General features: G+C 63.6%; 62 protein-coding genes (1 of these 62 cut by a window edge). 24 read left to right on the top strand and 38 right to left on the bottom strand.

Annotation, left to right across the window (positions count from 1 at the left end; genetic code table 11):
- Positions 1–189: the 3' portion of a DUF1344 domain-containing protein gene (locus tag NR193_RS02945; RefSeq protein WP_256749394.1), read on the top strand. 72 nt of this gene lie to the left of the window's left edge; 189 of the gene's 261 nt are visible here — the last part of the coding sequence; its start codon lies beyond the left edge, outside the window; its stop codon occupies positions 187–189.
- A 121-nt stretch (positions 190–310) separates the two neighbouring features.
- Here the strand turns inward: NR193_RS02945 and NR193_RS02940 are convergent, their stop codons facing one another.
- From NR193_RS02940 to NR193_RS02925, 4 genes are all read right to left on the bottom strand, one after another.
- Positions 311–898, bottom strand: coding sequence for a histidine phosphatase family protein (locus NR193_RS02940; RefSeq protein WP_256749393.1), 588 nt, complete (start codon positions 896–898; stop codon positions 311–313).
- 46 nt (positions 899–944) lie between these two features.
- Positions 945–1,763 carry an enoyl-ACP reductase FabI gene (gene fabI / locus NR193_RS02935; protein ID WP_256749392.1) on the bottom strand — a complete coding sequence of 273 codons (819 nt, stop codon included), beginning with the start codon at positions 1,761–1,763 and terminating at the stop codon, positions 945–947.
- Between the two features lie 106 nt (positions 1,764–1,869).
- A complete protein-coding gene (locus tag NR193_RS02930; protein WP_091576402.1) occupies positions 1,870–2,799 on the bottom strand; it encodes a DnaJ C-terminal domain-containing protein in 930 nt (309 codons plus the stop codon).
- A 100-nt stretch (positions 2,800–2,899) separates the two neighbouring features.
- A complete protein-coding gene (locus NR193_RS02925; RefSeq protein WP_256749391.1) occupies positions 2,900–3,361 on the bottom strand; it encodes an RT0821/Lpp0805 family surface protein in 462 nt (153 codons plus the stop codon).
- Between the two features lie 40 nt (positions 3,362–3,401).
- On the opposite strand from NR193_RS02925, the gene pdxH reads away from it, so the two are divergent.
- Positions 3,402–4,019 carry a pyridoxamine 5'-phosphate oxidase gene (pdxH, locus tag NR193_RS02920; protein WP_256749390.1) on the top strand — a complete coding sequence of 206 codons (618 nt, stop codon included), beginning with the start codon at positions 3,402–3,404 and terminating at the stop codon, positions 4,017–4,019.
- Positions 4,020–4,028: 9 nt separating this feature from the next.
- Here the strand turns inward: pdxH and NR193_RS02915 are convergent, their stop codons facing one another.
- Positions 4,029–4,781 (bottom strand): crotonase/enoyl-CoA hydratase family protein, encoded by a 753-nt coding sequence (locus NR193_RS02915; RefSeq protein WP_256749389.1) that lies wholly within the window; start codon positions 4,779–4,781, stop codon positions 4,029–4,031.
- Between the two features lie 19 nt (positions 4,782–4,800).
- Complete coding sequence (locus tag NR193_RS02910; RefSeq protein ID WP_256749388.1) at positions 4,801–6,570, bottom strand: acyl-CoA dehydrogenase; 1,770 nt, start codon at positions 6,568–6,570, stop codon at positions 4,801–4,803.
- A gap of 215 nt (positions 6,571–6,785) precedes the next feature.
- Between NR193_RS02910 and NR193_RS02905 the strand changes: the two genes are divergently transcribed.
- The gene (locus tag NR193_RS02905) at positions 6,786–7,022 is read left to right on the top strand and encodes a hypothetical protein (protein ID WP_256749387.1); all 237 of its coding nucleotides are present in this window, start codon (positions 6,786–6,788) and stop codon (positions 7,020–7,022) included.
- Between the two features lie 87 nt (positions 7,023–7,109).
- A complete protein-coding gene (locus NR193_RS02900) occupies positions 7,110–8,273 on the top strand; it encodes a glycoside hydrolase family 25 protein (protein WP_256749386.1) in 1,164 nt (387 codons plus the stop codon).
- Positions 8,274–8,297: 24 nt separating this feature from the next.
- Here NR193_RS02900 and purD read toward each other — a convergent pair whose 3' ends face one another.
- A complete protein-coding gene (purD, locus tag NR193_RS02895; RefSeq protein WP_256749385.1) occupies positions 8,298–9,575 on the bottom strand; it encodes a phosphoribosylamine--glycine ligase in 1,278 nt (425 codons plus the stop codon).
- Positions 9,576–9,732: 157 nt separating this feature from the next.
- The gene (locus NR193_RS02890) at positions 9,733–10,539 is read right to left on the bottom strand and encodes a phytanoyl-CoA dioxygenase family protein (RefSeq protein WP_256749384.1); all 807 of its coding nucleotides are present in this window, start codon (positions 10,537–10,539) and stop codon (positions 9,733–9,735) included.
- 90 nt (positions 10,540–10,629) lie between these two features.
- Here NR193_RS02890 and NR193_RS02885 point away from each other — a divergent pair, with 90 nt between their 5' ends.
- Positions 10,630–11,541, top strand: a complete 912-nt coding sequence (locus NR193_RS02885) for a LysR family transcriptional regulator (protein ID WP_256749383.1) — start codon at positions 10,630–10,632, stop codon at positions 11,539–11,541.
- Positions 11,542–11,602: 61 nt separating this feature from the next.
- Positions 11,603–12,586 carry a 4-hydroxybenzoate octaprenyltransferase gene (gene ubiA / locus NR193_RS02880; RefSeq protein ID WP_256749817.1) on the top strand — a complete coding sequence of 328 codons (984 nt, stop codon included), beginning with the start codon at positions 11,603–11,605 and terminating at the stop codon, positions 12,584–12,586.
- A gap of 97 nt (positions 12,587–12,683) precedes the next feature.
- Here ubiA and NR193_RS02875 read toward each other — a convergent pair whose 3' ends face one another.
- The 3 genes from NR193_RS02875 to NR193_RS02865 all read right to left on the bottom strand — a co-directional run bounded on the left by NR193_RS02875 (position 12,684) and on the right by NR193_RS02865 (position 15,850).
- Complete coding sequence (locus tag NR193_RS02875; protein WP_256749382.1) at positions 12,684–13,250, bottom strand: DUF6101 family protein; 567 nt, start codon at positions 13,248–13,250, stop codon at positions 12,684–12,686.
- Between the two features lie 185 nt (positions 13,251–13,435).
- Entirely contained in the window at positions 13,436–14,866 is a 1,431-nt protein-coding gene (locus NR193_RS02870; protein ID WP_256749381.1) for an FAD-binding oxidoreductase, read from the bottom strand.
- 9 nt (positions 14,867–14,875) lie between these two features.
- Positions 14,876–15,850 carry an L-threonylcarbamoyladenylate synthase gene (locus NR193_RS02865; protein ID WP_256749380.1) on the bottom strand — a complete coding sequence of 325 codons (975 nt, stop codon included), beginning with the start codon at positions 15,848–15,850 and terminating at the stop codon, positions 14,876–14,878.
- Between the two features lie 192 nt (positions 15,851–16,042).
- Between NR193_RS02865 and NR193_RS02860 the strand changes: the two genes are divergently transcribed.
- Both NR193_RS02860 and NR193_RS02855 read left to right on the top strand, forming a co-directional pair.
- Positions 16,043–16,537: a hypothetical protein gene (locus NR193_RS02860; protein ID WP_256749379.1), complete on the top strand. Its 495-nt coding sequence runs from the start codon at positions 16,043–16,045 to the stop codon at positions 16,535–16,537.
- A 157-nt stretch (positions 16,538–16,694) separates the two neighbouring features.
- Positions 16,695–17,084 carry a hypothetical protein gene (locus NR193_RS02855; RefSeq protein WP_256749378.1) on the top strand — a complete coding sequence of 130 codons (390 nt, stop codon included), beginning with the start codon at positions 16,695–16,697 and terminating at the stop codon, positions 17,082–17,084.
- 127 nt (positions 17,085–17,211) lie between these two features.
- Here the strand turns inward: NR193_RS02855 and NR193_RS02850 are convergent, their stop codons facing one another.
- The 3 genes from NR193_RS02850 to NR193_RS02840 all read right to left on the bottom strand — a co-directional run bounded on the left by NR193_RS02850 (position 17,212) and on the right by NR193_RS02840 (position 20,695).
- Positions 17,212–17,508 (bottom strand): ATPase, encoded by a 297-nt coding sequence (locus tag NR193_RS02850; RefSeq protein ID WP_256749377.1) that lies wholly within the window; start codon positions 17,506–17,508, stop codon positions 17,212–17,214.
- 109 nt (positions 17,509–17,617) lie between these two features.
- Entirely contained in the window at positions 17,618–19,996 is a 2,379-nt protein-coding gene (gene glyS / locus NR193_RS02845) for a glycine--tRNA ligase subunit beta (RefSeq protein WP_256749376.1), read from the bottom strand.
- A 75-nt stretch (positions 19,997–20,071) separates the two neighbouring features.
- Positions 20,072–20,695 (bottom strand): endonuclease domain-containing protein, encoded by a 624-nt coding sequence (locus NR193_RS02840; protein WP_256749375.1) that lies wholly within the window; start codon positions 20,693–20,695, stop codon positions 20,072–20,074.
- Between NR193_RS02840 and NR193_RS02835 the strand changes: the two genes are divergently transcribed.
- A complete protein-coding gene (locus tag NR193_RS02835) occupies positions 20,694–20,870 on the top strand; it encodes a hypothetical protein (RefSeq protein ID WP_256749374.1) in 177 nt (58 codons plus the stop codon). The genes NR193_RS02840 and NR193_RS02835 overlap by 2 nt on opposite strands.
- A 17-nt stretch (positions 20,871–20,887) precedes the next feature.
- Here NR193_RS02835 and NR193_RS02830 read toward each other — a convergent pair whose 3' ends face one another.
- Positions 20,888–21,808: a glycine--tRNA ligase subunit alpha gene (locus NR193_RS02830; RefSeq protein WP_256749816.1), complete on the bottom strand. Its 921-nt coding sequence runs from the start codon at positions 21,806–21,808 to the stop codon at positions 20,888–20,890.
- A 222-nt stretch (positions 21,809–22,030) separates the two neighbouring features.
- Here NR193_RS02830 and NR193_RS02825 point away from each other — a divergent pair, with 222 nt between their 5' ends.
- Positions 22,031–22,492, top strand: coding sequence for a GNAT family N-acetyltransferase (locus tag NR193_RS02825; protein WP_256749373.1), 462 nt, complete (start codon positions 22,031–22,033; stop codon positions 22,490–22,492).
- Positions 22,493–22,598: 106 nt separating this feature from the next.
- Here the strand turns inward: NR193_RS02825 and NR193_RS02820 are convergent, their stop codons facing one another.
- The 5 genes from NR193_RS02820 to NR193_RS02800 form a co-directional block, all read right to left on the bottom strand.
- Positions 22,599–24,374, bottom strand: a complete 1,776-nt coding sequence (locus NR193_RS02820; RefSeq protein WP_256749372.1) for a tetratricopeptide repeat protein — start codon at positions 24,372–24,374, stop codon at positions 22,599–22,601.
- 237 nt (positions 24,375–24,611) lie between these two features.
- Entirely contained in the window at positions 24,612–25,052 is a 441-nt protein-coding gene (locus tag NR193_RS02815; protein ID WP_256749371.1) for a DUF1284 domain-containing protein, read from the bottom strand.
- Positions 25,053–25,077: 25 nt separating this feature from the next.
- Positions 25,078–25,677, bottom strand: a complete 600-nt coding sequence (locus NR193_RS02810; RefSeq protein ID WP_256749370.1) for a biotin transporter BioY — start codon at positions 25,675–25,677, stop codon at positions 25,078–25,080.
- 107 nt (positions 25,678–25,784) lie between these two features.
- Positions 25,785–26,453 carry a GntR family transcriptional regulator gene (locus tag NR193_RS02805; RefSeq protein WP_256749369.1) on the bottom strand — a complete coding sequence of 223 codons (669 nt, stop codon included), beginning with the start codon at positions 26,451–26,453 and terminating at the stop codon, positions 25,785–25,787.
- Between the two features lie 120 nt (positions 26,454–26,573).
- Entirely contained in the window at positions 26,574–27,590 is a 1,017-nt protein-coding gene (locus NR193_RS02800) for a polyprenyl synthetase family protein (protein ID WP_256749368.1), read from the bottom strand.
- A 204-nt stretch (positions 27,591–27,794) separates the two neighbouring features.
- Here NR193_RS02800 and NR193_RS02795 point away from each other — a divergent pair, with 204 nt between their 5' ends.
- The 7 genes from NR193_RS02795 (at position 27,795) to NR193_RS02765 (ending at position 32,123) form a co-directional block, all read left to right on the top strand.
- Entirely contained in the window at positions 27,795–28,019 is a 225-nt protein-coding gene (locus NR193_RS02795; RefSeq protein ID WP_091576439.1) for a DUF2007 domain-containing protein, read from the top strand.
- 4 nt (positions 28,020–28,023) lie between these two features.
- A complete protein-coding gene (locus tag NR193_RS02790; RefSeq protein WP_256749367.1) occupies positions 28,024–28,824 on the top strand; it encodes a tRNA1(Val) (adenine(37)-N6)-methyltransferase in 801 nt (266 codons plus the stop codon).
- A gap of 79 nt (positions 28,825–28,903) precedes the next feature.
- The gene (locus NR193_RS02785) at positions 28,904–29,764 is read left to right on the top strand and encodes a S49 family peptidase (RefSeq protein ID WP_256749366.1); all 861 of its coding nucleotides are present in this window, start codon (positions 28,904–28,906) and stop codon (positions 29,762–29,764) included.
- 141 nt (positions 29,765–29,905) lie between these two features.
- On the top strand, positions 29,906–30,091 hold the full coding sequence (locus tag NR193_RS02780) for a membrane protein (protein ID WP_013896713.1): 186 nt from the start codon (positions 29,906–29,908) through the stop codon (positions 30,089–30,091).
- A 5-nt stretch (positions 30,092–30,096) separates the two neighbouring features.
- Positions 30,097–31,017 (top strand): 4-(cytidine 5'-diphospho)-2-C-methyl-D-erythritol kinase, encoded by a 921-nt coding sequence (locus NR193_RS02775; RefSeq protein ID WP_256749815.1) that lies wholly within the window; start codon positions 30,097–30,099, stop codon positions 31,015–31,017.
- On the top strand, positions 31,004–31,558 hold the full coding sequence (gene moaB / locus NR193_RS02770; RefSeq protein WP_256749365.1) for a molybdenum cofactor biosynthesis protein B: 555 nt from the start codon (positions 31,004–31,006) through the stop codon (positions 31,556–31,558). The genes NR193_RS02775 and moaB overlap by 14 nt, the downstream gene beginning before the upstream one ends.
- 142 nt (positions 31,559–31,700) lie before the next feature.
- On the top strand, positions 31,701–32,123 hold the full coding sequence (locus tag NR193_RS02765; protein WP_256749364.1) for a GFA family protein: 423 nt from the start codon (positions 31,701–31,703) through the stop codon (positions 32,121–32,123).
- A gap of 7 nt (positions 32,124–32,130) precedes the next feature.
- On the opposite strand, the gene NR193_RS02760 is transcribed toward NR193_RS02765, so the two are convergent.
- On the bottom strand, positions 32,131–33,105 hold the full coding sequence (locus NR193_RS02760; RefSeq protein ID WP_256749363.1) for a hypothetical protein: 975 nt from the start codon (positions 33,103–33,105) through the stop codon (positions 32,131–32,133).
- A gap of 146 nt (positions 33,106–33,251) precedes the next feature.
- On the bottom strand, positions 33,252–33,779 hold the full coding sequence (locus NR193_RS02755; RefSeq protein ID WP_256749362.1) for a glycosyltransferase: 528 nt from the start codon (positions 33,777–33,779) through the stop codon (positions 33,252–33,254).
- Between the two features lie 150 nt (positions 33,780–33,929).
- Between NR193_RS02755 and NR193_RS02750 the strand changes: the two genes are divergently transcribed.
- Both NR193_RS02750 and NR193_RS02745 read left to right on the top strand, forming a co-directional pair.
- A complete protein-coding gene (locus tag NR193_RS02750) occupies positions 33,930–35,084 on the top strand; it encodes a PA0069 family radical SAM protein (RefSeq protein WP_256749814.1) in 1,155 nt (384 codons plus the stop codon).
- Positions 35,085–35,237: 153 nt separating this feature from the next.
- Positions 35,238–35,933, top strand: coding sequence for a ribonuclease HII (locus NR193_RS02745; RefSeq protein WP_256749361.1), 696 nt, complete (start codon positions 35,238–35,240; stop codon positions 35,931–35,933).
- A 246-nt stretch (positions 35,934–36,179) separates the two neighbouring features.
- Here NR193_RS02745 and NR193_RS02740 read toward each other — a convergent pair whose 3' ends face one another.
- The 7 genes from NR193_RS02740 to NR193_RS02710 all read right to left on the bottom strand — a co-directional run bounded on the left by NR193_RS02740 (position 36,180) and on the right by NR193_RS02710 (position 41,778).
- Positions 36,180–36,671: a F0F1 ATP synthase subunit B gene (locus NR193_RS02740; protein ID WP_256749360.1), complete on the bottom strand. Its 492-nt coding sequence runs from the start codon at positions 36,669–36,671 to the stop codon at positions 36,180–36,182.
- Between the two features lie 9 nt (positions 36,672–36,680).
- The gene (locus tag NR193_RS02735) at positions 36,681–37,280 is read right to left on the bottom strand and encodes a F0F1 ATP synthase subunit B (protein WP_256749359.1); all 600 of its coding nucleotides are present in this window, start codon (positions 37,278–37,280) and stop codon (positions 36,681–36,683) included.
- Positions 37,281–37,358: 78 nt separating this feature from the next.
- Entirely contained in the window at positions 37,359–37,583 is a 225-nt protein-coding gene (locus tag NR193_RS02730) for a F0F1 ATP synthase subunit C (protein WP_006206606.1), read from the bottom strand.
- 69 nt (positions 37,584–37,652) lie between these two features.
- A complete protein-coding gene (locus NR193_RS02725) occupies positions 37,653–38,411 on the bottom strand; it encodes a F0F1 ATP synthase subunit A (protein ID WP_256749358.1) in 759 nt (252 codons plus the stop codon).
- A gap of 86 nt (positions 38,412–38,497) precedes the next feature.
- Positions 38,498–38,905: an AtpZ/AtpI family protein gene (locus NR193_RS02720; RefSeq protein ID WP_256749357.1), complete on the bottom strand. Its 408-nt coding sequence runs from the start codon at positions 38,903–38,905 to the stop codon at positions 38,498–38,500.
- A 255-nt stretch (positions 38,906–39,160) separates the two neighbouring features.
- Complete coding sequence (locus NR193_RS02715) at positions 39,161–40,345, bottom strand: cell wall hydrolase (RefSeq protein WP_256749356.1); 1,185 nt, start codon at positions 40,343–40,345, stop codon at positions 39,161–39,163.
- Positions 40,346–40,479: 134 nt separating this feature from the next.
- Positions 40,480–41,778: an MFS transporter gene (locus NR193_RS02710; protein WP_256749355.1), complete on the bottom strand. Its 1,299-nt coding sequence runs from the start codon at positions 41,776–41,778 to the stop codon at positions 40,480–40,482.
- Positions 41,779–41,899: 121 nt separating this feature from the next.
- On the opposite strand from NR193_RS02710, the gene NR193_RS02705 reads away from it, so the two are divergent.
- The gene (locus NR193_RS02705; RefSeq protein ID WP_256749354.1) at positions 41,900–42,823 is read left to right on the top strand and encodes a LysR substrate-binding domain-containing protein; all 924 of its coding nucleotides are present in this window, start codon (positions 41,900–41,902) and stop codon (positions 42,821–42,823) included.
- Between the two features lie 30 nt (positions 42,824–42,853).
- On the opposite strand, the gene der is transcribed toward NR193_RS02705, so the two are convergent.
- Together der and NR193_RS02695 are read right to left on the bottom strand one after the other, a co-directional pair.
- On the bottom strand, positions 42,854–44,293 hold the full coding sequence (gene der / locus NR193_RS02700; RefSeq protein WP_256749353.1) for a ribosome biogenesis GTPase Der: 1,440 nt from the start codon (positions 44,291–44,293) through the stop codon (positions 42,854–42,856).
- 63 nt (positions 44,294–44,356) lie between these two features.
- Positions 44,357–45,022: a tetratricopeptide repeat protein gene (locus NR193_RS02695; RefSeq protein WP_256749352.1), complete on the bottom strand. Its 666-nt coding sequence runs from the start codon at positions 45,020–45,022 to the stop codon at positions 44,357–44,359.
- Between the two features lie 197 nt (positions 45,023–45,219).
- Between NR193_RS02695 and NR193_RS02690 the strand changes: the two genes are divergently transcribed.
- Positions 45,220–46,227: a polysaccharide deacetylase gene (locus NR193_RS02690; protein ID WP_256749351.1), complete on the top strand. Its 1,008-nt coding sequence runs from the start codon at positions 45,220–45,222 to the stop codon at positions 46,225–46,227.
- Between the two features lie 39 nt (positions 46,228–46,266).
- Here NR193_RS02690 and sbmA read toward each other — a convergent pair whose 3' ends face one another.
- The 3 genes from sbmA to NR193_RS02675 all read right to left on the bottom strand — a co-directional run bounded on the left by sbmA (position 46,267) and on the right by NR193_RS02675 (position 49,143).
- The gene (gene sbmA / locus NR193_RS02685; protein WP_256749350.1) at positions 46,267–47,526 is read right to left on the bottom strand and encodes a peptide antibiotic transporter SbmA; all 1,260 of its coding nucleotides are present in this window, start codon (positions 47,524–47,526) and stop codon (positions 46,267–46,269) included.
- A gap of 113 nt (positions 47,527–47,639) precedes the next feature.
- Positions 47,640–48,800 (bottom strand): YbfB/YjiJ family MFS transporter, encoded by a 1,161-nt coding sequence (locus tag NR193_RS02680; RefSeq protein ID WP_256749349.1) that lies wholly within the window; start codon positions 48,798–48,800, stop codon positions 47,640–47,642.
- Positions 48,801–48,918: 118 nt separating this feature from the next.
- Positions 48,919–49,143 carry a hypothetical protein gene (locus tag NR193_RS02675; RefSeq protein ID WP_256749348.1) on the bottom strand — a complete coding sequence of 75 codons (225 nt, stop codon included), beginning with the start codon at positions 49,141–49,143 and terminating at the stop codon, positions 48,919–48,921.
- Between the two features lie 96 nt (positions 49,144–49,239).
- Here NR193_RS02675 and NR193_RS02670 point away from each other — a divergent pair, with 96 nt between their 5' ends.
- The 3 genes from NR193_RS02670 to NR193_RS02660 all read left to right on the top strand — a co-directional run bounded on the left by NR193_RS02670 (position 49,240) and on the right by NR193_RS02660 (position 51,874).
- Complete coding sequence (locus tag NR193_RS02670) at positions 49,240–50,154, top strand: LysR substrate-binding domain-containing protein (RefSeq protein ID WP_256749347.1); 915 nt, start codon at positions 49,240–49,242, stop codon at positions 50,152–50,154.
- Between the two features lie 84 nt (positions 50,155–50,238).
- Complete coding sequence (locus NR193_RS02665) at positions 50,239–51,495, top strand: aminopeptidase (RefSeq protein ID WP_256749346.1); 1,257 nt, start codon at positions 50,239–50,241, stop codon at positions 51,493–51,495.
- A 25-nt stretch (positions 51,496–51,520) separates the two neighbouring features.
- Positions 51,521–51,874 (top strand): DUF488 domain-containing protein, encoded by a 354-nt coding sequence (locus NR193_RS02660; protein WP_256749345.1) that lies wholly within the window; start codon positions 51,521–51,523, stop codon positions 51,872–51,874.
- A 60-nt stretch (positions 51,875–51,934) separates the two neighbouring features.
- On the opposite strand, the gene NR193_RS02655 is transcribed toward NR193_RS02660, so the two are convergent.
- From NR193_RS02655 to NR193_RS02640, 4 genes are all read right to left on the bottom strand, one after another.
- A complete protein-coding gene (locus tag NR193_RS02655; RefSeq protein WP_256749344.1) occupies positions 51,935–52,282 on the bottom strand; it encodes an ArsC family reductase in 348 nt (115 codons plus the stop codon).
- Positions 52,283–52,505: 223 nt separating this feature from the next.
- Positions 52,506–52,859 carry a SnoaL-like domain-containing protein gene (locus NR193_RS02650; protein WP_256749343.1) on the bottom strand — a complete coding sequence of 118 codons (354 nt, stop codon included), beginning with the start codon at positions 52,857–52,859 and terminating at the stop codon, positions 52,506–52,508.
- A gap of 207 nt (positions 52,860–53,066) precedes the next feature.
- Positions 53,067–54,152: an ABC transporter ATP-binding protein gene (locus tag NR193_RS02645; RefSeq protein WP_256749342.1), complete on the bottom strand. Its 1,086-nt coding sequence runs from the start codon at positions 54,150–54,152 to the stop codon at positions 53,067–53,069.
- Positions 54,142–54,750, bottom strand: a complete 609-nt coding sequence (locus tag NR193_RS02640; protein ID WP_256749341.1) for a cupin domain-containing protein — start codon at positions 54,748–54,750, stop codon at positions 54,142–54,144. The genes NR193_RS02645 and NR193_RS02640 overlap by 11 nt, the downstream gene beginning before the upstream one ends.
- Positions 54,751–54,880 lie beyond the last annotated feature (130 nt).

The raw sequence follows: 54,880 nt of genomic DNA, 5'->3' as shown, positions 1-54,880 counted from the left end.
GGCCTGATCAAGAAAATCGACAAGGACGCGCTGACGCTGACGCTGGATGACGGCAAGTCCTACAAGCTGAACGCCGAGACCGATCTCGACGCGCTGAAGCCGGGCATGGACATCGTCATCGCTTACGACGTGACCAATGGGGAGAACGTCATCACAGACATGCAGTTGCCGGATGGCGACACGAACTAAAGCTTTCGACCCAAATTGAATACGTGCCGTCGGTTCGACATTCCGCCGAGCCGGCCCAGCTGTCTCCTACGCGATTGCGGCCGCAAACTGCCGTGTCATGTTCTGGGCCATTGTAGGCGGCCTAAAGCCACTCCAGGCTCTTGCCTTCGAGTTTGAGCACGCGATCCTGCGGCATGTCCAGGTTCGCTGCCTCGTCCTCGGCTATATCGAGCACGAAGCGAAACAAGGTCCGCATGACGCCGCCATGCGTCACGCAGATCGTCGGGCGTTGGATCGCATCGAACCAAGGCTTCACCCGCAAGAGCAGCATCTGGTAGCTCTCGGCGCCTTCGCCTGGCGGCTGAAAGTTCCATTTGTCCAAAGCGCGCGTCCTGCTCGCGCCTGGATACCGCGCCTCGAGTTCGGCAAAGGTAAATCCCTGCCAATCGCCGAAATTGACTTCGACGAGGCGAGGGTCGGTCCGATACGCACCCGGATCGAGCTTCATCGCGGCGCGGATGCGCTCCATCGTTTCGCGCGTGCGCTTCATCGGGCTGGCGACGAAATCGAAATCCCGGGGATTGCCGACGAGTTCGGCAAGCCGATGCCCGTTTCCCGTCGCCTGTTCGCGGCCGAGAGCATTGAGATCGGTGTCGGCCTGCCCCTGAAGCCGGAATTCGGCGTTCCACGCGGTCTGGCCGTGGCGCACGATATAAACCAGCGGGTACATCGGGTCTTCCGGAACGGGATCGGGACTGACGACGATTGGCGGGCTGTTAATCCTTGACCGTCGAAATGTCCGGAGCGTCGACCGCCTTCATGCCGACGACGTGATAGCCCGAATCGACGTGATGCACCTCGCCGGTGACGCCGCGCGACAGATCGGACAGGAAATAGACGGCGGAATCGCCGACTTCCTCCTGCGTCACCGTCTGCTTCAGCGGCGAATTGTATTCGTTCCACTTCAGGATGTAGCGGAAATCGCCGATGCCGGAGGCGGCAAGCGTCTTGATCGGGCCGGCCGAGATGGCGTTGACGCGGATCTTCTTGGCGCCGAGATCCACGGCCAGGTAGCGCACGCTGGCCTCGAGCGCCGCCTTGGCCACACCCATGACGTTGTAATGTGGCATCACCTTTTCGGCGCCATAGTAGGTCAGCGTCAGCAGCGAGCCGCCATTGGCCATCAGCGCCTCGGCGCGCTTGGCGATGGTGGTGAAGGAATAAACCGAAATGTCCATGGTACGCAGGAAATTGTCGCGCGTCGTCTCGACATAACGGCCGGTCAGCTCGTCCTTGTCCGAAAAAGCGATGGCGTGGACGAGAAAATCAAGCTTGCCCCAGTGCTTGGCGACATTGGCGAAAACCTCGTCCAGGCTCGCCGGATCGGTGACGTCGCAATGGCCGGCGACAAAGGCGCCCAGTTCCACGGCCAGCGGCTCAACGCGCTTCTTGAACGCCTCGCCCTGATAGGTCAGTGCGATCTCGGCGCCATGGTCGACGCAAGCCTTGGCGATGCCATAGGCGATCGATCTGTTGTTGGCGACGCCAAGAATAAGGCCGCGCTTGCCGGCCATAAGGCCCTGTCCACCCGCCATGTGAGCGCTCTCCGCAAGGTTTTCTGCTTTGTGGAGTGCCTATCGCACAGGCACAGGGCCCCTTCAAGCGCTCAAACCGGACAGTTCAGGGGACAAGAGCCGACAATCAGCCTTTTTGGCTGCGCAACAGCGCTTCGAGCGCACTGTCGCCGCCCTCTGGCAGCATTATCCGCACATGGGCATAGAGATCGCCATGGCCGCCGGCCTTTTCCGGCAGACCCCTGCCCTTCAGCCGCAGGACCTTGTCCGAGCTCGACCAGGCCGGAACGTTGACGGCAAGTTTGCCGGTCGGCGTGTCGACCGCCACCTTGGCGCCGAGCACCGCATCCGCCAGCGCAACCGGCAGATCGGCGTGCAGGTCGCGGCCCTCGAGACGATAGCGCGGATGCCGGCGAAAGCGGATCTTGACCAGCGCGTCGCCAGGTTGGCCCGGCCCCTGCTCGCCCTGCCCCTTCAAGCGGATGGTCTGGCCATCCTCGACATAGGCCGGCAGCTTGACCGCCACCTTGCGGCCGTCGGGGAACATTGCCGTCACCTTGTCGGCGGTCGCGGCTTCCTCGATGGTGACGTCGAGCGTCACGTTCAGATCGGCGGCGGTTGCCGGCTGGCGGCGGTCGCCAGGGCCTGCGCCGCGGGCGCCGGAAAAGGCGTCGCCGAATATCTGGCTGAAGATGTCGCTGTTGCCGTCGAACGGATCCCCGCCCGGACGACCTGAGCGAAATTCGAATCGCGAACCGCCAGCCCCTTGCTGCCGGCGAAACCCGCCGAAGGGATCGCCGCCACCGGCGGCGCCCTCAAAACCCTGGAACCGCGGCTTGCCGTCGGCGTCGATCTCGCCGCGATCGAACGCGGCGCGATTCTTCTCGTCGCCGACGATCTCATAGGCCTGGTTGGCCGCCGCAAAACGGTCCTTCGCCTTGGGATCATTCGGATTCTGGTCCGGATGATGCTTCTTGGCGAGTTTCCGGTACGCCGATTTTATGTCCTTGGCCGATGCGTTCTTGGCAACGCCCAGCACCTCATAGGGGTCGCGCATGCTTACTGCCCTGGAAGAAGGAGTGAGTCTCTGTTGCCCCCTATATGCGCTCGCATAGGAAGAAATTCCAGTGGTGGAACGGCATATCGAAGGCGGAAAATCAGAGCGCCTTGAAGTCCTGCATGCGCCAGCCGCCGGCGCCGGCCAGGCAAAGTTCGCCTTCGAACATGGCAACGCCGTCAAAGCTTTCGCGCGAGGCCTTGAACCGGCGGCAGGTCTGGCCCTTGTCCTTCAATTCCGCCAGCCCGGTGATGGAGCCGCGTGACCCGGTGCCGGCGTTCGCCCATGGCACGGACTGGCCGGCGAGCTGCTCGATGTCGGCGGAAGACACCGCATTGCCGATCGTCGTCTGGTCGGAGTCGCGCTCCGAATCGGTCGGCGCGGCTGAAGCCGACGTGCTGCTGGTCAGGATCGAGCGATCGACTTCGGCTTTTTCCAGGCTGAAGCCACCAGCGCCACAGGCTGCAAGCGGCAGGGCGACTGCCACGATCGCGGCTTTCCTGCTGGCCGAAGCGATAACACTCCATTGCCTGCTGTCAAAAGCTTGCGCGATACGCGACAATCAGCAACCTCCCCCGCTTCGTGACAATTTGAGAAAAACTATGAGTGACACAGAGTTAACAAGCAGTGACTTTACCGAGGCGGCCGAGCCGTTTCGCCTCTTTGCCGCATGGCTGGAGGACGCCACGAAGAGCGAAATGAACGACCCCAACGGCGTGGCATTGGCGACCGTCGATGCCGACGGCATGCCGGATGTGCGAATGGTTCTGCTCAAGGGGTTCGATGAAGGCGGGTTCGTCTTCTACACGAATTTCGAGAGCGCCAAGGGCCAGGAGATTCTTGGCAGCATGAAGGCGGCGATGTGCTTCCATTGGAAATCGCTGCGCCGGCAAGTGCGCATTCGCGGTCCGGTGGAGATCGTCAGCGAGGCCGAAGCCGACGCCTATTATGCGACGCGTCCGCGCGGCAGCCGCATCGGCGCCTGGGCCTCGAAACAGTCGCGGCCGCTGGAAAGCCGCTTCGCCTTGGAGAAGGCGGTGGCGGAATACACGGCGCGCTATGCGATCGGCGATATCCCGCGGCCAAAGCACTGGTCGGGCTTCCGCATCGTGCCGCAAACGATCGAGTTCTGGCACGACCGTCCGTTCCGGCTGCATGACCGCGTCGTCTTTTCACGCAACGGCAAGGGTGGTTGGGGCAAGACGCGGCTTTACCCCTGAAGGAGAGGCTCAGGCTTTCTTCCTGGTCATGAAAGCGGTCAAGGCAGCGCGCGCCTCGTCTGACTTGAGCCGCTCGCGGAAGTGCTCGCTTTCCTCGCCGATGCGGGCGACAAGGTCGTCGCGCGAACCGCGCATCAGGTCGCGCGCGATCTTCAGCGCTTGCGGTGGTTTGGCGGCGATCTGGCCGGCCGCCGCCAGGACCGAGGCCTCCAGCGCCCCTTCCTCGACCACCTCGTAGATCAGGCCGGCGGCCTTCGCCCGCTCTGCCGAAAAGCCCTCGCCAAGGCCGAGCAGCGCGAAAGCACTTTGCTGCCCCAGGATACGCGGCGCCAACAGGCTCGATCCGGCCTCGGGCACCAGGCCGAGATCGACGAAAGGCGTGCGAAATACCGTGCGCGGCGTGGCGAAGGTCAGGTCGCAATGCAGGTTGAGCGTCGTCCCGATGCCGACCGCGATGCCGTCGACGCCGGAGACGATGGGCTTCTCGACCCTGGCCAGCGCCATGAGGAAATCCCAGACCTCGGTGCCGCCGTCGCCGCCCGTGGCGACGACCATGAAGTCGGCAAGGTCGTTGCCGGACGAAAAGGCGCCGGGCACGCCGAGAAAGACATGGACGCGGATTGCCGGGTCGGCGTCACCATCGGCAAGAGCTGCCGACATTTTCGCATACATGGCGCGCGTCAGCGCGTTCTTCTTGTCCGGGCGATTCATGCGGATGATCTGGATGGCGCCCTGGCGCTCCACGAGGATATGGTCTGTCACGGTTTCTTCCTTGTGAGCGTCAGGCTGAAATCAGCGTTTTACTGGCAGCGGCCAGGCTTTCGGCGCCGTCGATGACGCGCGCCCTCAATGCGCTGACCTCCCCGAGCAGGTTCTCGGCGAAAAAGCGGCAAAGCGCGATACGGCCCTGATCGGCAAGAGCACCCTTCGCCAGATAGGCACCGCCGGCGGCGAGCGAGGTCAGCCGGAGATAGGGTGTCGCACCCGCCAGTGCCTCGTCCAGCCGGCCGTCGGCCGTGAGTTTCTGCAGGAAGCGGGTCGCTTGCGTCAGATCGGCGAGCGCCGCGTCGAGAGCATCGGCGGTGCGGCCGAACCCCTGAAGATTCGAAGTTCGCACAGCGCCCGCCACCGCCGCCAGTTCGTCGATGAAGCCATGCATATGGTCGCCGCCGCCGAGCGGCAACTTGCGCATCACCAGATCGATCGCCTGGATGCCGTTGGTGCCCTCGTAGATCGGCGCGATGCGCGCATCGCGATAGAGGGCGGCCGCGCCCGTCTCCTCGATGAAGCCCATGCCGCCATGCACCTGGACGCCGAGCGAAGCGACGTCGACGCCGACATCGGTCGAGAAAGCCTTGGCAAGCGGCGTCAACAGATTGGCGCGGTCGCGCCAGTGCGCCGCCTCATCGCCGGCCGATGCGCGCGCCAAGTCGATGGCGTGGGCGCAGCAGTAGCTGATGGCGCGCGCAGTCTGCGTCAGCGCCTTCATGGTCAACAGATTGCGCTGCACGTCGGGGTGATGGACGATCGGCGCCATGCCGGTTCCAGAGTAGCTCGCCGCCTTGCCTTGACGGCGGTCATTGGCATAGGCGATCGCCTTCTGGGTCGCGGCTTCCGCGACTGCCACGCCCTGCATGCCGACGCAGAGCCGCGCATTGTTCATCATGGTGAACATACAGGCGAGGCCCTTGTTCTCCTCGCCGATCAGCCAGCCGATGGCGCCGGGTTTGGCCCCCCCGAAGCCATCGCCATAGATCATGGTGCAGGTCGGCGAGGCATGGATGCCCAGTTTGTGCTCGAGGCCGGAACAGAAGACATCGTTGCGCGCGCCGAGCGATCCATCGTCGCCGACCAGGAATTTCGGCACCAGGAACAGCGATATGCCACGCGTGCCGGCGGGCGCATCGGGCAAGCGCGCCAACACCAGATGAATGATGTTGTCGGTGAAGTCGTGCTCGCCATAGGTGATGAAGATCTTCTGGCCGAAGATGCGGTAGGTGCCGTCGCCTGCCGGCTCGGCGCGGGCGCGCAGCGCATTGAGGTCCGAACCGGCTTGCGGCTCGGTCAGGTTCATCGTGCCCATCCATTCGCCGGAGACGAGCTTTGCGAGATACTTTGCCTTGAGGTCTTCAGAGGCGTGCTTGTCGAGCGCTTCGACCGCGCCCATGGTCAGCGTCGGGCCGATGCCGAAGGCCATGGCGGCGGAGTTCCACATTTCGAGCGCGGCGACACCGAGCATGGTGGGCAGCGCCTGGCCGCCATACTCTTCAGGGCCGGAGAGCGCGTTCCAGCCGCCATCGATCCAGCGGCGATAGAGATCCTTCCAGCCGGGCGGCGTGGTGACGGCGGCACCCTTCAGCACCGCACCTTGTTCGTCGCCGATCTTGTAGAGCGGTGCCACTTCCTCGGTGGCGAAACGGCCGGCCTCACCAAGCACGGCATCAACCAGGTCCTCGCTCAGATCGCCGAACGTGCCGGCATCGAGCGCGGGCTTGAGACCAGCAACATACTTGAGGGTGAAAGCGATATCCTCGACCGGTGCCCGATACATGCCGCTCTCTCCTCCTGATGCATCGGCCCGATTGATCCTAGGATCCGCGCTGCCGCAAAACCATCCCGCCTTTGGGCGGTCTCCCGTCTTCTTTTTTACGTAAACGTCAAATTTTGTCACGCGGATTTTGCAATCGCGCCAGCACGTATTAAATTCAATCGACGCCGGATCAAGTCGACCTGGCGAAAGAGCAAAACCATCGGACCGAACCACCCATGCTTGCCAGACCCGACTCCTATCGCTGCATCGAATGCGGCCTGCCCTATCGCGCAACAGGGTTCTGGTACCATCAGGGCAAACTCGAAAACGGCGCCGCCTACTGGTCGGATCGCGGCATATTGTGTTCGCCGCAATGCTCCCTCGCCCACCACCGCAAACGCGCCGCCGAAGGCACGCTGCCGCAAGAGCCGGCACCCGACCCGTTTGAATTTCAGCCGCTCATGCGACGCTGACTTCGCCGGCACCAGCATCGGGAAGCATTTCCTTAACCATAGCGGTTCAGCATCTGCCCTTGATCAACGGGGATTCCCTGTTTGCCAATGCCGGCGCGCCTCCTTCGCCGCACAGCGCTTCTCGCTTTCGCGGCGACGATGGCGCTGTCGACGGCGGCAAAGGCCTCGGATTTTTCCGAGCCGTGGAAGAACGCTGACCGGGCCCTGGTCGTCGATGCCTACGAATACAATTCCATCGACTGGGTCCACCTCGCCACCGACAAGCGGATTGTCGGCTTCATCAACAAGGCATCCGACGGCATGCCGCCGCCCTATTTCTGCTTCGGCAACGATACCGAGGTGAAACTATGCAAGACGCTGTGGAAACGCCATGCGGTGACGCGCGAGCTGTTCCAGACGCGCAGGGTCGTCGCCAAGGCGCTCGGCCTGAAATGGGGAGCCTATCATCTCGCTCGCCCCGGCAATCCGGTAGAGCAGGCCAACAATTTCCTCGATTTCGCCGAGCCGGCACCGGACGACCTGCTGGCTCTCGACATCGAGGGCAACGATCCCTCGCAGTGGATGTCGCTGGACGACGCCGAGGAGTTCGTCCGCCAGGTGCACAGGCGCATCGGCCGTTTCCCGGTACTCTACACCAACGGCAAGACGGCCCAGTACATTGCCGACAACAGCTACCGATACCGGCTCTTGTCGCGGCTGCCGCTCTGGTATGCCCGCTACAAATCCGACATCGACGTTCATTTTCCGATGGGCAACTGGCAAGGCTACGCATTGTGGCAGTTCTCGGCGCAAGCCAATTGCGGCAGGTTCCGCTGCCCTTACAGGGTCGCCGGCACACCTGACGACATCGACGTCAACGTCGCGCCGACGGACGCCGCCACGCTGCGTGCGCAATGGCCGTTCGGCGGACTCATCGACGTGCCGCCCGATTATCTCGCCTCGATACCGTTGCCCGTCTCACGCAAGGCTGGCCTCGCCGGCAACGTCACCATCACCTATGCCTCGGTGGCGGCGCCGCCGACCTTCGAGGAAATGGTCGCGGCGCTCGGTACGCGCTGGACGAAGTTCCGCGACGGTTTCCGCATGCCTGTCGTGAAGACGGTGCCGCGGCGGCCGAATTTCGGCATTGTCCAATATGTCGCCTGGAAGCGGACCGAGCGGCGTTCACCCGCGCAACTCGACGCCGCCTTCGCCGGGGCGGCCGACCCGGTCAGCACCGCTTCCACCGAACTCGATCGAGGCCAGCGGTAAGCTGCCTTCTCCCGATACGGAACTTCAGCCTGCCCGCTCGCGCGCCACGGCCTGCCAGCCAATGTCGCGGCGACAGAAGCCGTCCGGCCAGTCGATGCGGTCGAGCGCGGCATAGGCTCGTTTCTGTGCCTCGCGGACCGTGGCTCCGGTTGCCGTGACGTTGAGGACGCGGCCGCCATTGGCAACCAGCGCGCCGCCATTGATGGCGGTGCCGGCGTGGAAGATCTGGACACCTTCGCCGGCCGCCTGCTCGACGCCGCGGATGACGGAGCCTTTTTCCGGCGTGCCGGGATAGCCCCGCGCGGCCATCACCACGGTGAGGGTCGCCTCGTCGCGCCAGCGTATGGAAGTGTGCGCCAACTGGCCGTCCACGGCGGCGTTGAGCAGCACCAGCAAATCGTCCTTCAGCCGCATCATCAGCACCTGGCATTCCGGGTCACCGAAACGGGTGTTGTATTCGATCAGCTTCGGCCCATTCTCGGTGATCATCAGCCCGGCAAAGAGAATGCCGGCGAAAGGCGCGCCTGATGCAGCCATGCCGCGCATGGTCGGCTCGATGATTTCGCGCATGGTGCGCTCGACCATCTGGGGCGTCATCACCGGCGCCGGCGAGTAGGCGCCCATGCCGCCAGTGTTGGGGCCAAAATCACCGTCACCGACACGCTTGTGGTCCTGCGCGGTGCCGAAGGGCAGCGCGGTGGTGCCGTCGCAGAGACAGAAGAAACTTGCCTCCTCACCGGTCATGAATTCCTCGATCACCACCTCCGCTCCGGCGGCGCCGAAGGAACCGTCGAAACAGGCATCGAGTGCTGCCTGTGCCTCGCCGAGCGTCATGGCGACGGTCACGCCCTTGCCGGCGGCGAGCCCATCTGCCTTGATGACGATCGGCGCACCCGTCTTTTCGACATAGGCCTTGGCGGACGCCAGATCGCCGAAGCGGCCATAGGCGGCGGTCGGGATGTTGTATCTGGCGCAGAGGTCCTTGGTGAACCCCTTCGAGCCTTCCAGCTGTGCGGCGGCCCTGGACGGACCGAACACGCGAATGCCTTGCGCGCGCAGGTCGTCGGCAATGCCGGCCACCAGCGGCCCCTCCGGGCCAACCACGACGAGATCGATCTTCTTGTCCTTGCAGAAGGCGGCAACGGCGGCGTGATCGGTAATGTCCAGTTTCACCAGTTCGGCCTCGTTGCCGATGCCGGGATTGCCGGGAGCCGCATAGAGCTTGGTCAGGAGCGGTGAAGCCGCGATCTTCCAGGCAAGCGCATGTTCGCGGCCGCCGGAGCCGAGAAGAAGAACGTTCATGGCCACCTCTTGATGCCGAGAATCCTGCAGAGAACCCGCTATTGCTCTCTGGACGACGGGTCAAGGCATCCGGGCGATTTGATCCGAATTGCGCACGGGAACGTTACCCCCGGCCGGATATGGGCGCCGGATTCCGGTGCCCATGTTCTGGCCCGATTCAGACGGGGAAAACGACCGGAAACCAGTCCTCGCGCAATTTCTGTCCCGGCTGCATGCCGTGGCCATGATAGGGCGGCGAGGTGCGTCCCGGCCGCTCGACATAGCGGGCATCGTCACCGACCCAGCGCAGCGACAGCGCCCGGCGCCGCGCCGAAGTCATGTTGCCGCGCGCGCCATGCGCGGTCCGGAAGTCGAACAGGATGGCGTCGCCCGGCTCCATTTCCCACTCGAGCACCTTCAGCGACGGATCCTTGTCCGGGTCGGGCACCGGCAGATAGTCACCCTCGCCGGCGTAGAAATTGCTGTCGTCGAGCCAGCGCACCGGCAGGATCATCTTGTCCCATTTGTGCGAGCCGGCGATCAGGCGCAGCGTTGCCTCCTTCACCGGGTCGATGGGGATCCAGAAACTCACCGTCTGCCGGCCATCGACAAAATAGTAGGGGATATCCTGATGCCAGGGCGTCGGCTTCTGCGTGCCGGGTTCCTTGACCAGCACATGATCATGGAAGAACTGCGCGCTGCGCGACTGCATCACCGCCGCCGCCAGCTCGGCGGCCGGCGATTCCCGCACCACCCTGACGAATTCGGGAATCCGTTCCCAGTTGCAGTAGTCGTCGAAGAAACTGCCGCGGCCATTGGCGATATCCGACGCTGTGGCGCTGCGGTTCTGCATGTTGCGCTCGATGCCGGCGGCAATCGTGTCGACCCAACCCTTGAAGGCGCCACGAATGCAAACCGCACCGTCACGCTGGTAGTCGGCGATCGTTTGGGCATCGATCTTCAGGGTGTCGCTTTCGGAAGCCATGGCGTTCTCCTCTTGGGGATGAACCGACTATCGCAACCGTTCCTCATTCAGTAAAATAATAACTTTCCATTTGGCAAATAGGCCAGGTCTATGAATTTGACCCTCACGCAGTTGCGTTATCTTGTCGCCGTGGCGCGTCATGGCAGCGTCACCGGCGCGGCCAAGATGCTGAACGTTTCTCAGCCTTCGATTTCGGTGGCGATTGACGCCGTCGAAAAGAGTTTCGGCCAAAAGCTGTTCGTCCGCCAGCGGGGAAGCGGCGTGTCGCCGACATCGTTCGGGCGCGCTGTTGTGGCGAAGGCAAGACAGGTCCTCACCGAGGCGGACGAACTCGTCGACCTCGGCTCAGGCAAGTCGGCTGTCGGCGGTGAACTGGTGCTGGGCTGCTTCGAGGATCTGGCACCTTTCTTCGCGCCGGCCCTGATCCGTGCCTTCTCCGAACGCCATCCAGCCGTGAGGGTCGTGGTTCGAGACGAGACGTTCGAGACGCTGGGACGACGGCTCGGCGATGCGGCCATCGATCTCGGCCTCACCTATGATCTCAGCCTGCCGACGCATTTCGCCCGCATCCTGCTGCGCGAGCTTCGCCCGCACGCTCTGTTGCCGGCGGGCCATGCCCTGGCGGACCGTCCATCGGTCAGCCTCGCGGACCTGGCCGCCTATCCGCTGATCACGACGGACCAGCCGCACAGCTGGCAGCACATGCTTGATCTGTTCCGCAGCCGCGGCCTTTCGCCGGTGGCCGACAGGGCGACGAGCTCGTTCGAACTCCAGCGCAGCATGGTCGCCAACGGCTTCGGCGTTGCGGTCAGCTACACCCGCCCGCATGGCGACCGCAGCTATGATGGCCTGCCTCTCGTCTGCAAGCCGCTGTCGGATCCGCTGCCCATGCAGCGGATCCTGCTCACCCATGACACACATCAGCGTGTGTCGAATGCGGCGCTGGCCTTCATCGAGGTGGCGAAGGATTGGTTCGCCACCCACGACATCTTCGCATCATGATCCGGCTCAGCTGCCCGCCTCGCCGCTTGACGACCTCCAACTCTGCTGCCAATCCAGCATGATGGAACCCATCCAATCGAAAGCGGCCCAGGGCCGTGTCGCCGATGCGCCGAACGGCCATTGGGTCTACCGCGTGCTGCCACGCTCGATATGGCCCTACGCCCAGCTTGCCCGGTGGGACAGGCCGATCGGCTGGCAGTTGCTGCTGTGGCCGTGCTGGTGGTCGGCGGCGCTTGCGGCGAGCGCCTATCCGCGTCCCGGCGACCCGCTGCTGTCGCTGCTGCCGGCGCCATGGTATCTCGTGCTGTTCCTGGTCGGTGCCATCGCCATGCGCGGCGCCGGCTGCACCTACAACGACCTCGTTGACGAGGACATCGACAACAAGGTCGAGCGCACGCGGTCGCGGCCGCTGCCTTCGGGCAAGGCCACGCGCCGGCGGGCATGGCTGTTTCTTGTCCTGCAGGCCCTGGTCGGCCTGGCGGTGCTGCTGCAATTCAACAGCTTCGCCATTCTGCTCGGCATCTGTTCGCTGGCCGTCGTCGCCATCTATCCGTTCATGAAGCGGATAACCAACTGGCCACAACTGGTTCTCGGTCTTGCCTTTTCCTGGGGCGCGCTGATGGGATGGGCGGTCGAGTTCGGCGATCTCGATGGGCCTGCCATCATGCTCTATATCGGCTCGATCCTGTGGGTGATCGGCTACGACACGATCTATGCGCACCAGGACAAGGAGGACGACGCCATCGTCGGCGTGCGCTCGACAGCGCGCCTGTTCGGCGAAAACACCAAGTCGTGGCTGGCAGGGCTCTATGGCGGCGCGCTGATCTGCTTCGCCATCGCCTTCGCGTCTGCGCAGGCCCCGGTGCCGGCTTTGGCCGGGCTGATCGCCGCCGGCGCCCATATGGCCCGGCAGATCACGGTTCTGGATATCGACAATCCGGACCAATGCCTGCGGCTGTTCAGGTCGAACAACCAGGTCGGCTGGCTGATCTTCCTCGGCCTGATCGGCGGCGCGCTGTGGGTGGCGCTGAAGCCGCTGGTCTAGCGGCCGCCTCCCTCGCCCCGGCCCTTCGCAAGCTCAGGGCGTTGGAAGCTCGAAAAGCCAGGCAATTGGCTTTTCGTCCGCTGTCGCGGACCGCTTCTCACTCCCGCGAAATCATCTCCTGGCCGTCGATGACCAGCCTGAGACCGAGATCGCCGGCCCTGCGGCGAGCGAGGAAGCGCGGGCGACGCGTGGTCGAAACGCGACCCTTGCGGCGATCCTGCGGCGGCAGCGTCTTGATGGCCGCGCCGAGCGATTCCTCCAGCGTGCGGGCGACACCGTCCGATTCGATCAAGAGCATCGGCAGACGGTAGGCGTCCGCCCAGGCGCGCCAGTCGGCGGCGACATCCTCGAGATCGTCGGCAACCAGCAGCGGCACCGACAGCATCGGATCATTGTGCAGAAGTTCCAAAGTCACCGTGACATTGCCGTCCGGATCCTCCATCGCGCGGGCGGCAACGCCGCGGAACGCATTGGCGGGCAGAGCGATGATCGCCGGCACGCCGCTCATCTCCAGTATGCGGCGGATCACGGCGCCACGCTGGTCGATGGTGAAGGTCACGTCGCCGTAGTCGTCGCGCGTGGCGTAGCTCACCACCTGCGGCAGGCGGAATGGGTCGAGACGCATGTTGCGTCCCGCCCAGACTGGCTTCAGTCCGGTGTTCATAGAGTGCCTTCCTGTCTGTCTCCTGAGAGCCGGTGTCCGGTTCTCTCCGGGCCGGTTTTTCCAGCCTCGTTTGTGAGGAAACAGTAGCGCGGGCTCCTTACCGTCGCGCTTAAGAAAGTCGGTTAAATTTTGCTGATCTAAGGGATGGTTATCGGAATGCCACCAGGCACAAGATGTTGAAAGGATCAGATAACCTTACCGGGATTCATGATCCCCGCCGGGTCGAAGGCCGTCTTCACCCTGCGCATCAGGTCGATCGCCATCGGCGGCGCGGTGGCGATCAGTTCGTCCCGCTTCAACTGGCCGATGCCATGCTCGGCCGAGATCGAACCGTGCAGGCTGCGCACCACGTCATGCACGGCGTGGTTCATCGCATGATAGAGTCCGAGAAACGATTCGTCGTCGCCATCCACCGGCCGTGAGATGTTATAGTGGAGATTGCCGTCGCCCATATGGCCGAAGCAGACCACGCGGGCGTTCGCGCTCACCGATGCCACGGCACCGGCGGCCTGTTCGATAAAACGCGGGATCATGGCCACCGGCACGGAAATGTCGTGCTTGATCGAGGCGCCCTCGGGTTTCTGCGCTTCGGGCAGCACCTCGCGGAAATTCCAGAAGGCATCGCCCTGCCCGAGGCTTGCAGCGATGACCGCGTCACCGACGAATCCCTGTTCAAGACCGGCTGAAAGCACGTCCTCGATCAACGCTCTCGAATCTTCCGATGAACGGCCGGACGAAATCTGCATCAGCACATACCAAGGCCAATCCTCGACCAGCGGCCGCGTCACGCCCTGGGCATGCGCCAGGGTAAAATCGTATGGCCGTTTGCCGATCAATTCGAAAGCGGTGAGTGCGTATCCGGCACGGTCCATAGCCAGGCTGAACAGGGAAAGCGCCGCCTCGGGCGATGACAGGCCGACGAAAGCCACTTCACGTCCCTTCGGCTTCGGGAACAGCTTGAGCACGGCGGCTGTGATGACACCGAGCGTGCCCTCGGCGCCGACGAACAGGTCTTTGAGGTCGTAGCCGGTGTTGTCCTTCTTCAGCTTGCGCAGGTCGTCGAACACCTCGCCGGTCGGCAGCACCACTTCGACGCCAAGGCAGAGTTCGCGCGCATTGCCATAGGCAAGCACGCCGGTGCCGCCGGCATTGGACGAGAGATTGCCGCCGATCTGGCAGGAGCCTTGCGCGGCCAGCGACAGCGGAAACAGCCGGTCGGCGGCGTCGGCCACCTCCTGCAGCGTCTGCAGGATGACGCCGGCCTCGACCGTCACCGTGTTCGACAGCACATCGATCTCGCGGATGCGGTTCAGCCGCGACAGCGACAAGACGATCTCTCGGCCCGATTTGTCCGGTACCTGGGCGCCGACAAGCCCGGTGTTGCCACTCTGCGGCACGACCGGCGTTCCCGTCTCGGTCGCCAGCCGCATGATCTGGCTGACCTCCTCAACGCTGCCCGGCCGCAGCACCAGCGATGTCGCGCCATGCCAGAGGCCGCGCCGCTCAGTGAGGTAAGGCGCGATATCCCGCTCGTCGCGCAGTGCATATTTGTCGCCGACGATCGCCGCGAAGCGATCGATGAGAACGGGGTCGAGAGTCGCTGAAATCTCGGTCATCTCGGAAAACTATGTTGTGGGCTGTGTGTTGTCACGTGGGGCGGCCGCGCGCGACAGCCGATCGTTGATCGCCTCGCCAAGACCATCAAAGGGGATCGGCTCGACGGCGATGGTCCGCGCACCGCTGCGGTCAAGATCCTGCATGTAGGCGAAAAGATTGCTCGCCGCTTCGCGCAGGTCGCCTGATACGGACAGGTTGAGGAACGCGGCGGCGTGTCGCCAGCCTTCGGCTCGCTGGCTGCCGAAGGCGAGCAGGGCTTCGTCTTCGCCGACCGTGCTCGCGTTGAGCCGCACGGCGGCACCCGGCGCGTAGTGCGAGGCAAGCATGCCGGGCGCCTCGACGCCGACGGCACCGCCACGCAACAGCTTCATGCCGATGACCGCCTCGATCTCCCCGGCGGCAATGCCACCGGGCCTGAGCAACCGCAATGCCGCGCCATCTACCTTGACGATGGTCGATTCCAGCCCGACCGGCGTCGCGCCGCCATCGACCACCAGCTTGATCCGCGCGCCGAGATCGGTTGCCACCGCCTGCGCCGTGGTGGCGCTGATCTTGCCGGAAGAATTCGCGCTGGGCGCGGCAAGCGGGCGGCCAAGCCTGGCAATCAGCTCGCCGCCAAAGCCCCTCGGCATGCGCAAGGCAATCGTATCGAGCCCGGCCGTGACCAGCGGATGGATGCCGTTGCCGGGCCGCTGCGGCAGCACCAGCGTCAGCGGACCCGGCCAGAATGCCAGCGCCAGTTTCTTCGACAACGGATCAAACAACGCGATGCGCTCGGCCATCGCCATGTCGGCGACATGGGCGATCAGCGGATTGAAGCGCGGCCGCCCCTTGGCTTCGAAGATGCGCGCCACAGCGATGCCGTTGGTGGCATCGCCGGCAAGCCCATAGACGGTCTCCGTCGGGATGGCGACGACATCGCCACCCCTGAGCAGCGCCAGCGCCTGCTCCATCGCCTCGCCGACGGCAAGTATTTCAGCCACTCTCGTCACCTCACAGATGCCGGCTGCGTAGTACGATGGCGGCTGTCGGGCAAGCCGGCAGTTGGGCAAGTCGCCTTCGGGAACAGTCGGGCATTGGCGATTTATCAATCCCTAAAATGCAATGTTTCCACGAAAGCCGATATCAAGTCCGACCCACTACCGTGTGGTTCTGGACAAAGGGGAGCTATCATCGTGTCTGTGCGTATCCTGGGGGCGCTGGGGATCACTCTGGCGGCGGTGACCGGCGGGGCGCAGGCCTCGTCGCTGGTTTTTCCAGGTGTGCCGTCCTCGACACCATCCATCATCAAGCTCGGCGTCGCAAAACCGCTGAAGACCGCCGATGCCACCAAAGCCGGCGATATGCGGTCCGTGGTGGCGCTCGGCGAAGCGCAGCCCGACGTCACCTATGAAAAGGTAGCCGCCATCCCGGACAAGCCCGGGACCAGGCACGGCTTCCAGCAAGGGCCCGTGGTCATCCGTGGCGGCGTCGCCGGTCCTGCCTTCTCGGCGCCGGCACCAAGCGCCGCACCGGCGACCGGTACCGCGCCGGCGGCAGGCACTGTGCCGGCAACGGCCACTGCCTCGGCAGCCCCTTCGGGAGACACCGGAAATAAATCCGCCGCAGCGCCGAGCACGCCCGCGCAGGCAGCGGCCCAGCCCATGCAAGGGATCGGCAAAGCCAAGTAGCCGCCTCACCGCGACTTGACTGCGTTCTGACGGTCGGCGCACCATTGCCGGGCAAACCCCGTCCCGGCTCATCTTCACCGCTGGACGCGGTAGCCTGAATTTCGCCGGGCGGCTGTGGCAGACGGGGTTTCATCGTTCAGGGCAAGAGGGGTTGATCATGAGCAAATCCAGAACTGTCACCGTGGCCGGGCTTCTGCTCGCATCACTGCTTGGCGCCGGCGCGGCTCATGCAGACGACATGCTGGGATCCTATGTCGCGCGCATTTCCGATCGGGATCATCAGGCGAGTGACGGCTATGCGCTCGACAGCGCCGCGCAAATGGTGCGGCAGGACCGCGCCAACTGGCACAAATTCCATCGCCGCGACCGCGACGACGAGGCTGACGCCTGGTTCAGGACCAATGACCAGCGCGCCGATCTGCAACGGATGCTGGAGCGTCCCGGCGCGATGAGCTCCTCGACTAAGCGGGCCATCGTCAATGGCGAGCCGCTGATCCAGGTCGACGTCTACGAAAACAGCGTACGCGTCAGCATCCTGGAAGACTGACAAGTCAGCATCCTGGAAGACTGACAAGTCAGCATCCGGGAGGACTGACAAGTCGCCATCCGGGAGCACCAACAAGAGAGGGCGGCGCCGATGCGCCGCCCTCTCTCGACTGAACTGGATTGAAATCTCAGGCCGCGACGTCCTTGTCCTCGTCTTCCTCGGACTCGTCTGCTTCGGATTCCTCGTCGTCGCCTTCAGCCTTCACGCTGTCGTCGGCGTCGTCTTCTTCATCGTCTTCGTCCTCGTCGTCACCCGAGAGAGTGGCGGCTTCGGCGTCGTCTTTGTCCGACTCTTCGCCGTCTTCGTCGTCCGACAGATCGGCGGCTTCGACGGCAGTGGCATGATCGGTTTCGGAAGCGGTTTCAAGCGCCTCGGCGGGAGCCCGGGTTTCTTCTGTCACTTCGATTTCGTGATCGGAATTCATGGAAGCCTCCGTGGGGTTGGGGAACATGTCCCTTTTGCCACGGAGGGATCATCGCCATATGACTGTAAGCCGGCTCGAATGGCCGGCGGCGAAGAAAATTCTCTTCACCTCAGCCAGCAATCCTGGAAAAATCGGCGACCTGACCGGTTGCCGCGCGGATGCGGGCAAGCAGCGCCAGGCGGTTGGCGCGCACGGACGAGTCCTCGTCATTTACGAGGACATGCTCAAAGAATGAATCAACCGGCTCACGCAACACGCTAAGCGCCAGCAAGGCGCCGGAAAAGTCATCGTTTTGAATCGCTTCGCCGGCTTGCCTCTCGGCCTGATTCACCGCGGCAAACAGCGATTTCTCGGTATCCTGGCGGAACAACGCCGGCTCGACGGTTTCGGCGACCGCCGTCTTCTTCTTCTCTTCGGCGGCCAGGATGTTGGCCGCACGCTTGGTGCCGGCGAGCAGGTTCCTGCCGTCCTCGCTATCGAGGAAGGAGCCGAGCGCCTCGACGCGGCGGACGATCTGAAGCAGATCGTCCGACTGCGGCGTGATGACCGCGTCGATCAGATCATGGCGCGCGCCCTGGTCACGCAGGTAGACCTTGAGACGGTCGTGGAAGAAGGCGAGGAGGTCAGCGACGAATGGCGCCAGCGACGCCTCCAATTCCATCATACGCTGGCCATCAAAGAACTCTCGTTCCTGATCGCCGGAACCAAAGATTTCTGAACTCGCGTTGGCCAGCCCGCCCTTCAACAAGTTGGAGATCAAACCCGCTTCCGACAACAGCTGGCTTGCCCCCTTGTAGTCGCGAACGCGGGAATCGAGCATCGCGACCACGCCACGGCTCTCAGCCCCCTCGCCGAGCCGTTCATATGCGGCGAGCGCTGAGGAGACTGCCGCCGCAATGGCGACGCCCAGGGAAAGCCTGATCCTGTTTTCCAGTATGATCCTCACCATACCCAGCGCTGCTCGACGCAGCGCATAGGGGTCCTTCGACCCGGTCGGCTTTTCGTCGATGGCCCAGAAGCCGACCAGCGTATCGAGCTTGTCGGCGAGCGCGACGGCGATCGAAACCGAATCGCTCGGCACGCGGTCGGAAGGGCCTTGCGGCTTGTAATGTTCTTCAGCGGCGGCGGCCACGGATGGATGCTCGCCCTGGAGGAGCGCGTATTTGCGGCCCATGGCGCCCTGCAGTTCCGGGAACTCGCCGACGACCTCGGTCTGCAGATCGGCCTTGGCGAGAACCGCGGCGCGGCGTGCCAGCGCGGGATCGGCGCCGACGAATGGCGCCAGTTCTTCCGCAAGCCGCTTGATCCGCTCCACCCGCTCGCCCTGTGTGCCCAGCTTGGCATGGAAGGTGACGCCGAGATGGTCGAGGCGGGCCATGCGCTGATCAAGCGGTTTGTTCAGGTCGAGTTCGAACTTTTCCGCCGAAGCCCGCAACTGGTCGAGATCAGGCAAATTGCCTTGGTCGGTGGTCCAGAAATAGAGCGCGTCCGACAGGCGAGAGCGCACCACCTTGCCGTTGCCGTGGGCGATCTCCTTGCCGCCATCCTTCGCTTCGATGTTGGCGGTGAGGATGAAGTGGTTGGAAAGCGTATCGTCGACGCCCGGCGGCCGTGTCACAAAGCACTTCTGGTTGGCGCGGATGGTCAGCCGGATCACCTCGGCCGGAATGCCCAGGAAAGCCTCCTCGAACGCGCCCATCAGCACGACCGGCCATTCGACCAGCCCGGAGACTTCCTCCAGCAGCCCGTCGTCCTCGACCAGGTCGAGCCCGTTGGCGAAAGCGAGATTGCGGGCGTCGGCAAGGATGATCTCCTTGCGCCGGTCGGCGTCGAGCACGACCTTCGCCACCTCCAGCTTGGAAACATAGTCATCGAAGCGGCGCACGGTGATGGCATCAGGCGCATGAAAGCGATGACCGTAGGTGATATTGCCGGAGCGGATGCCGTCGATCTCGAAATCGACCACCACAGGCTCCTCGGTCTCCGGACCGAAGGTGCACAGGATGGATTGCAGCGGCCGCACCCAGCGCAGTGAGCCTGGTTTCGCCGAAGCCGGCCCCCAGCGCATCGATTTCGGCCAGGGGAAATTGCGGATGATGCCCGGCACCAGTTCGGCGATGATCTCTTCGGTTGCCCTGCCCGGCTTCGAAATGTGGGCGACATAGAAGTCGCCCTTCTTGGGGTCGGAATGGACATGCGCCTCGGCGACCGAAGACAGGCCGGCCTTGCGCAGGAATCCCTGGACCGCCTGCTCGGGCGCGGTCGTCGACGGCCCCTTGATCTCCTCGCGGATGTCCTTCGAGCGTGCAGTCAGCCCCCTGATGTCGAGTGTCAGACGGCGCGGCGTCCAGTATTCGCGCGCCGCCTCATAGGTCAGCCCCGCTTCGACCAGACCGTCGGTCAGCAGCTTCCTCAGGTCACCCGCCGCCTTGCGCTGCATGCGGGCAGGAATTTCCTCGGAGCGAAGTTCTAGAAGCAGGTCAGGCATGGGTAGCTCCTGACCCTCCCCTCGATGGGGAGGGTCGGCGCGTTAGCGCCGGGGTGGGGTGGCGGCGTCTCAGCCTCAAGCGCCTTCGGCATCTCGCGGGCCAAGGTGTGATTTTCGTTCTTCCACCGCCGCATAGATCGTATCGAGCACGGAATCCAGTTCGTTTTTGATTTCATGATTCCAGAAGCGGATGACGCGATAGCCTTGGCTCTCAAACCATTTCGTTCGAAACTCGTCATGGTGCTGTTGGCTGTCGAAACCGTGGTGAGCACCATCTACTTCGATGACCAGCTTCAGCCGATGTGAGATGAAGTCGGGGAAGTAAGTACCGACCGACGCTTGTCGGCGGAAATGGGTGCCTTCCACTGGAATGCGCCACAGATGCCGCCACAATATGCGCTCCTCGTCGGTCATTGCCGCACGGAGCCGTTGCGCGGATTGCAGCTTGAACCGATCGAGCTTCGGCATAGGAAGTCGCGCTATCACCCCCACCCGCCGCTTCGCGGCGACCTCCCCCATCAAGGGGGAGGTAAGACGGGCATAGCAACTCGGCTGGCTGCTGTCACCCTTTCCAGAAATTTTGGCCGCCCTGTCGGGGCGCGGCGGTCCCGCTCGTCCTTGGATCAAAGATTTCCATGAACCGAACGCAGCGCTGGAGCGACCCACGCTCAGGCAGGGAACTATTGGCTGAACGATCATGAAAACGGCATCCAGACTTCTTCAGATCCTCGCGCTCAGCGCCTGCTTCACCGCGCAGGTCCACGGCGCCTTCTCGATGCCGGGCGTGCGGCAGGCATTGCGGACCATGGCTGGCCCGAGCGGGCAGATCCTGTCGCCGCTCAACGCTTCGTTAGAGATGGTGAAGCAGAGATGATGAAGCGCGCCTGAAACTCAGGCCGCCAGTCCGCCGGCCTGTGTCTTCAGAAACGCCTCGCCGCAGGCCTTGGCCAGATTGCGCACACGCAAGATATAGCTCTGCCGTTCGGTGACCGATATCACGCCGCGCGCGTCGAGCAGATTGAAGACATGGCTGGCCTTGATGCACTGGTCGTAGGCCGGGAAGACCATCCTGTGCATCGGCAGATTGTCGTTCGACGCCGGCGCACCGGCATCGAGCAGCGCCTTGCATTCGGCCTCGGCATCTTCGAAATGCCTGAGCAGCATCGCCGTGTTGGCGTATTCGAAATTGTGACGCGAGTATTCCTGCTCGGCCTGCAGGAAGACATCGCCATAGGTCACCTTGTCGGCGCCATCGCGGCCGTTGAAGTTGAGGTCGTAGACATTGTCGACGCCCTGCACGTACATGGCCAGTCGCTCCAGCCCGTAGGTGAGTTCGCCGGCCACCGGCGCGCATTCGATGCCGCAGACCTGCTGGAAATAGGTGAACTGCGACACTTCCATGCCGTCGCACCAGCATTCCCAGCCGAGCCCCCAGGCGCCCAGCGTCGGGCTTTCCCAGTCGTCCTCGACGAAGCGGATGTCGTGCAGCAGCGCATCGACACCGATCGCCACCAGCGAGCCGAGATAGAGCTCCTGCAGGTTCGGCGGATTGGGCTTCAGGATGACCTGATACTGGTAGTAATGCTGCAGCCGGTTCGGGTTCTCGCCGTAGCGGCCGTCCTTGGGACGGCGCGAAGGCTGGACGTAGGCAGCGTTCCAGCGCCTGGGTCCAAGCGCCCGCAGCGTCGTTGCCGGATGAAACGTGCCGGCGCCGACCTCCATGTCGTAGGGCTGCAGGATGACGCAGCCATAGGCCGCCCAGTAGTTGTGCAAGGTCAGGATCAGTCCCTGGAACGAGCGGCTGGGATGCATATGGGCGGGGAGTTCAACGGTCACGGTGGCCTCGACAGCAAAGGCAAGCTTGCCGGCACGTCCTAGAGACACGGCGGCGAAGCGTCAAGCAAGGTGCACGGATCGCCACGAGCATGGCGGCGATGTTGAAGGTTTTGCGAGGGGCTGGCCCATTGCCTGTCATCGAGGCCTGCCATCAATTCGATGCTCATGTCGGCAAATTCAGGAATAGCAGGTTCACCCATGCCCAATCCGATCGCCATCCGTCCCGTCACCCGCCAGGACTTCGACCAGTGGCTGCCACTGTGGGATGGATACAACGCATTTTACGGCCGCTCGGGCGAAACGGCCCTGGCAAGTGAGATCACCGCGATGACGTGGTCCCGCTTCTTCGATGCCTATGAGCCGGTCCATGCGCTGGCCGCCGAAAGCGAGGGACAGCTCCTCGGCCTCGTCCACTACCTCTTCCACCGCAGCACCACGGCGATCGCGCCGAATTGCTATCTGCAGGACCTTTTCACCACGCAGGCCTCGCGTGGCAAAGGTATCGGCCGGGCGCTGATAGAGGGCGTCTACGAACGCGCCCAGGCCGCCGGTTCTGGCCGGGTGTACTGGCTGACGCACGAAACAAACCACACGGCGATGAAGCTCTATGACAAGGTCGGCGAGCGCTCCGGCTTCGTCGTCTACCGGAAGATGTTCTGAGGCAATTGAGAGCGCATCGGCGCCTGTCTGAGCGCGTAGACGATACAATCGATCCAAACGAAAACGGGGCTCCGAAGAGCCCCGTTCGCATTCATAGAGCCGGGCTTCAGCCCTTCGGGGCAGGCACCGGCTCGGGCTTGACCTTCGGGGTTTCCTGCGCCGTGTTGGATTCGATCGGCGGCAAGCCCTTCATCAGCTTCTGCTGCAAGGTGGCCAGCACATCGGGATCCGGCTTCAGGTCGCGGGCCTGGTTCCACTGGAAGGTGGCTTCGAGCTTACGGCCGACGCGCCAGTAGGCATCGCCCAAATGGTCGTTCAGAACCGGATCTTCCGGCTTCAGCGACACGGCACGTTCCATTTCGCGCACGGCATCGTCGAATCGGCCCAAGCGGAAATAGGCCCAACCCAGCGAATCGACGATGTAACCGTCGCTTGGCTTGAGGTCGACGGCCTTCTGGATCATCGCCAGGCCTTCCTTGAGGTTCGTGTTCATGTCGACCCAGGAATAGCCGAGATAGTTCAGCACCTGCGGCTGGTCGGGCTGCAACTCCAGCGCCTTGCGGAAATTGGGCTCGGCCTTTGGCCATTCCTTCAGCCGCTCATAGGCGATGCCGCGCTGGTAGAAGATGTTCCAGTTGGCGGCGGTCGGCGTCTTCAGCACCTCGACGGCCTTGTCGTAGAGGTTGGCGGCCGAGCGGAAATCGTCCTTCGAGGAATAGACGCCGCCGAGCGCCAGATAGGCGCGCATGTCATCGGGGTGAGCGCTGACGAACGCCTTCAGATGGGTGATCGCCTCATCGTGACGGTCGAGATCGGCAAGGTTGAGGCCGAGCTGCAGGTCGGAAAGCTCCTTCAGCGGCGAAGTGTCTGGGATCCGCCGATAGAGCGCGATGGCGCCCTCGCCGTCCTTCAACTGCTCGGAGACAGCGGCGAGCTGCACCAGGGCGGCGTCGCTGTCGGGCTTCAAGGCCAGGGCGTATTGCAGATAAAGACGGACGAACGGCTCGCCGCCGCCGCGGTTGAGCGCGGTGGCGAGATCGAGCAGGATTTCGGAAGCGCCGTCGGACGGACCGGCAACCATGGGCGCAATCTTGTCGCCCTTGCTGATCCTGTCGCGCAAGGCGACGATTTCCAGCTTGCCGGGCGAAAACGCCTCGGCCTGGTCGAGCACCGAAATCGCCTTGGCCTTGTCGCCCTTGCGGGCGAGGAACGAGGCATAGGCCTGGGCGTTGCGCATCCAGGTTTCGGGTGCGGCGCCGCCGGCGGTCGTATCCTGCATTGTCGCGGCATAGATTGCTTCGGCCTTCTCGGGCATACCAGAGGCATCGGCGATGAGCGCGCGGTGGAACGACTTGAACAGGCCGAACCAGTCCGGCCCCTGCAGCTTGTCGATCGAAGCCATCGCATCGCTGGCCTGGCCGGCGCCTTGTTCGGCCCAGCCGGACATGACCCCGGAGATCAGCCGGTCGAGATCGGATTCCAGCGACAGCTTGAGCCAGTACTGCGCCTTGGTGAAATCCTTCTTGTGGAAGGAATCGACGGCCAGTGCCAGGCGCGAGAAGCGCTCGACATCGGGAACTTCCTTGAGCTTGTCCGCATAGACCAGGGATTCGTCGAAGCGCCCTTGAGCGATCAGCGAAAGCATCAGGCTCTGCTGCAGGCCGGTGTCGCTCGGGTCGAAGGCCAGTGCCTGCTTGTAGTAGGCTATGGCGCTGTCGAGGTCATTGTCGCCTTCGGCGATCCGCGCGGCCAGATATGCCCCCGAGAAAGACGTGATCTTGACCGGTTCGGTGGTTTGCTTGGCATGGGACGGCAAAGCCGAGATCGCCATGCCTGCCACAATTGCCAGCCCTGTCAGCCAGCGCGCACGTCCTTGCCGCATCGTATCCCTTTCAGCCAGGCGTCATCTCCGCGTCAGCGGGATCGACGTAGACTCGATCTTTCCAAGCAAAGCATGGCCTTTTTGGGGTCACGCTTCAATCCGCCTCAAATTCACAATCGGGTCACCCGATTAACAAACCATGGCGGCAAGGGACAGTTTTCCGCTTGGAATTTCCGCCCTGACGCTGGCGGAACCGACTATATCACAGATTCAATCACTGGGATTGCGTCACCGCGATCAGCGTTTGCCCGGCACGGACCGCTGCACCTGCGTATCGTGATACCCACCGGCCGCGACCGTGCTGCACAGCTCGTTCCATTCGCAGCCGCCGCAGGCCTGGCGCACGAGGCCCGCCGAAAACGCCTGCCGCATCCGCGCCAGGGCCGCCGCATCGAGGTCGAGGCGCGCGCCGACCCGGATTGGCCGCGCCAGCAATTCCTCCACATCCGCCGCCGCGAGCCGGTCCCGCTCCACCGCGCTCTCGCGCAGGCAGTGCGGTTCCGGCTCGTCCAGCAACGGCGCGCAGACGTCGTCCGGGCCGGAAACGACCAGGATGTCCTCGCCACGGCTCAGGCGATCCGCGATCCCGTCGTAATTGGCGGTGAAGGCGGGGCTGTATCCCTTGCCCACATAGGTGAGCAGGCAAAGGAGGTGATGGGCGCGCAGCCTTATCGTCATTTGTTCTTACGGCCTGAGATTGTTCTTACGGCCTGAGATCGCTCGGCTCCCGCTTGTAGCCCGAAAACAGCTTGAGCGTCGCAGCACCGAGCGCCGACTTGAGCAGTCCGCCGACGACGAACGGCAGGAAGCCGAAAGTAATGGCTTTTTCGGCGCCGATCATGACTGCGAGCCATGCCGTACCCAGAACCAGGCAGGCAAGGTTGCCGAGCAGCATGGCGGCGAAGGCAAGCACCACCCTGTTGCCGTTCCAGCCGCGTTCGGCCAGCCAGCCGACAAGCGCGCCGGTGATCGGGAAGGCGAAGAGATAGCCGCCCGTCGGCCCGACGAAATGCGCTACGCCGGCCGCGCCTCCGGCCAGGACCGGAAAGCCCACCGCACCCTCGACCAGCCATGCGGCGATGGTGACCGCACCAAGCCGCCAACCATAGAGCGCGCCAATGAGCGTCACGGCGAAAGTCTGCATGGTCACCGGAACCGGCACCATCGGAACTTCGATGTAGGACGACAACGCCAGGAACAGCGTGCCGAGCACAACGGCTCCGACCTGCCAGCCGAGAGCGCGATCCTGGAGCCTGAGCGGGCTGAAAGAAGGTTTGCGGGAGGTGAATGCGATGTCTGCCATTGGGATTCCTTCGATCGATTGCAAATTATAGATAATTTCTGTTTTCGATCTATTATCGAATCCACAATTCCCAGGAGATAGCAAGCCTTCCCGTCGCAAAGGGCTGTCTAACCCACGATTGCAAAGGCCTCGCGCGTCGCCCCCGAGGCCGTCTTGACCGGCTTGCGGCCAATCCATTGGACATGCCGCCCCAGCGTCACGGCTGCCGATTCGGTGTTTCCCTGCCGCAAGGCGGTCAATATCGCCCGGTGGTCCTGGTCGGTGCGTGTCTCCCATTCCGAGCGCCATGCCGCGAACAGGAAGCGCGCACTCGCGGCGTGCAGATCGTCAATGGTGGCGAGCAGGCGCGGCATGCCGCACGGCGCCAAGATCAACCGGTGAAAAGCGCGGTTGGCGTCTTCCCATGACCGGACATCGCGGGACTTGTCGCCGGCCTTGGTCGCTTCCTCGGCCAGATCGAGAATGGCTGACGTCAGGTGCGGCGCGGCATGGCGCAGCGCCAGCACTTCGAGTGCGGCCCGCATTTCGGCGACCTCCTTGACCTCGCCCAGATTGAAAGCCGCCACGCGCACGCCACGGCGCGGCTCGCTGACGGCCAGCCCTTGCGCTTCGAGGCGCCGGAAGGCCTCGCGCACGGGAACATGGCTGGTGTGGAATTCCTCGGCGACATGGTCCTGCCGAAGCCGAGCTCCTGGCTCTATCGCGCCCGAGATGATCCTATCCGCCAGTACCTTGCTGATGCGGACGGCGATGGTGTCGTCTGTGCCCTTTGCCATTTTTTATAGATAATTTGCGGCAAGGCAGCTTGTCGAGACGGCAGGACCCGGATTCGGCGGATTGCCTTCCTGCGCGGGTGTGTATTCGTCAGCCGCGCCGGAGAGGCGCGGCAGCGCTTGTCAGTTCACCCGGCTGATGCAGAAATCGATGACGTCGATCAGCGCCGATTTCTGCGGCGTTACTTCCAGCGGCGCCAGCGCGTCGCGGGCGATCTCGCCGAAATGGCTGGCGCGCCCGATCGTATCTGCAATCGCGCCGTGGCGGGTCATCAGGCCGATCGCCTTTTCCAGCCCGGCGTCATCGACGACATTGTCCTCGATGGCGCGCTTCCAGAAGGTGCGCTCGGCCTTGGTGCCGCGCCGATAGGCGAGAATGACCGGCAAGGTCACCTTGCCCTCGCGGAAATCGTCGCCGACATTCTTGCCCAGGTCCTTGCTGGTGCCGCCATAGTCCAACGCATCGTCGATCAGCTGGAAGGCAAGACCGAGATTCATGCCGTAGGAGCGCAGTGCCGCGCGGTCGTTGCGGGTCGCCTGGGCAATGACGGGGCCAACCTCGGCGGCAGCGGAAAACAGCGCCGCGGTCTTGGCCTTGATGACCGCGAAATGTTCATCCTCTGTGGTCTCGAGGTTCTTGGCGGCGGCAAGCTGCATCACCTCGCCCTCGGCGATGATCGAGGCGGCGCTCGACAGGATGTCGAGCGCTTCGAGCGAGCCGACATCGACCATCATGCGGAAGGCCTGGCCAAGCAGGAAATCGCCGACCAGGACGCTCGCCTGGTTGCCCCAGATCATGCGGGCGGTTTTCTTGCCACGCCGCATGCCGCTCTCGTCGACGACATCGTCGTGCAGCAAAGTCGCGGTGTGCATGAACTCGACCGAGGTGGCGAGCTTGACGTGGCCTTCGCCGACATAGCCGAACATCTGGGCCGCGGCGAGCGTCAGCATCGGCCGCAGCCGCTTGCCGCCAGACGAGATCAGATGGTTGGCAACCTCCGGAATCATCTCGACATCGGAGCCGGCCTTGGACAGGATCAATTCGTTGACGCGCCCCATATCGGCCGCCGTCAGATCGATCAGATCCTTGATGGAGGCGGGCTCCCGCTTCCCGTTTTCGATGTTGAGAACGACACCCACGACAATCACTCCCGTCTTGGTATAACGCGTGCGACGGCACCCTTAGTCCCGGCATGGACTCTAGGGCGGCAGACACCGCCACGGCAAGTGGCGAATTGGCGCGGCGGCAACGACAGCGTGTCAACCGACGCCGAAGGGGAGCTCTGCTTGCCACGGAATCCCCTGCCCGTTTACATCAATAGCGCAAGCTGCGAGTTTCATACGATGATAGAGCTCATCCGCACCAACGACGCCGTCATCATTTCCTTTGTCGAATCGCTGATGCGCGATGCCGGCATCGGTTGCTTCGTCGCCGACCAGAACATGAGCGTGCTCGACGGCTCGCTCGGCATCCTGCCGCGACGCATCATGGTCGACGCCGACCAGGCAGACGCCGCACGGCGCATCCTGACCGACGCCGGCATCGCCAACGAGATCCGCGGGAAATAGAATAATGTCCGCCGCGCCAGCCGCCCTTGCCCCGGACACGCCGGCCCACACGGTCGACGCTTTCCATCGCGGCCGGTTCTGGCTCGTGCAGCCCAAGCATGGCGGCCATCGCGCCGGCATGGATGCGATGATGCTGGCGGCGTCCGTGCCATCCTCGTTTGGCGGACGTCTCGCCGATTTCGGCGCCGGAGCCGGGGCCGCCGGCCTGGCGGTGCTGTCGCGCTGCCCGGCCGCCGAGGCCGTGCTTGTCGAACGCGCACCGGAAATGGCGGCCTTCGCGGCTGCCACCCTTGCCCACCCCGGCAACGCCCATCTCAGCGATCGCGCGTCCGTGCTCGTCGCCGATGTCACGGTGTCGGGCCTGGCTCGGGCGGCGGCCGGCCTCGCCGACAATGACTTCGACTTCGTCATCATGAACCCGCCTTTCAACGCCGCACGCGACCGGGCCACGCCCGATCGCCTGAGAAAGGAAGCGCATGTCATGGAAGACGGGCTGTTCGAGAGCTGGATCCGAAGTGCCGCGGCGGTGGTCAGGCCGCGCGGCGGGCTTGCCGTCATTGCGCGGCCCGAACAGCTCGGCTCCATTCTCGACGCCCTCGCAGGCCGTTTCGGCGATGCCGAGTTGCTCGCCGTGCATCCCCGCCCCGACGCCGCAGCGATCCGCATCGTCGTGCGGGCAACGCTCGGAGCGCGTGGAAAACTCGCCATCCGCCCGCCCCTGATGCTTCATGCGCAATCGGGCCACGGTCCCGACGAGCGCAGCGAAATGATCACCAACGGTCTCGCCTCGCTGTTCGGAGACTGAGCTATTCTTGGCCCCCACATTGCCGTTGGCTGGGGAATCCCTACATGCCTGCAACCCACCGACTGGAGACCGCGCCATCGTGAAACGTCTTTTCAACCGCCTGCTGCCGAAATCCTGGCGCTCCACCGTCGTCACCATTCCGGTCATCCGGCTGCACGGCACGATCATGACGGGCGGCCAGTTCCGGCAGAACCTGTCGCTGGCCTCCACCGCCGGCCTCATCGAGAAGGCATTTTCCTTCGACGCGCCGGCGGTTGCTGTCTCCATCAACTCGCCGGGAGGTTCGCCGGTGCAGTCGCGGCTGATCTTCAAGCGCATCCGCGACCTGGCGACGGAAAAGAACAAAAAGGTACTGGTCTTCGTCGAGGACGTCGCGGCATCGGGCGGTTACATGATCGCGGCCGCCGGCGACGAGATTTTCGCCGATCCGTCGTCGATCGTCGGCTCGATCGGCGTGGTTTCGGCCTCGTTCGGTTTCCCGGAACTGATGAAGAAGATCGGTGTCGAGCGCCGTGTCCACACCGCCGGCCAGAACAAGGCGGTGCTCGATCCGTTCAAGCCTGAGAAGAAGGAAGACGTCGAGCGCCTGAAGGCGCTGCAGCTCGAGGTGCACGACACGTTCATCGATCTCGTCAAGGAGCGGCGCGGTACGAAGCTGAAAGACGATCCGGACCTGTTCACCGGCCTGTTCTGGACCGGCAAGAAAGGCCTTGAGCTCGGCCTGGTCGATGCGCTCGGCGACATGCGCACCGTGCTGAAAACACGTTTCGGATCGAAAACCCAGCTCAGGCTGATCACGGCGCCGCGCGGTTTCCTCAGCCGCTTCGGCCTGTTTGGCTCGAGCAAGGGCTTCTCGGCGCCCGATATTGCCGCGGCTGCCGCCAGCGGCGTCATCGATGCGGCGGAAGAGCGCGCGCTGTGGGCTCGCTTCGGGCTTTGAAAACCGGGCAAAACCGTCTAGCATGAGTGCCTGAAGTCTTGTGCCTGTCGTTTTCCCAAAAACCGGATCCACTTTTGGGCGACATGCATCAACCGACCCGACCGGCCGCCTTTGCCGGCCCAGCGTGGGAGGAGTTTTGACATGCCGCAGATCATTTTCTTCACCGTCGTTGGTGTCGCCGCCTATTTCGGCTACCGCACCTTCGTGCGGGAAGCCGAACGCGTGACGGCCAAGGTGCGACGCACCGAGAAGCAGGCGGCGAACGGCGCGATGGGAACGCTGGTGAAGGATCCGAAGACCGGCGAATACCGGCTGGCCAAGGACTGAGCATCATCCCGCATACATCAGACGCTGCGGACACCGCCATCGGTGCGCGCACTTGGCCGGCGCATGCCAAGATCAATCTTGCCCTGCATGTCACAGGCAGGCGCCCGGACGGTTATCATCTGATCGAGAGCCTGGCGGTGTTCACGCGTTTTGGCGACCGGGTCGAGATCGCGCTCGCCGACAGCGATGATTTCACCGTGTCTGGCCGCTACGCGCCGACGGTTCCTCTCGACGCCAGCAATCTGGTGCTCAAGGCCCGCGATGCCCTGCGCAGGGCGGCCGGTCCGCAGAGAACCCCACCGGTCGCCCTCAGGCTCGAAAAGAACCTGCCGGTCGCCTCCGGCGTCGGCGGCGGCTCGAGCGACGCGGCAGCGGTGCTGCGCGGGCTGGCGGAGACCTGGGCCCTGGACATCGATGGCGCCGAGCTGGCGCGGATCGGCCTCTCGCTTGGCGCCGACGTGCCGATGTGCCTGGCGGCAAAGCCGCTGGTCGCGCGCGGCATTGGCGACGAACTATCGATGGTGCCGGACTTTTCGGCGCTTGGGCTGGTGCTGGTCAATCCAGGCACACCGGTCTCGACGGCCGAAATATTCAACGCGCTGTCGAAGCGCGACAATGAAGGCCTGCCGCCGCTGCCGCGCATCATCGATTTTCACAGCCTGCGCAACTGGCTGGAGGTCACCCGCAACGATCTCGAGCCGGCAGCCCTTGCCATCCAGCCCGCCATAGGCAGGGCGCTTTCCTGCCTGAACAAGGCCGGATCGGGTTTTTCGCGCATGTCCGGATCGGGCGCGACATGCTTTGGCCTGTTCGAGACCGGCAATGTCGCCAAGCGCGCGGCCGCCGAGATCCGCACCCGCCAGCCCGACTGGTTCGTCGCGGCGACGCGCAGCATTGCATCGGAGGGAGCTGATGGCCAGAATTGACGAGAGCCGTTCCTTCATTCCCGTGCGTATCGCGGTGCTGACCGTGTCGGACACACGCGGCCTTGCCGACGACAAATCCGGCCAGGTGCTGGCCGATCGCATCACTGAAGCCGGCCATATGCTTGCCGCCCGCGATATCGTCACCGATGACCGCGAAAAAATCCGCGACAAGGTGCTCGGCTGGTCGAAAGACAAGACCATCGATGTCGTGATCACCACCGGCGGCACCGGGTTCACCGGGCGCGACGTGACGCCGGAAGCGCTGGAGCCGATCTTCGAAAAACGCATGGATGGCTTTTCGGAAGTGTTCCACCGCATCTCCTACGACAAGATCGGCACCTCGACGATCCAGAGCCGGGCCACCGGCGGCGTCGTCAACGCCACCTTCGTCTTCGTGCTGCCGGGCTCGCCCGGCGCCTGCAAGGACGCCTGGGACGGCATCCTGAAAGCACAACTCGATTACCGGCACATGCCGTGCAACTTCGTCGAGATCATGCCGCGCCTCGACGAGCATCTGCGGCGCGGAAAATCGGCTCCGTAAAAGCCGAGGCAAAGCACCGGTTTCGCGTCGCGTTTGCCAGGCAGAACGGCACCGACGCCTTCGAAACGCCATTCCGCACCCGATCCCGGAAAAGTATCTTGCCCTGAAGGCGATCATCGCCGTTCACGACAAGGCAGATACGATGACCATGCATACTGGCGGATGCCATTGCGGCAACATTTGCCTGACATTCGAGACCGAGCTCGACCTGTCGCAAATCGAAGTTCGCGCCTGCCAATGCTCGTTCTGTGTCAAACATGGTTCGCGCGCCGTTGCCGACCCGGACGGCAGGCTGATCATCTCGGTCAAGGACAGCGCGCGATTGCGCAGATACCGGTTCGGACTGAGCACGGCCGACTATTTGATCTGCGGGGAATGCGGCGTCTATGTCGCCGCGATCACAGCAGACGACGACGCCAGGGCGATCGTCATCATCAATGCCCTGGACGACCAAAAGCAGTTCAATCAGAAGCCGATCCCTGCGGATTTCGACGCGGAAAGCAAAGCGCAGCGACAAGCCAGGCGCCGCGCGCGCTGGATGCCTGTCGAAGTAAGCTTCGAATAGTTCTCTTTCAGCGGATGACAGGTTCTCCATGAAACCGCCGGCGTGACGGCGGCGATACGCCGAAGCCGACCTCCATCATCAGCCGCGGCGTGCGCGCCGGCACTGTGCCCATGTGGAAACCGAACGGGTCCTCGACGAAGCCGAGGCCCGCTTCGCCGGTCAGCGTCACCGGACTATGCTCCCCGTAGACGTCCAGAACGTCCTGCGCGGGATGGCCAACCAGCAAGGTGAGCTGATGCTTGAGGGCGCGGCGGTTGTGGCTGCCCCGGACATAGACATGCGGACCAGTGTCGGCGTCGACGGGCTTGAGATAGAAGAAGAATTTCAGCATGCGCCAATCGTCGAGGTCGAAATGGTACTTACCGAGCGAGGCAAGGTTCTTGTCGGCGTCCGAGGCCTTGCCGGTCGGAAAGCTCCACCAGACGCGCGTCGTGATCAGTCTTGCCTGGCCGCCGAGATAATGCGCGGCGATGTCGAGAAGCAGCGGATCGCGCTGGATGGCGAGCGCTGCACCGCAGTCGAGTGTGCGTTCGAAATAATGGCCGCTGAGCAGCGAGCGGCCAAAGCGCTTCTCGGCCTCGGCATGCTCGCCCGGCATGAATTCGAGACGGCGATCGAAATTACCGAAACAAGGCGTGCGCTGGGCGAAATCCGCGATCTCTTCGTGGATCGCCGGCGGCAGGACCAGGCCTGAAAACAGCCCGTCGGAGCGCAGCGCTTCGACCACCGCGGCGCGCTCGATGCCGGCGAACATCGTATCCGCTGCATTGTCGGCCGGACGGGCGCGCTTTGCGCCCAGCCAGTGCATCCGGCGCCCTGGCATTGTGCGGGCCAGAACGAACATCGGCAGCCAGGCTGGGTTCTCGCGCAGATCCGTCAAATAGGTCGGAATGCGCACGGCGATGCGGCGCAGCAGGCTGCCACTGCGCGCGATTGCCTCGAGACTGGCAGCGCCGGATTTGTCTGACGTCGAAAGGTTCATCGGATCCTCGGCTATGAGAGCGGCACCGATACGCATCGGCGCTCAGCACTCGACATGACCCAAACCCAATTCACCCACCTCGACTGGAGGCTAATCCCGCGTCAGATTTTGTGCAATGCACAATGGAGAGAGCACCTGCAAAAAAATCACTTCGGGGTGCGGTGCTCTTGCTTCGGCGGCGCCACCCAGATCTCGGCGTCGAGCCGCTTTGTCGCGCGGCCGCGCGCGATGGCCTCGGCGCTGCCAGCACTCTTGGCCGCGGCGGCGGCCTGCTGCTTGCCGATCACCAATCCGTCGGCCAAAGCGCGGTTTCCCGAAAAGACCCGGGCCAGGAATGGCACGCGGCTGCCGCGCGCCCGGGAGAATCGCGCCGCCATGGTTTGCCTCGCCGTGTGGGCAACGACCTCGTCGATCCAGCCCTCCACCAGCCGCGCACCGGGCTCCAGCAGCAACAGCCAGTCACCCTTGGCTTGCCGGATGCCCGCAACGACACCGCCGCTCGCGACATACTGGCAGCCGGCATGCTCGGCGACACGATGCGTCTGGTCGGTCGAACCCGTGTCGCAGACGATGACTTCGCGCACCACGCCCTCGACGGCGCCGCCAATCAGCGAGGCGAGCGTGCGGGCGAGAGCCTCCTCGTCATTTCGGGTTTCTATGAGAACGCTGAGCATCATTAGCCGAATAGCGGAAAGCGGCGCACAGCGCCAGTTCTTGCGCCGCACCATAAAAAGTTCTTGCTTTGTTCTCATCGGCAAAATAGGAATAATTTCATGACACGAGCGATTCGACACAACATGGACAGTCCCTGGGAGCGGGCGAAAATGGAACAGATCGTGCGCGCCGACATTGCAGCTTTCGGGGCAGGACGAGCCGAGATGGCCAATGCAATGATCGAGCAGAGCGGCATGCGTGTCCGTCCGGACCGCAATCGCGGCAGGTCGGCGGGCATCAATCCTTCCGGGCGCTTCGAGCCGGTCAGCCGGCATGTCTTCGATGACGGCTGGAATTCGCTGGAGGAACTGCCGCCCTTCAAGACCGAAGTGCAGGTCGAGAAGCCGCGCACCATCATCACCCGCAACGAATCGCCCGACATTTCCTTCGACCGTTCCATCAACCCCTATCGCGGCTGCGAGCACGGCTGCGTCTATTGCTTTGCCCGGCCGACGCACAGTTTCATGGGCCTATCGCCGGGTCTGGATTTCGAATCCAAGTTGTTCGCCAAGCCGGATGCGGCGCGCTTGCTCGACAAGGAGCTGTCGAAGGACGGCTATCAGCCGCGCACCATCGCCATCGGCACCAACACCGACCCCTACCAGCCGATCGAGAAGCAGTACCGGATCATGCGCGAGATCCTCGAGGTGCTGGAAGCACGCGGCCATCCGGTCGGCATCGTCACCAAGTCCGCCTTGGTGACGCGCGACATCGATATTCTTTCGCGCATGGCCGAGCGTGGGCTGGCCAAGGTGGCGCTGTCGGTGACGACGCTCGACCGCATGCTGGCCAGAACGATGGAGCCGCGCGCATCGACGCCGACCAAGCGGCTGGAGGCAATCCGGCAGCTTTCGGATGCCGGCATTCCGGCTTCGGTGATGGTGGCGCCGATCATCCCCGGCCTGACCGACCCCGAGATGGAACGCATCCTCGATTCGGCACGCGCGGCCGGCGCGCGCGAGGCGGGCTATGTCATCCTGCGCCTGCCGCTGGAGGTGAGCCCGATCTTCAAGGACTGGCTGCTGCGCCACTATCCCGACCGCTACCGCCACGTGATGTCGCTGATCCGTTCGATGCGTGATGGCAAGGATTATGATTCGGAATGGGGCAAGCGCATGAAGGGTGCCGGTCCCTATGCCTGGCAGATCGGCCGGCGTTTCGAGATCACCGCCAAGCGGCTTGGCCTCAATGTCGAACGGCGTGCGCTTCGGACCGACCAGTTCGTTTCCGCCGGAAAGGACCAGCTGCAGCTGACGCTGCTTTGAGCAGTTCCATTCACTGCGGCGGTTTGATCTGCCGCAGCACAAGAATCCCGTCCGGCCTGCCCCGGCCTGCAGACGGTGCCCTCCCGGTCCGGCGCCCCACCCGACCCGGAGGGGCTTGCGGAGAATCGGAGCCGATGCGAACCTCGCCGCAACATGGCTCGCGCGCGTTCCGATTCTCCGCTTCTCTTCGAAATCGTCGAGAAGCCCGATTTCTCCTTCGAGACGAAGGCGATGGCCGACGGACTGTGGCCAGTGGCCGGGATGGATGAGGCCGGCCGCGGCCCCTTGGCGGGGCCAGTGGTCGCCGCGGCGGTGGTGCTCGACCCCGCCAACATTCCAGACGGGCTCGACGATTCCAAGCGCCTCAGCCACTTGCAGCGCGAGGCGCTGTTCCTGCGAATTCTCGGTTCCGCGCTGGGCGTTTCGATGGCGTCCATCAGCGCCGAGGGCATCGACGGCAGCAACATCCTCAAGGCCAGCCTGGAGGCCATGCGCCGTGCGCTGGTCGGCCTGCCTGTTCAGCCGAAGCTCGCGCTCGCCGACGGGCGCGACGTGCCACCGGGCCTGCCTTGCGCGGGGCGGGCGCTGATCAAGGGCGACCAGCGTTCGCAATCGATCGCCGCCGCCTCGATCGTCGCCAAGGTGATGCGTGACAGAATGATGTGCGGTTGCGGCAACCACCACGATCGCTATGGGTTCGAGGTCCACATGGGCTACGCCACGGTCCGCCATCGCACGGCGATCGAGGCGCATGGGCCTATCGCGCGGCTGCACCGCGTGTCCTTCGCGCCGTTCAGGCTGGGCGGCACCGAGGTGGCGGAAGACGAGAGCCTGGCCGGGCTTGATTGATCGGTCCGGCACGCGTCTTCGTCTCCTCAGGCTTGACCCGAGGAACCATTTCGTGACCTTGGCCACCGGATGCCGCAGATCGGAATTTCTGCACGGCAATAGCGCTCCGAGATCACGGCCTGGATCCCAGGGCCCTCCGCGACTTCGCTTCGCTCCTGCTCCGCCCTGGGATGACGAAGCGAGAGCCACAACAAAAAAGCCGCCAAGTTTCCCGGGCGGCTTTCTCAAATTTCCAGACGTTTCAGCTCAGTTCAGCTTCGACTTCACATCCGCAAGCGATGCCTTGAAGAGGTCAGCACCGGCCTTGGCGTCGATCTTGCCGGCCAGCAGGGTGCGCGCAGCCTCGACAGCGATATCGACGGCGCTGGCGCGGACTTCAGCGATCGCGTCACGCTCGGCCTGACCGATCTTCTGCTCGGCAAGTGCTGTACGCCGGGCAACATAATCCTCGGTCTTCTTGTGCGCATCCGACGCAAGCATGTCGGCTTCACGCTTGGCAGCCGCGACGATGTCGGCGGCCTCCTGCTCTGCTTCCTTGCGCTTGCGCTGATACTGGCCAAGCAGTTGCTGGGCCTCCTCACGCAGCCGGCGCGCTTCATCAAGCTCATTGCTGATCCTGGCGGCGCGGGCGTCGAGCGCCTTGGCGATCAGGCCAGGCACCTTGATGTAGACGGCAACGCCCAGGAAGATGACGAGGGCTACCGTTGCCCAAAGCGTTGCGAGAGATGTGGCGTCCATGATGCGCTCCTACCGGGCCACGGATTTGACCGCGGCCGCGATCTCGGCCTTGCTGGCCTTGCCGCCGACCAGTGCCTCGACGATCGCCGAAGCGGTGTCCTCGGCGATGGTGCCGACCTCCTTCATGGCATTGGCCTTGATGGAAGCAATACGCGCCTCGGCCTCGCCAAGCTTCTGGTCAAGCGCTGCCTCGACCTTCTTGCGTGCGGTCTCGGCTTCGGCCTTCGCCGCATCGTTGGCCTGCTGGCCGATCGCGTTGGCATTGGTCTTGGCTTCCGCCAGTTCCTGCTCGTAAGCAGCAACAGCGGCGTCGGCCTCGCCCTTCAACTTGGCTGCCTGGTCGAGATCCTGCGTGATGCGATCGTTACGGACATCGATGATGCCCCCAACACGCGGCATCACCACCCGCTTCAGGAAGAGATAGAACAGCCCGAAAGTGATCGCCAGCCACAGAAGCTGCGACGGGAACGTCGCAGGATCGAATGGCGGAAACGTGCCGTGCGCTTCAGCAGGCACGCTGGTGCCGGAATGCGTGTCGCCTTCCGTCGCAGCGTGGCTGGTATCGGCGGCAGGCGCGGACTCTTGCGCGAAGGCAGATGTCACGAACATGGACTATCCCCGAAATTCAAGCCCGCCGCTTTCGCGGCTGGCCTGTCCAATCTTCTCATGGCTTAGCCAAAGAGGGGCTCAGCCGAACAGGGCCAGAAGCGCGATGAGAAGCGAGAAGATGCCCAGAGCTTCGGTCACGGCGAAGCCGAAGATCAGACGGCCGAACTGGCCATCAGCAGCCGACGGGTTGCGCAGAGCGCCCGCGAGGTAGCTGCCGAAGATGTTGCCGAGGCCAATGCCCGCGCCACCCATGCCCAGGCAAGCGATGCCGGCGCCGATGTACTTTGCTGCTTCTGCGTCCATTTGTTCAACTCCTTTGGATCTAAAATTCCGTTGCGATTCCATCCGGCGCCAATGCCGGAAACTCTTGGATTAATGCCCGGGATGCAGGGCGTCGTTGAGATACATGCAGGTCAAGACGGCAAAGACGTAGGCCTGCAGGAAGGCGACCAGCAATTCCAGAGCGGTCAGCGCCACCGCCATTGCCAGCGGCAGGACCGAGCCCGCCACGCCGACCGCGCCCAGCGCGCTCAGGCTGACGACGAACCCCGAGAACACCTTCAGCGTGATGTGGCCGGCAAGCATGTTGGCGAACAGACGAACCGAGAGGCTGACCGGACGCGACACGAAGGAGATCACCTCGATCAGCACCACCAGCGGCAGCAGAAACACCGGCACGCCATGCGGCACGAACAGTTTCAGGAAACCGAGACCATGCTTCATGAAGCCGTAGACGACCACGGTTCCGATCACCAGGGCGGCGAGGCCGAAGGTGACAATGATGTGGCTGGTAACGGTGAAGAAATACGGGAACAGGCCAAGCAGGTTGGCGACCAGCACGAACATGAACAGCGAGAACACGAACGGGAAGAACTTCATGCCTTGCGTGCCGGCGGCATCGCGCAACATGTTGCCGACGAACTCATAGGCCATTTCGGAGATCGACTGAAGCCGGCCGGGGACAAGGCTGCGGCTCGACGTCGTCAGAAACAGAAATACCGCCGCGACAACCACGGTGGCGACCATGAACAGCGCCGAATTGGTGAACGACAGGTCATAGCCGCCGATCTCGATCGGTATCAGCTTGTTGATATGGAACTGGTGGATCGGATCGACCTTGTCAGCTGCCACGTTCAAACCCCGTCAATGCCGCGTACGGCCAAATTACCATTGCCGCATAGAGGGCGGCTATTTCCAAAATGCCGCCTGAAGGGCGGTCATTTTCCATCGTCCCGGTCAGAACGCGACTTATCGCCCTGTCCGAATTCGGCCACAACGCCCGCGGAACGCATGACATTGAGCACACCGGCGCCAAAGCCAAGCAGCAGGAACACGATCAGACCCCATGGCGAGGTTCCCGCCAGACGGTCGATCATCCAGCCGATGCCGGCGCCCACCACCACCCCCGCGATAAATTCGCTGGAGAGTTTGACCGCCTGGCCATAACCGGCCGCACTGCCCGCTTTCGCGTCGTCTTTCCCCTCGAGCCGGTTCGGCAGCCTTGTCGCAAGCGATGCTTCAAGTTCACGCCGGCGGCGCTCAAGATCGTCGTCGCGGATGTCGGGTTCATGCTGCTTGCCGCGGCCGGTTTCTCCGGTTCCGTCTGGCCTGCTTTTATCGGCCATCGCAACCCCCCTGCCCGGTCAGACCGTCACCGTCCGTCCGCTTCTAAAGTCGCCGGCAACATAGTTAGAGGGTTTGCGCCCGTCAAGCCACGGGCGGAAGTTCATCGCCATGTATTTTAGGCAATAAAATCAAATATTTAGAAAGGTGCGACATCGTGCCCGCCGCGATGACGGGGATGCATGGCACGAATCCCCCAGGCAATGGCTCTTTGATCGGCCGCGCACCACGCGAAAAGATCAACGACTGTTCGGTGCTCAGCTCCAGCCGCCGCCATAGGTCCGATAGAAGATATGCAGGCCGATCTTTGTCATCTTCTGCATCGTGCGTGCCCAGCCGGGATGGACATATTGGGCGTAGTAGTGGGTCGACGAGCCGACCTCTGGGATGAAGATCTTGCCGGCGGTGACGGCCATGGCGATATCCTGGGCGGTCTTGTAGGCGGCCGGGCTGTCGATGCGCTTCCTCCTGCCGTCGCAAGCGAAGGAGAACTGGCAACGGTTGAACCAGCTGTCGTTCTGGTAGACGACGCCGCAGATCGAATTCGGATAGGCCGGGTTGCGGACGCGATTGAGAATGACCTGGGCAACGGCGGCCTGGCCGCGCACGGATTCGCTCCTCGCCTCGAAATAGATGCCGTTGGCAAGACATGCCTGTTCCGGCTTGGAGAAGACGCTTGCCGGAAGCGGGTTCTGTATCCACGAATGGTCGCCTTTGGCCATGGGCGGGATGAAGCGGCCGTCATTCGGCTTGTCGTCCTGCAGCAGGGCCTCGAAGGGCGACGCCTTGGCATAGTCCGGCTCGGCCTGCGCATAGGCGGTCGCCAGCACATCGGGATGGTCATTGTTGACCAGGGCTGCAAGCATGGCCGGCACGCCGGGATCCGACTTCTTGTCCTCACGCGCATGGAACGCCGCGGCGATCTGGATTTCCTTGCCTTTGATCTGCGGTTTGGCGAAAGCCATCTTCAGGCCGCTGTCCATGCTGGGGCGCAGCAAGGAGGAGGTGCGCTCGAAGATCGACCCGGCATTGAAGTTCTTCGGCGGTGCGACGGGAGACATCTGGACGATGCGGCCCTTCTTGTCGGCGCGCACGACGCGGTCCTCGTCGGGCGTTCCACTGACCTTGCCGCCCTTGCCGCGAAACGACACGCTGCCGACGCCGGCCAGATGGATACCGGATCCGGAGATGGAGCCGGTGACATCGGAATCGACAAAGGGCATTTCAGCCGAATGGGTCGAGCCGGCAACGGATTTCTCGACATAGGAATTCCAGCGCGTGCTCGACGCTTCAAGGCCGGAAACAAGGCTGGTCATGTCCTGGTAGGCGGCGACGGTCGGGAAGCCGATCCAGATGCCGAGACCGATGACGAGCTGAGGCAGAAAGCCGCGTTTTCTCTCACCGGCGGCGGCGACCAGCCGCTTCAACACACGTCGATGCACGGAACACTCTCCAGGAACGCTACTGACCCCACTGGAGAGCAAAATGATGCATTAACCTTGATGGGACGTTAACGGAATCGATCGGGTTTTCTGAGTCGACTCGAGGTGGGCGGTGTTGCGGCTGGCACGTGCACTCAGGCCGGCCGCAGGAAGATCGGCCAGGCGATCAGCGCGCAGATCGCGGCCGACAGCCAGACGCCTGGCCATGACCAGAGGTGCAGAAGCCCCGGAATGGCCACCGGCACGAGGAAGAAGCCGACGAAAACGAAGCTGTTGGCAAGGCTGAGCGCGGTTCCGACATGGCCGGCGCCGGCAAGCGTGGCAAGCTCGGTGTAGGCAACGCCGTGCCAGGAAGAGACCGAGATGCCCGCGACAACCAGGAGCACTGGAAGGACCGCCATCAGGAGGAACGTGCTGCCTGACATGGCGGGAGTGGCCAGAACCAGCAGCCAAAGGGCCACGAAGGCAAGCGCGCTGATCGCACTGCAAGACCGAAGAAACTGGCGGCGGTTGCCATGGCGGTCGGTGAAGCGGCCGCTCCAGACGCGCATCACCATGGCGCCGATCTGAACGGCGGCGAGGCTGGCACTGGTCGCCACCGTTCCCAGTCCAACGAAGTCGTGCAGGAACACCGATGCGAAGGTGAGCACCGCCACCTGTGGAAAACAGAGCAGGCCGATGGCGGTGGCGATACGCCAGACCTCGATGTTGCGCAGCGGCGGCGGCCCGGCCACGACCGCCGAGCCGGGCTGGCCCTCGCCCTGCATCGGCGGCTCATGCAGCCAGCACCAGGCGAACAGGGCGGACAGAGCGGATGCTGCCGCCAGGAGCCCGAACACCGCGGCAAAGCCGAAAGCCAGGGCAAGCGAAGGCAGAACAAGCGCGCCGATGCCGCCGCCAAGCGGCACGGCCGTTTGCCGGATGCTCATGGCGAAGCCGCGTTCGCTTTCTCGAAACCACGCCATGATGGCGCGGCCGCTCGAACCGTTGACGCTGCCCCCCAGCAATCCCGTGAGGAGCAGGCTGGCCGACAGGAGCGTGACGGTGGGAATACTGGTCCTTGTCGGGACAACGAGCATCGCCATGACGAAGAGCCAGGCCGCCGTCGCGCCGAGCCCGATCAGAAGCACACGGCGATCGCCCCAGCGGTCGGTGAGCAAGCCCCAGGGGAGTTCACTGAGCGCAACACCCAACCCGAGAACGCCGAGCGCCATGCCGAGCTCGGCATTGCCCAGGTGATAGCCCTGGCGAAGCACGACCGCCGTTGCTGGTATGCCGGAAAAAGTGGCCGAGAAACTGGCGTTCGCGGCAACGCCTAGGCCCAGAACCTTCCAGCGATGTCCGGGGCTGAACACCCTACCGGCAGGGCTGGCAGGACCATCTTTCAGGAGTTCAGACGACTGTCGGTCGGTGCAATGGACGATGGCGGACATGATTATTTTCCCGTTTTGGACCAGCGGCCTGGACCTTGACGGGCTCTTTCTATCGCCATAAATCCGTCCTTAAAATCAGGAAGTTTCGTACATATGATTCCGAAAAATGGGATGGTTTCTGATGCGACGCGTGACATTCGATCTCGACGTTCTCCGCAGTTTCGTCGCCGGCATGGAGCTCGGCAGTTTTGCCAAGGCCGCCGACCGGCTTGGCCGGTCGACCTCGGCGGTCAGCGCCCAGTTGAAGAAACTCGAAGAACAGGCGGCGACACCGATTTTCCGCAAGTCAGGACGCGGCCTCGCCTTGACGGAGGCGGGAGAGACCATGCTCGGCTATGCGCGCCGGCTGCTCGAATTGAATGACGAGGCAGCGGCGGCCCTTCATGACGTCGATCTGGAAGGCTGGGTGCGGCTCGGGCTGCAGGAGGATTTCGGCGAGGCGGTGCTGCCTGACGTGCTCGGCCGGTTTGCCCGCACCCACCCCAAGGTCAAGATCGAGGCCAGGATCGCGCGCAGCTACGAACTCGCCGAGCGCGTCACCTCAGGCAATCTCGACATCGCGCTCGCCTGGCACAGTGGCGAGACGCTGCCTTACAGCCGGCACGTCGCCGATGTGCAGATGCGCTGGATCGGCCCGGCAAAGCGCATCGAGACCAGCCTGCGCGACGGCGAGCCACTGCCGCTGGTGGCGCTCGAAGCGCCATGCCTTTTGCGCACGGTGGCAACAGAGACGCTCGACCGCGCCGGGCTGTCCTGGCGGATGGCCTTCTCCAGCCCTAGCCTTGGCGGCATCTGGGCGGCCGTCGCCGCGGGACTGGGGTTGACGATCCGCACCGACATCGGCCTGCCGGCCAGCGTCAGCGCAATGACGCCTGAGATCGCCGGGCTGCCGGCATTGCCAAAAATGGCGCTGTTCCTGCATCGCAAGGACGCCGAACCCGAGCCGGTGGCGGCACGCCTTGCCGACATATTGCTGGAAGCGGCGCGGCAGGCGCTGCCCGAAAATGCCAGGGCTAACGATAACGGTTTGCGTAACGTGGCGTGATCATGCAGCGCCAGTCGGGCGCCGACGGGCTCAGTTGCGTTTCTTTGCCCTGCCGGCGAACGGATTGTCGGAGGTGCGCAGCGCGATGCGGATCGGCACGCCCGGCATGTCGAAGGCCTCGCGCAGGCTGTTGGAGAGATAGCGGACATAGGATTGCGGCATCGCATCCGGGCGCGAGCACTGGACAACGAAACCCGGCGGCCGCGTCTTGGCCTGGGTGACATACTTGACCTTCAGCCGGCGCCCGGCAACGGCGGGCGGCGGATGATGCGCCAGGATGCCTTCCAGCCAGCGGTTGAGCTTGCCGGTCGAGACGCGGCTGTTCCACACCTTGTGGGTCCTCAGCACCGCATCCATCAGCTTGTCGAGGCCACGCCCGGTCTCGGCCGAGACGGGCACGGCCTGGAGGCCGCGCACCTGCGGCAGCAGCCGCTCGGTCTTCTCGCGCAATTCCGCCAGCAGCTCCTGCGGGTTGTCGATCAGGTCCCATTTGTTGAAGGCGATCACCGGCGCCCGGCCCTCGCGGATGATCAGGTCGGCGATCTGCAGGTCCTGCTTCTCGAAGGGAATGGTGGCATCGAGCACGATGATAACGATCTCGGCAAAGCGGATGGCGCGCAAGCCATCCTGCACCGACATCACTTCCAGTTTTTCGTGAATCCTGGCCTTGCGGCGCATGCCGGCCGTGTCGAACAGTTTCAGGCGGCGGCCGTGCCAGTTCCAGTCGACCGAGATCGAATCCCGGGTGATGCCGGCTTCCGGTCCGGTCAGCAGCCGCTCCTCGCCGATCAGCGCGTTGATGAGCGTCGACTTGCCGGCGTTCGGGCGACCGACGACCGCGATGCGCATCGGCTTGGTGTCGTCGTAGGTGTGCACATCCTCGGCATCCGGATCGGCGATGTCCTCGCCGATCAGCACCTCGCCGGCGGCGATCTCCTCGTCTTCGCCATCCTCGTCTTCGCCGAAGGCACGCGCCTCGCCAAGCGCGCCGATCACCGCATCGCGCAAATCGGGCATGCCCTGGCCATGCTCGGCCGAGACCGGGATCGGCTCGCCGAGGCCAAGCTCCCAGGCCTCGAGCATGCCGCCCTGGGCGCCCTTCGCCTCGGCCTTGTTGGCGACCAGCACGACCGGCTTGCCGGACTTGCGCACGATCTCGGCGAACGTCTTGTCATCGGGCATCAGGCCGGATTTGGCGTCGACCGTGAAGAAAATCAGGTCGGCCTCGCGGATGGCGATCTCGGTCTGCGCGCGCATCCGGCCGGGCAAGGTCGAGGCGCCGGCGTCCTCGAAGCCCGCGGTGTCGATGACGTCGAAATGCAGGTCGTAGAGCTTGGCGGCATGGACACGGCGATCGCGGGTCACGCCCGGCGTGTCGTCGACAAGCGCCAGCTTCCTTCCCACCAGACGATTGAAAAGAGTCGATTTGCCGACGTTAGGTCTGCCTATGATGGCGACTTTGAAGGTCATACGGTCCTACAATCATGCATGTCGTTGTCCCAAAACCGCTGCACACTTTTGGGCGACATGCATTTACGAGGCATTGCCCGAGCCGCGGATCAGCTCGGACATCAGCGTTGCCCGCTCGCGGGTGTTGCGCGGGGCGCCGTCATCGGCGGCGATCTGGTCGAACAGCTTCAGCGCGTCCTGGGTCTTGCCTTCCTTCCAGGCGGCAAGGCCGAGCGCCTCGCGCGCCGTGTGGCGCAGCGTGTTGGTGTCCGATGTGAGTGCCTCGACGCGGCTGGAGACGTCGGCGAAGGAGCCATGGTCTACGAGCAGGAGTGCTGCCCGCAGCCGCGCCATGTCGCGGATGCCCTGGGGAATGGCCGTGTCGGCGGCGACATCGTCGAAATCCTTGACGGCGGCGGCGACATCGCCCTTGTCCGCCTTGACGGTCGCGGCGCGCATGCGAGCAAGCAGCGGATAGGCGCCGTAGCCATCCTTCTCCAGCTGATCGAGCGCGGACAGCGCTTCGTCGTTCTTGCCGTCATTGGCAAGCTTCAGCGCCTGCGAGAACGCATCGCCCGAGCGGTTGGCGCGCGTCTCGTCCCAATAGCGATAGCCGACGAAGGCGGCGGTGCCGAGCACCACGAGGATCGCAAGGCCAAGCAAGGCCGGACCAAAACGGTCCCACAGCGCCTGCGCCTGGTCGCGACGCATCTCGTCGTTGACTTCACGGATAAAACTGTCGTCGGACATCAATCAAAACCATTCCTGCCCCGGGGCGGGGCGGTTCATGAGCCCGCGTTTTAGCGAAATTTTGTCGGCATGGAAGGGGTTCGGCAGGAAAATCGGCTTATCCCAAGACAAGTGACCACAAATGAACGACCGTACCCACGCCACATTTGCCCGATAGCCGGCTGCCAGACATTTCCCCGAGTCCAGATCGATTGCCGATGCTTCGTCCGTTCCGCGTTGTTGTGTTCTCCCTGGCTTCGCTCGCCGGCGTCGGTACGGCCCTGGCCGATCCGCCCGCGCCCCCGATGCCAGCGAAGCCCAAGCAGGTCGTCATCATCTCGTTCGACAGCGCCCGCGACATTTCGCAGTGGAAACGCAGCCGGGCGCTGGCACAGCGCACCGGCGCGCATTTCACCTATTTTCTGTCCTGCGTGTTCCTGCTGTCGCCGGAGACACGCACGGAATACACCGCGCCGGGCAAAACGGCGGGCAAATCGAACATCGGCTTTGCCGCGTCCAAGCAGGAAGTCGCCGAGCGGCTCGAGCAGATCGGGCTTGCCGCCTCGGAAGGTCACGACATCGCCAGCCATGGCTGCGGCCATTTCGACGGCAAGGACTGGAGCAAGGCCGACTGGCTCAGCGAGTTCGCCTCGTTCAAACACATTCTCGAGAACGCCTACGCGATCAACGGCATCGCGCCCGAACCCAAGGGCTGGCGTGATTTCGCGCGTCATGCGGTGGCCGGGTTTCGCGCCCCATACCTGTCGGCGAACAAGGCTCTCTACGAAGCACTGCCGGCTGCCGGCTATCAATTCGACGCCAGCGGCGTCTCGCAGGGCCCTGCCCGGCCCGCGACCGTTGGCGGCATCACCCGCTTTTCCCTGCCGCAGATCCCGGAAGGGCCGAAATCAAGGCCGGTGATCGCCATGGACTACAATCTTTATGTCCGGCATTCGGGCGGTTTCGAACGGCCGGGCAAGGCGAACGAGTTTGCCGACCGAACCTATCAGGCGTTTCGCGCCGCCTTCGACAAGGAATATGCGGGCAAGCGTATTCCGCTGGAACTCGGCTTCCACTTCACGCTGATGAATGACGGCGCCTATTGGAGCGCGTTGGAGCGTTTTGCCGGTGAGGTCTGCGTCAGGGCCGACGTCGAGTGCATCAGCTTTCGCGACTATGTTTCGCGGCAGGATGGCGGCCAGAAACAGGCACTCGTGGGCGGCTGAGCCGCCAATCCGGTTCGATTTCCAAAACCTCGGTCTCTATCAGGCCGGATCCTCGGCGCTCTGCCTTGCCAGGTAGCGCTGGTCGATATCCGGCAGCGGCTCCCCTTGCAGCGTCGCTTCGAAGGCGCGCAGGCGTTTGTGAACCGACTGAAGTTCGACGATCGTCGACCAGGAGGTGAGCAGAAACTGCAACGAACCCGTCACCTTGCCGAATGCGTTCGAGATCTGGTTCAGCGCGCCGAACGTGATCTTGTGCGCAACCAGCGACGGACCCAGGATCAGCAGCGAGAAAATGTTGTCCGCCTGCAGGTAGGTGTAACGGACAACGTTGAAATAGATGTAGTGGAAATAGAGCCTGAAATAGTTGTGACGAACATTCGCGAACAGCTCGGCGGTGGTGGCCGGCTGCGCCCTGTCCGCATGATCCTCACCGTAGACCAGTTCCTTGCGATAGGCGGCTTCGACACGCTGGTTGCGGAACTGCAGCCCGGGAAGTTTCAGGCCGGCAATCATCACCGAGATCGTTCCGAACAGACACCAGGCCAGTGCTGCGACAACCAATGGCTGCGGGATCGAGCCGATGATCGGCAACTCGGTGATATGGGCCTGCAACTGGATCATGACCGGCAGGAATGCGATCAAGGTCATGATCGACTGGACGAAACTGGACCCCAGATCCTCCATGATCTGCGAAAAGCGCATCGTGTCTTCCTGGATGCGCTGCGAGGCGCCTTCGATATGGCGCAGCCTGCCCCAGTTCTCGACGAAGTAATTGTTCATCGCCGTGCGCCAGCGGAAGATCCAGTGGCTGACGATGAAGGCATTGACCACCTGCACATTCATGCCGACCAACGCGAGCCACGAAAAGTCGGCCAATCCGATGTAAAACTCTCCGTTGGTCGATTTTCCAGTCCCCGACATCAGCCCCTGTACATAGTCGAAGAAAGGCCCGTACCAGGCGTTGACGGCGACACTGACCTGCACGTTGAAATAAATGAAGAACAGGATGACCGCCGTCATCAGGATCGACCAGCGCTGCCATGGATGCGGAGAGTACCAGCTCCAGAACGCATAGAAGACGGCCACGCAAAACACGAAGTAGAGATAGAACCAGAGAAACGGCTTCGATACGAGCACGGCGATGCCGATGATGGGCGGCGCGTCGGCGGCGGCCGGCGGCAGCCCGAACAGGGCGCCCAACTGCTCGCCGCCGAAAAACCAGAACAGGATTGCCGCAAGGCTCCAGATGGCGGCCGAAGAGAAGAACAGCTTCGGCTGCGGGAAGAAGGATACGAACACTGTGGCGGATTCCTCGGTCGGTGCGCAAATCAGCTGATATCAGCGGGCATAAAGTCACACATTAGGGGGAAAGCAAATGCCTGCCCGATGCCCTGTACCGAGCAAAACCACAATCATGGCGATTTTGGCGCAGCCGACCATGTGATGGCGCCGGAAACGACAAGAGCGCCGGCCGCGACAATCGAGGCGAGGAAGAAATCACCTGACGCCTGCGCCAGAAACCCAGCGGCAACCGGACCGATGATCTGGCCAAGTCCGAAGGAGGCCGTCATCACCGCAAAGATCCGGCGTGGCGCCATTGGCGCCAGTTGCCGTGCGGCCTGCAGGCCAAGCGCGGTGATGGCAATGAAAGTGATGCCGAGCAGCAGGCCGCCAAGCAGCGGTCCAGCATATCCACCGAGTGCCACGCTGGCGGTAACGCCGACAGCTTCGACGAAGCATGCCAGCGCATAGGCGACATAGAGTCCGACCCGCGCGGCGATTTTCTGCCAGAACAAGGTCGAGGGAAAGCCGGCAAGGCCGGCGACCATCCACACGACAGCCTCGAAGACGCGGCTGCCGCCGCCTTGCCGGACGATGGCGACCAGGAATGTCGCCGTCACCACATAGCCAAAACCAAACAGGCCGTAGGCGACAACGATCTTCAGGAGCGACCGGTCCTTCGGCAGAGCCGGCTCACGCCCGGCTTCGCCGTTGGCGAGCGGGCCCTCATCCGCCAACAGCGCCACGACCACAAAGCCACAAGCCGAAATCGCCGCCGACCACAGCCAGCCCGCCGCCCAGCCGGCATGTTCGGTGACCAGGACCGCCATCATCGCCGCGGATACCGCGATGCCAAGGCCAACGCCACCAAAATGCCAGGCCTGCAGATCGCCGCGACCGACAGCGGCGATATGGCTGAAAACGATGCTGGCCATGAACACCATGACAAAGGCACTGGCCAGACCGGCAAGAAAGCGGATGACGAGAAATGCGACCATCGCGTCAGTCAGCCCCATCAGTGCGGCCAGGACAGTGCTGGCGCCGAGACCCGCCAGCATCAGCAGGCGTTCGCGCCCATGCGCCCAGCCGCCCGCCGCCGCCAGCGCGCCGACGAGATAGCCGAGATAGTTGGCGGACGCGATCCAGCCGGCATCGGCCGGCGACAGGTGGAGCTCTTCCATCATGCCGGGCAGGATCGGTGTATAGACGAAGCGGCCGATGCCCATGGCGACGGCCAGGGCAATCATGCCGGCGAAAGCGTAGCGCAGCGCTGTCGAGGTGGGCGATATCATTGCAGCGCACAATAAGTGCGCGAGCCGGTGAGACAATCCGCCTTTTGTTGGGCCAGTGCAACCGCGAGGCGGTGCGATCGCCTCGACTTTTGCTTAAGCTGGAACGCCTGGCGTCCGCTCAGCAGCGTCCACCGGAGCCGGTGCGCAACGAAGCCGTTTCGTGCACGGTCCGCCGCGCCGTCAGCCTGAACGGCACATCACCAAGCTCGCGCTCCGACATGGTGTTCAGCACGGGGTGCGAAAGCGGATCGATCAGCCATCCCTGCGTCTCGCTTTCACGGCACGGCTCATGCGGCGTATTCGCGGCGAACAAGACCTTCAGCGACGACAACATCCTCAGCATTTCCGGCTCCGTGGGCCTGTCTCCCGCCGATAAAGTCTGCCGTTTCGATATGTCTTTCAATTGAGATTTCAGCCGGATCGGTTTAGAAAAACTCAAATGGCCATGCTCAATCGCGTCCATCTCAACGGCCTTCGCGCTGTCGAAACCGTTGCCCGTCTGGGCTCGCTTGCCGCGGCGGCCGGCGAGCTCGCCGTTTCCGTCAGCGCCGTCAGCCAGCAGATCAGCCGCACCGAAAAGCAGCTCGGCCAGGCGCTGTTCGAGCGGACGGCGAGTGGTCTCGTGCTGACCGAATTCGGCGCCGTCTTCGCGGCCCGCCTCGGCGCGGGGTTTCGCGAGCTTGCCCAGGCCGTGGCGCTGGCCGACGAGGCGACGCAATGCACATTGGTAGTTTCAGTGGCACCGGCCTTTGCCTCGAAATGGCTGCTGCCCAGGCTGTCGCGTCACTTCGCGCGGCATCCCAACGTGCTGCTGCGCATCGACGCCTCGGTGCGGCTCGCCGATCTCGATCACTCCGACATCGACATCGCCATCCGGCTCGGCGACGGCAAATGGCCGGGCGGCCGGGCGGAACTGCTTCTGGCGCAGGAGGTCTTCCCGGTCTGCGCGCCTGTCATCGCTAAAAAACTGAAATCGGTCGAGGACCTTGCCCAGACCTGCGCGATCACCGACGAGCGGGCGATGATCAACTGGGAAAGCTGGTTCGAGGCGGCTGGTGTTCCACCGGTCACCTTCCTGAAGGGGGCGCGTTTCACCGACCCGATGCTGTGCCTGGAATCGGCGATTGCCGGCCATGGCGTGATGCTGGGCTGGCAACTGCTGACCGCCGATGCCCTGGCGGACGGGCGGCTCGTGGCGCCTTTCGGAATCCGCGCCCAGAGCGGGCTCGGCTACTGGATGGTGACCTCCGCCACCAGGAGCGAAAGCCGCAAGGTCAGGGATTTCAAGATCTGGGTCCGCGAGGAGATCGAGGCGACGATGGCGCAGTTCAGGTCGCTTGAAAGCGCGGCCTAGGTCTGGACCAGCGCAATCGCGGTGGAAAGGATGCGGACTGCGGTCTATGTAAGACCAGATCAAAACATCACGGCAGGCAGGATCATGACCACACATTCGCGCGGCGTTTCCGCATCGATCGACCCGGTGAAGCTCGACAGGCTGGCGGAGGTCGCCATCAAGGTCGGGCTGCAATTGCAACCCGGACAGGATCTGGTGCTGACATCATCGATCGCAGCACTGCCGCTGACCAGGCGGATCGTCGAGCATGCCTACAAGGCCGGCGCCGGCCTTGTGACGCCGATCTTCAACGACGATGAGATGACGCTGGCGCGCTACCGTTTCGGCGCCGATGCCAGCTTCGACCGTGCCGCCGGCTGGCTTTATGAAGGCATGGCGAAAGCCTTTTCCAACAATGCGGCGCGGCTTGCCGTACGCGGCGAGGATCCGTCGCTGTTGTCGGCGCAGGACCCGGCGAAAGTGGCTCGCGCCAACAAGGCGAATTCGATGGCCTACCAGCCGGCGCTGGAAAAGATCACCGGCTTCGACATCAACTGGAACATCGTCGCCTATCCAGACCTCGCCTGGGCCAAGCAGGTCTTCCCGGGCGATGCCGACGATGTTGCGGTGGCGAAGCTCGCCGACGCCATCTTTGCCGCCTCGCGGGTGGATGTGGAGGACCCGATCGGCAACTGGAAGGCCCACAATGCCGCGCTTCGCGGCCGCACCGAATGGCTCAATGGTCACAATTTCCACGCGCTGCACTTCACCGGACCCGGCACCGACCTGACTGTCGGGCTGGCGGACGGCCATGAATGGATGGGCGGCGCCTCGACCGCCAAGAACGGCATCACCTGCAATCCCAACATCCCGACCGAGGAAGTCTTCACCACGCCGCATGCAAGGCGCGTCGAGGGCCATGTCTCCTCGACCAAGCCGCTTTCCTACCAGGGCACGCTGATCGACGAGATCTCGGTGCGTTTCGAGGAAGGCAGGATCGTCGAGGCCAAGGCTTCGAAAGGCGAAGACGTGCTGAAGAAGGTGCTCGACACCGACGAGGGCGCGCGCCGTCTCGGCGAAGTGGCGCTGGTGCCGCATTCCTCGCCGATCTCAGCGAGCGGCCTGTTGTTCTTCAACACGCTGTTCGACGAGAACGCCGCCTGCCACATCGCGCTTGGCCAGTGCTATTCGAAGTGCTTCGTCAATGGCGCATCGCTCAGCCAGGACGAGATCGCGGCGCGAGGCGGCAACAAGAGCTTCATCCACATCGACTGGATGATCGGTTCGGACAGGATCGACATCGACGGCGTCCACAAGGACGGTGCCCGCGTGCCTGTCATGCGCAAGGGCGAGTGGGCCTGACGGGATTGCATGAAGGAGGGCTTTGATGGCCTTCGCGATCGCGGTCAAGCGCGTCTATGCGGCACCCGAAAAAGCCGATGGCCACCGGGTGCTGGTCGACCGCGTCTGGCCGCGCGGGGTCAGCAAGGAGCATGCCGCGCTGGAGCTGTGGCTGAAGGAGGTCGCGCCGAGCGCCGAATTGCGCAAGTGGTTCGGGCACAAGCCCGAACGCTGGGCTGAGTTTCAGAAACGGTATCGTGTCGAACTGGACGGGAATGGCGAGGCGGTGGCGCGACTGCGCGGCCTGCTCCATCACGGCAAGGTGACATTGCTCTATAGCGCCCATGACGAAGCGCACAACAATGCGGTGGCGCTGGCGGCGTATCTGCGGAGGGAGTGACCTTCCCCGCCGTCAGCCTCTGGGTCGCCCCGGAGGACGACGAAGCCGGGTGCACAGCGCCTACTTCACCGCCTGGTCATAAACATCCGGCTTGAAGCCGACGAGAATACTGTCACCGACCTCCAGCACCGGCCGCTTGATCATGGTCGGCTTGGCCAGCATCAGCGCCTTGGCCTTCTGTTCGTCGAGCGATTGCTTGTCTGCCTCCGGCAGTTCGCGGAATGTGGTGCTGCCCTTGTTGAGCAGTTTTTCCCACCCGACCTTGCCGACCCAGCCATTCAGCTTGCCCGCCTCGATTCCTTCTGCGCGATAGTCATGGAAACGATAGGGCACGTCATGGCTCTCCAGCCAGACGCGCGCCTTCTTGATCGTGTCGCAGTTGGTGATGCCGTACATGGTGATCGTCAAAACAGTGGCCCTTCGGACTTCGAATCTGGCGGCAGATTACGGATGAGCTGCGCGCTTTGCCAGCAGCCTCACCAGCGTCCTTTTGGTTATGTGCTTGCAGAGTATGTGAAGACGATTTGATCCTCTCTCACACGGCGGCCAGGGCATTGCCCCGGCCGCCCGTGCCCACTCTTGAAGCTTGCGGTGAAGAGCGCAGACTCCGGAAAACCGGCTATTTCCGGGCTCAATAGTAGAAGCGTTCTTCGGTGATCTTGCCGTTCTTGACCGTGTAGAGGCCAACCTCGTCCATGGTCACACGCTGGCCGGTGGCCTTGGGCGTTATGTCGAATGTGAAGCGCACCGCGAACTGGTCGCCGTTGACATAGGGTCCCTCGACCGAGCCGCCATGGACCTCGTGGTTTTCCTGCCACCATTGGCTTTTCTGCCTGAGGGCCTCCTTGCCGTGGCTGACGGCCATCGGTCCCTCCATGGCTTCGTAGCTGGCGATGTCCTCGGCATTGTATTTTTCAGCAGCACCGTTGTGATCACCCTGCTTGAGGAGTTCGGTGAAATCCCTGGCAATTTCCGCTGTGGTCATTTGTGTTCCTCCTGTTCGGACTGGTTTGAAGTAGGCGACCGATTGCTGATCTGCCATCGTCGGGCCGGTCGATAGCTGACAATCCGTGTCAGGACGATGGAGGGAGATATGTGAGGACGATTTCAGGTCCTCACATCGCGGCCACGGCATCGTGCTGGTGATTGCTCGTGGGCAGTGCTCCGGTTTTTCAGGAAGATGAAGTCGAGATCAGTTCGACAGCACTGGGCAGTTGGCGCCTCGGCGCAGACTGATGTACGCCACGTCGCCGACGCTGAATTGAAACCCCTCGGCCTGGCGGGGCGCGTCGATGACGATCGGGACGCCCTGCCCGAGTTCGGCATGCAGGCGCAGGGTGCGGCCGTGAAAGACGATGCTGTTGACGCGCGCCGGCGCCGTGCCGGCCGTGGCTTCGGTCGTCGCCAGGAGATCCTCTGGACGCACGCCTATGATGCGCATTGCGCCCGCGCTCGGTGCCTCGTCATTTTCCGGCATGGCTTCCAGCGGCAGAGCGCCGGCGGCGAACCGCAAGCGCTCGCCGTCGCGGCCGACAAAGCGCGACTGCAACAGGTTCATCGTGCCGATGAAGCTGGCGACGAATGTGGTGGCGGGCCGGTCATAGAGCGTCGCCGGCGGCGCAATCTGCTCGATGCGGCCCTTGTTCATGACGACGATGCGGTCGGAGATCGACAGTGCTTCGGTCTGGTCGTGGGTGACCATGACGAAGGTGGTGCCAAGCCTGGACTGCAGCCGCTTCAGTTCGACCTGCATCTGTTCGCGCAGATGCGCGTCGAGCGCCGACAGCGGCTCGTCGAGCAGCAGCACGCGCGGTTCGCAGACGATGGCACGGGCAAGTGCGACGCGCTGGCGCTGGCCGCCCGACAATTCGGACACGCGGGCGCCAAGCTTGTCGGCGAGACCGACCATATCGAGCGCTTCGCCGACGCGTTTTGCCTGCTCGGCGCCGGACAGTTTTCGCAAGGACAGGCCGAAGCCGACATTTTCGGCGACGTTCATGTGCGGAAACAGCGCATAATCCTGGAACACGGTGTTGACCGGTCGGTCGAAGGGCCGAAGCGCGGTGATGTCGCGGCCGTCGAGCAACACCTTGCCGCTCGACGGACTTTCGAAGCCGGCGATGACCCGCAGGCTGGTGGTCTTGCCGCAGCCGGACGGACCGAGAAGGGTGAGAAACTCGCCACGGACGATGTCGAGATCGACGGCGTCGAGCCCGACGATGCCGCCGGGAAAAACCTTCGAGACCGCCTGTAGGCGAACGAGAGGATCAGGCGCCATCGCGAACCTCGGACGGTTTCGTGGTGTTGACCCAGAGGATCTGGCAGCGCTCACTGCCAGGATTGCGGAAAGCATGCAAAAGCGTGCTCTTGAACGCAAAACTGTCGCCGCTCTTCAGCACGTAGTTTGTGGAATCCACCACCAGTTCAACCTCGCCCGACAGGACGAGGCCGAATTCATGCCCGGCATGCGCATACGCCTCGGCGGTGCCGCCACTGGCTTCCACCGTCACCAGCATGCCGGTCAACGTTGCACCCGGCGGCGACAGCAGCGCCTTGGCAATGCCTTCCGACTTGACGGGAATGGCGCGGCGGCTGTTGGCGCGCACGCAATAGAGATCGCTGACCGCATCGTTGCCGTCGGCGATCAATGCCGATGGCTCGATGTCGAGCGCGGCGGCGAGCGGCCAGATCACCTTGACGCGCAGCGAGGACATGCCGCGCTCGATCTGGCTGAGCGCGCCGATCGACACGCCTGCCCTGGCGGCAAGGTCAGCCAGCGACAAGTTGCGCTCGAGCCGCAGCGCGCGCACGCGCCGGCCGACCCGCACGTCGGCATCGTCCTTCGGCCTTTCAGTCGGTTCATCCAGAACATCCATGCACACGTCCTCGTTGCAGTATTTGCGGCCCGAGCCGGCCTCAGGATTGGACTCCCCTTACCCGGACGTCAGCGCCGCCCCTCATCCGCCTGCCGGCACCTTCTCCCCGTATAGTGACGGGGAGAAGGGA

Origin of the sequence: Mesorhizobium sp. Mes31 (genome assembly GCF_024519675.1) — a bacterium.
Lineage (GTDB): Bacteria > Pseudomonadota > Alphaproteobacteria > Rhizobiales > Rhizobiaceae > Mesorhizobium.
Note: the sequence above shows the minus strand (reverse complement) of the source record. Positions and strands in the feature narration are given on the sequence as shown.

Coding starts and splice junctions, on each gene's coding strand:
- NR193_RS02940 (WP_256749393.1), bottom strand. CDS start 898: ATGTACCCGCTGGTTTATATCGTGCGCCACGGCCAGACCGCGTGGAAC.
- fabI (WP_256749392.1), bottom strand. CDS start 1,763: ATGGCGGGTGGACAGGGCCTTATGGCCGGCAAGCGCGGCCTTATTCTT.
- NR193_RS02930 (WP_091576402.1), bottom strand. CDS start 2,799: ATGCGCGACCCCTATGAGGTGCTGGGCGTTGCCAAGAACGCATCGGCC.
- pdxH (WP_256749390.1), top strand. CDS start 3,402: ATGAGTGACACAGAGTTAACAAGCAGTGACTTTACCGAGGCGGCCGAG.
- NR193_RS02910 (WP_256749388.1), bottom strand. CDS start 6,570: ATGTATCGGGCACCGGTCGAGGATATCGCTTTCACCCTCAAGTATGTT.
- NR193_RS02905 (WP_256749387.1), top strand. CDS start 6,786: ATGCTTGCCAGACCCGACTCCTATCGCTGCATCGAATGCGGCCTGCCC.
- NR193_RS02900 (WP_256749386.1), top strand. CDS start 7,110: ATGCCGGCGCGCCTCCTTCGCCGCACAGCGCTTCTCGCTTTCGCGGCG.
- purD (WP_256749385.1), bottom strand. CDS start 9,575: ATGAACGTTCTTCTTCTCGGCTCCGGCGGCCGCGAACATGCGCTTGCC.
- NR193_RS02890 (WP_256749384.1), bottom strand. CDS start 10,539: ATGGCTTCCGAAAGCGACACCCTGAAGATCGATGCCCAAACGATCGCC.
- NR193_RS02885 (WP_256749383.1), top strand. CDS start 10,630: ATGAATTTGACCCTCACGCAGTTGCGTTATCTTGTCGCCGTGGCGCGT.
- ubiA (WP_256749817.1), top strand. CDS start 11,603: ATGGAACCCATCCAATCGAAAGCGGCCCAGGGCCGTGTCGCCGATGCG.
- NR193_RS02875 (WP_256749382.1), bottom strand. CDS start 13,250: ATGAACACCGGACTGAAGCCAGTCTGGGCGGGACGCAACATGCGTCTC.
- NR193_RS02870 (WP_256749381.1), bottom strand. CDS start 14,866: ATGACCGAGATTTCAGCGACTCTCGACCCCGTTCTCATCGATCGCTTC.
- NR193_RS02855 (WP_256749378.1), top strand. CDS start 16,695: ATGAGCAAATCCAGAACTGTCACCGTGGCCGGGCTTCTGCTCGCATCA.
- NR193_RS02850 (WP_256749377.1), bottom strand. CDS start 17,508: ATGAATTCCGATCACGAAATCGAAGTGACAGAAGAAACCCGGGCTCCC.
- glyS (WP_256749376.1), bottom strand. CDS start 19,996: ATGCCTGACCTGCTTCTAGAACTTCGCTCCGAGGAAATTCCTGCCCGC.
- NR193_RS02835 (WP_256749374.1), top strand. CDS start 20,694: ATGAAAACGGCATCCAGACTTCTTCAGATCCTCGCGCTCAGCGCCTGC.
- NR193_RS02840 (WP_256749375.1), bottom strand. CDS start 20,695: ATGATCGTTCAGCCAATAGTTCCCTGCCTGAGCGTGGGTCGCTCCAGC.
- NR193_RS02830 (WP_256749816.1), bottom strand. CDS start 21,808: ATGCATCCCAGCCGCTCGTTCCAGGGACTGATCCTGACCTTGCACAAC.
- NR193_RS02825 (WP_256749373.1), top strand. CDS start 22,031: ATGCCCAATCCGATCGCCATCCGTCCCGTCACCCGCCAGGACTTCGAC.
- NR193_RS02820 (WP_256749372.1), bottom strand. CDS start 24,374: ATGCGGCAAGGACGTGCGCGCTGGCTGACAGGGCTGGCAATTGTGGCA.
- NR193_RS02815 (WP_256749371.1), bottom strand. CDS start 25,052: ATGACGATAAGGCTGCGCGCCCATCACCTCCTTTGCCTGCTCACCTAT.
- NR193_RS02810 (WP_256749370.1), bottom strand. CDS start 25,677: ATGGCAGACATCGCATTCACCTCCCGCAAACCTTCTTTCAGCCCGCTC.
- NR193_RS02805 (WP_256749369.1), bottom strand. CDS start 26,453: ATGGCAAAGGGCACAGACGACACCATCGCCGTCCGCATCAGCAAGGTA.
- NR193_RS02795 (WP_091576439.1), top strand. CDS start 27,795: ATGATAGAGCTCATCCGCACCAACGACGCCGTCATCATTTCCTTTGTC.
- NR193_RS02790 (WP_256749367.1), top strand. CDS start 28,024: ATGTCCGCCGCGCCAGCCGCCCTTGCCCCGGACACGCCGGCCCACACG.
- NR193_RS02780 (WP_013896713.1), top strand. CDS start 29,906: ATGCCGCAGATCATTTTCTTCACCGTCGTTGGTGTCGCCGCCTATTTC.
- moaB (WP_256749365.1), top strand. CDS start 31,004: ATGGCCAGAATTGACGAGAGCCGTTCCTTCATTCCCGTGCGTATCGCG.
- NR193_RS02765 (WP_256749364.1), top strand. CDS start 31,701: ATGACCATGCATACTGGCGGATGCCATTGCGGCAACATTTGCCTGACA.
- NR193_RS02760 (WP_256749363.1), bottom strand. CDS start 33,105: ATGAACCTTTCGACGTCAGACAAATCCGGCGCTGCCAGTCTCGAGGCA.
- NR193_RS02755 (WP_256749362.1), bottom strand. CDS start 33,779: ATGCTCAGCGTTCTCATAGAAACCCGAAATGACGAGGAGGCTCTCGCC.
- NR193_RS02750 (WP_256749814.1), top strand. CDS start 33,930: ATGGAACAGATCGTGCGCGCCGACATTGCAGCTTTCGGGGCAGGACGA.
- NR193_RS02745 (WP_256749361.1), top strand. CDS start 35,238: ATGGCTCGCGCGCGTTCCGATTCTCCGCTTCTCTTCGAAATCGTCGAG.
- NR193_RS02740 (WP_256749360.1), bottom strand. CDS start 36,671: ATGGACGCCACATCTCTCGCAACGCTTTGGGCAACGGTAGCCCTCGTC.
- NR193_RS02735 (WP_256749359.1), bottom strand. CDS start 37,280: ATGTTCGTGACATCTGCCTTCGCGCAAGAGTCCGCGCCTGCCGCCGAT.
- NR193_RS02730 (WP_006206606.1), bottom strand. CDS start 37,583: ATGGACGCAGAAGCAGCAAAGTACATCGGCGCCGGCATCGCTTGCCTG.
- NR193_RS02720 (WP_256749357.1), bottom strand. CDS start 38,905: ATGGCCGATAAAAGCAGGCCAGACGGAACCGGAGAAACCGGCCGCGGC.
- NR193_RS02710 (WP_256749355.1), bottom strand. CDS start 41,778: ATGTCCGCCATCGTCCATTGCACCGACCGACAGTCGTCTGAACTCCTG.
- NR193_RS02705 (WP_256749354.1), top strand. CDS start 41,900: ATGCGACGCGTGACATTCGATCTCGACGTTCTCCGCAGTTTCGTCGCC.
- der (WP_256749353.1), bottom strand. CDS start 44,293: ATGACCTTCAAAGTCGCCATCATAGGCAGACCTAACGTCGGCAAATCG.
- NR193_RS02695 (WP_256749352.1), bottom strand. CDS start 45,022: ATGTCCGACGACAGTTTTATCCGTGAAGTCAACGACGAGATGCGTCGC.
- NR193_RS02690 (WP_256749351.1), top strand. CDS start 45,220: ATGCTTCGTCCGTTCCGCGTTGTTGTGTTCTCCCTGGCTTCGCTCGCC.
- NR193_RS02680 (WP_256749349.1), bottom strand. CDS start 48,800: ATGATATCGCCCACCTCGACAGCGCTGCGCTACGCTTTCGCCGGCATG.
- NR193_RS02675 (WP_256749348.1), bottom strand. CDS start 49,143: ATGCTGAGGATGTTGTCGTCGCTGAAGGTCTTGTTCGCCGCGAATACG.
- NR193_RS02670 (WP_256749347.1), top strand. CDS start 49,240: ATGGCCATGCTCAATCGCGTCCATCTCAACGGCCTTCGCGCTGTCGAA.
- NR193_RS02665 (WP_256749346.1), top strand. CDS start 50,239: ATGACCACACATTCGCGCGGCGTTTCCGCATCGATCGACCCGGTGAAG.
- NR193_RS02660 (WP_256749345.1), top strand. CDS start 51,521: ATGGCCTTCGCGATCGCGGTCAAGCGCGTCTATGCGGCACCCGAAAAA.
- NR193_RS02650 (WP_256749343.1), bottom strand. CDS start 52,859: ATGACCACAGCGGAAATTGCCAGGGATTTCACCGAACTCCTCAAGCAG.
- NR193_RS02645 (WP_256749342.1), bottom strand. CDS start 54,152: ATGGCGCCTGATCCTCTCGTTCGCCTACAGGCGGTCTCGAAGGTTTTT.
- NR193_RS02640 (WP_256749341.1), bottom strand. CDS start 54,750: ATGGATGTTCTGGATGAACCGACTGAAAGGCCGAAGGACGATGCCGAC.